The organism is Actinomadura madurae (genome assembly GCF_900115095.1).
In the GTDB taxonomy this organism is placed as follows: domain Bacteria; phylum Actinomycetota; class Actinomycetes; order Streptosporangiales; family Streptosporangiaceae; genus Spirillospora; species Spirillospora madurae.
Window position 1 is genome coordinate 1 of the sequence record NZ_FOVH01000032.1, and the last position, 45,093, is coordinate 45,093.

A 45,093-nucleotide genomic window follows, 5' to 3' on the forward strand; every position below is an offset into this window, starting at 1 on the left:
ACGATCGTCCCGTCGGCGAGGAACAGCACCCGGTCGGCGTGCGCGGCGGCGCCGGGGTCGTGCGTCACCATGATCACGGTCTGCCGGTAGGCGTCGACGGCGCGGCGCAGGAATCCCAGTACCTCGGCGCCGGAGCGGGAGTCGAGGTTGCCGGTCGGCTCGTCGGCGAACAGCACCTCGGGCCGGGTCAGCAGCGCGCGTGCCACCGCGACCCGCTGCTGCTGGCCGCCCGACAGCTCGCTGGGGCGGTGCGACAGCCGCTCGCGCAGGCCGAGGGCGTCCACGATGGTGTCGAACCAGGCCCGGTCGGCGCGGCGGTTCCCGAGCCGGCCGGTCAGCCGGATGTTCTCCTCCGCCGTCAGCATCGGCAGCAGGTTGAACGACTGGAACACGAACCCGAGCCGGTCGCGGCGCAGCTCGGTGAGCCTGGTCCGCGACAGGCGGGTGAGGTCGACCTCGCCGAGGGCGACGGTGCCGGAGGTCACCGTGTCCAGGCCGGCGAGGCAGTGCAGGAACGTCGACTTCCCGGAGCCGGACGGCCCCATGATCGCGGTGAACTGCCCCCGGGGGAACGCGGCCGACACCCCGCGCAGCGCGGTCACCGCGCCGTCGCCGGCGCCGTAGGTCTTGACCACGTCGGCCGCGACCATGACCGGCTCGCCGGACCGGGGTCCGGCCGCCGGGGGAGCGGTCGCGGCGTGGTGGTGCGTGTGCGGCGCGGGGATCTCGGGTGCGCGCCGCGGGGTCGGGTCGGGCATGAACAGCTCTCCTGGTCGGTCTCGCACGGCCGCCCACCGTGTAATGGTCTCAATTGAGACAGTATCAGACGCTACTAAAATCAAGGCATGCCGACGCCCTGTTCGAACCCGTCCCTGTTCGGCGGGTAGGAGGTGCCTTTTCCGGTGGTGCGGCGGGTCAGACCACGCGGCCGACGCCGGCGAGGAAGCCGGGCTTGGAGAGGTCGGACGTGAGCGGCTCGGCGTCCGGCCGCCAGTCGGCCACCTGGACCAGGCCGGGCCCGACCAGCTCGGTGCCCTCGAAGAACGTCGCGACCTCGTCGATGCCGCGCGGGACGATGTCGCCCGCTCCCGTCCTGCCGTAGGCGGACCGGACCTGGTCCTCGACGTCCCGGGTGATCGCGCCCCGGTGGCCGTGCGAGATGGCCAGGTAGCTGCCGGGGGCCAGCGGCGCGCGGAGCCTCGCCACGATGTCGGCCGGACGGTCGTCGTCCAGGACGAAATGCAGGATGGCCAGCATCAGCAGGCCCACCGGCCGGCCGAAGTCGATCCGTTCCTTGATCACGGGGTGGTCGAGGATGCCGTCGGGTTCGCGCAGGTCGCCTTGGATGACCGTGGTGTGCGGATTGTCGGTCAGCAGCGCGCGGGCGTGCGTGAGGACGATCGGGTCGTTGTCGACGTAGACGACCCGGGAGCCGGGTGCGGCGCGCTGGGCCACCTCGTGCACGTTCTCCTGCGTCGGCAGCCCCGAGCCGATGTCGATGAACTGCCGGACGCCGTCCGCGGCCATCATCGTGACGGCTCGGGACAGCAGCCCGCGGTTGGCGCGGGTGAACGCCAGGACGTTCGGCATGGCCGCCACCACCTGGTCGGCGGCCCTGCGGTCGGCGGCGAAGTTGTCCTTCCCGCCGAGGTAGTAGTCGTACATCCGGGCCACGCTGGGCGTGTCGGGGTCGATCACCCATTCCGGATGGTGTTCACCGCTCACGGACGAACCTCCCCTGCGCGAATGATCGCCCGATTCTAGGGCGAAACCCGGTGGTTTTCCGGACATTGCAGAGGGAGTCGGGACGGTTTTATCGCGCGGCGGGACGACCGGCCGTTCATCCTCGGCGATCGGCACACCCGCGAGCGGACGTGAGGCGCCGCCGTCCTGCGCGGCGGGCCCACGTGACGGGCAGCCGTTCAAGGGGAGCTCTGGCCGCCGCTTCCCGCCGCTTCGGCCTCGGTGAGGTCCTCGACGTCCGGTACGCGCGAAGCCCCGTCCCCGGCGGAGCCGGCGTCCGGTCCCGGGACGGGCCGCTTGCGGCGGATCAGCTGGCCACCGGCGTACAGCGTCCCGTTGCCCGCCCAGATCAGTCCGGTCGCCGACAGCGCCGCCATGGCCACCGCCGCCCCGGCCACGACGTCGAGGACATAGTGGTTGGCGGTCAGGACCACGACGACGGCCGTGGTGATCGGATGCAGGACGGCGACCCATCGCACGCGGAAAGGCCGCAGCAGCGTCAGGCCCACCATCGCGACCCACACGGCCCATGCCAGGTGCAGGGACGGCATGGCCGCGTACTGGTCGGCGGGCAGCGGAGGGCTGTGGGTGGTGCCGAACCCGGCATGGGCCACCGAGTCGACGAACCCCTCGCCCGGAAGCAGGCGCGGCGGCATCACCGGCAAGGCGAAGAACACCGCCAGCCCGACCAGGTTGATCAGGACGAGGGCGTTGCGCGCGGGCCTGTAGACACCCGGTCCGGTGAGGTAGCAGAGCAGCAGGACCCACATGGTGAGGCCGGTGTGCATGTGCTGGTAGATCCAGACGGTCACCTGCGACAGATCATGATGCCGCGTCAGCCACAGGTTGGCGCGGAGTTCGAAGTCCAGGCCGAGGTGGCCTTCCATGTGCAGGATGCCGCGACCGTGGGCGAGCGCTGCGTCATACCGGGTGTGGGCCTGCTTCCGGACGTGGCCGTAGACCTCGACCAGCACGTAGACGATCACCAACTCGCCCACCAGCCATGGCCGCTTGCGGCGCGGTCGACGGACGTCGCTGTCACAACCGGTGCGTCGCCCCTCGGGGGGCATGATCGAGGCGCGGACGGTTCAGCCTTCTCTCTTTCCGAACGTCCCGGCGGGGGACGTGTACGAGCCGCCTCAACCGCTGACCGTATACGCGGTGAGCCCGCCGGTGTGCACCGGGGGTGGATCATGCCTCAAGCGCCCCGTGCCGCCAGTGGCGGCACCCTCGACCCCGGTGGAACCGTCGTCTCCCGTGCCGGCGGTGAAGTCGCTGGTGAGCGGGGCGGAGTTACGCGCCGGCGCCGGTCTCGCGGGTGGGGGCCCAGAGGCGGTCGGCGTCCCCGGCTTCGAGGCGGCCCCGGTAAACGTCGATCTTGTGGTCGATGAGCTTGAGGTTCTCCTCGACCTCGGCGAGCTTCGCGGTCACGTCGGCGCGGTGGGACTCCAGCAGGGCGAGCCGCTCCTCCTCGTTGCCGCGTCCCGCGGAGACGAGCTCGGCGTAGCGGCGGATGCTCTTGACGGGCATCCCGGTGGCGCGCAGCCTCGTGCAGATCTTGATCCAGTCGAGGTCGAGCCGGTGGTAGCGGCGCCGTCCGGTGGCCGTGCGGTCGATCGGGGTGACGACCAGCCCCGCGCGCTCGTAATAGCGCAGCGTGTGCACGCTGACCCCGGTGCGCCGGGCCGCCTCCGCGATCGTCACGCCCGCCTCGGCCACCGGCTTGTTGACTTCGAGCACACTCTAAATTCTAGCGTCCGGTGCCATGAGTGACCCAACGCTCCCGGTGCCCGCGGCGCGGCGCCGCCTGGTGCTCGCCATCTGCTGCGCCAGCGTGTTCGTCGTCGTCATGGACATCTCCATCGTCAACGTCGCGCTGCCGGCGATCCGCCATGACCTGCGCACCTCCGTGTCCGGCCTGCAATGGACGGTCGACGCGTACACCCTGGTGCTGTCGGGTTTCCTCGTCCTGGCCGGATCCACCGCCGACCGGGCCGGGCGCCGGCGCGTCTTCCAGATCGGCCTCGCCGCGTTCGGCCTCGGCTCGCTGCTGTGCGGGCTGGCGCCGGGGATCGGCTGGCTGATCGGCGCGCGTGCCCTCCAGGCCGCCGGCGGGACGATGCTCAACCCGGTCGCGATGGCGATCGTCGCGAACACCTTCCCGGAACCGGGGGAGCGGGCGCGGGCCATCGGCGTCCTCGGGTCGGTGACCGGCCTGTCGCTGGCGCTGGGCCCGATCCTCGGCGGCGGGCTCGTCGACGGCCTCGGCTGGCGCTCCATCTTCTGGGTCAACGTGCCGGTCGTGGCCGCCGCGCTCGTGTGCACCGCGCTGTTCGTGCCGGAGTCCCGCGCCCCGAGAGCGCGCCGGTTCGATCCGGTGGGGCAGGCCCTGGTGGTCCTGGTCCTGGGAAGCGGCGTCTACGCGATCATCGAGTCCCGGACGCTGGGCTGGACGTCCCCGATCATCCTCGGCCTGCTCGCCGTCGCCGCGTCCGGGATCCTGGGCCTCCTCGCGTACGAGCCCCGCCGCGCCGACCCGCTGCTGGAACTGCGCCTGTTCCGCAGCGTGCCGTTCAGCTCGGCGATCCTGATGGCGCTCGGCGGCCTCTGCGGGTTCAGCGCGTTCCTGTTCGTCACCACCCAGTACCTCCAGGACGTGCGCGGCATGCCCGCGCTCGCGGCCGGGCTGTGCCTGCTCCCCGTGGGGGCACTGGTCGTGGTGCTGTCCCCGGCCACCGGCCGGATGATCGGCGCCCGCGGCCCCCGCCTGCCATTGATGATCGCCGGAACGGCCCTGGCACTGGGCGGCGGCGCGTCCCTCTGGCTCGGCCCGGACACGCCGCTCCCGGCCGTCCTCGCGATCTACCTGCTGTTCGGTGTCTTCCTGGCCACCGTCAATCCGCCGATCACCAACACGGCCGTGTCCGGCATGCCGCGCTCCATGGCCGGGGTCGCGGCCTCCCTGGCCTCCGCCGGACGGCAGACCGGCACCACCCTGGGCGTCGCCCTCGCGGGGACGCTCGTCGGCTCGTCCCCGGCCCACGGCGGGGCGTCCTTCACCGACGCGGAACACGCCGTGTGGTGGCTGGTGCTCGCCCTCGGCGCGGGCATCGTGCTGCTGGCGCTCCTCAGCACCGGCCGCCCGGCCCTCGCCACCGCCGACCGCGCGGCGTCCCTGTTCGAGGACGCCGACCGCGCGGCGCCGGGACCGGGGGTCACGAGCGGGGCGCGTACATGATGGTCAGGACGCCGAGAAGGCAGATGGCGGCCCCGGCGACGTCCCAGCGGTCGGGGCGGAACCCGTCCATGACGACGGCCCAGCCGAGGGAGCCGGCCACGAACACGCCGCCGTACGCGGCCAGCACCCGTCCGAAGTGGGCGTCCGGCTGGAGCGAGGCGGCGAACCCGTACAGGCCGAGGGCGACGAGGCCCGCGCCGATCCACCAGCCGCCCCGGTGCTCGCGGACGCCCTGCCAGATCATCCAGGCCCCGCCGATCTCGGCGAGTGCCGCGAGCACGAACAGGACCAGGGACCGGACGACCGTCATGCCCCGAACCGTACCGGCCGCCCGGCGGTGACCAGCGTGGCCGTCGTCACGGCCGGGAGGCTTTGCATGTTCATGCAGGAGGGTGCATACTTCTACTCATGTCGAAAGTGCTGACCTCCCTGCCCGTCGGCGAGCGCGTCGGGATCGCCTTCTCCGGCGGCCTCGACACGTCGGTGGCGGTCGCGTGGATGCGCGACAAGGGCGCCGTGCCGTGCGCCTACACCGCCGACATCGGGCAGTACGACGAGCCCGACATCGCCTCGGTGCCCGGACGCGCCGCCACCTACGGGGCGGAGGTCGCGCGCCTGGTCGACTGCCGGGCCGCCCTCGTCGAGGAGGGGCTCGCGGCGCTGGCGTGCGGCGCGTTCCACATCCGGTCCGCCGGGCGCAGCTACTTCAACACCACGCCCCTCGGGCGGGCGGTCACCGGCACGCTGCTGGTCCGCGCGATGCTGGAGGACGACGTCCAGATCTGGGGCGACGGGTCCACCTTCAAGGGCAACGACATCGAGCGGTTCTACCGCTACGGGCTCCTCGCCAACCCGGCCCTGCAGGTCTACAAGCCGTGGCTGGACGCCGACTTCGTCACCGAGCTCGGCGGCCGGACGGAGATGTCGGAGTGGCTGCTCGCCCACGGCCTGCCCTACCGCGACAGCACGGAGAAGGCCTACTCCACCGACGCGAACATCTGGGGCGCGACCCACGAGGCCAAGGCGCTGGAGCACCTCGACGCCGGCATCGAGATCGTCGAGCCGATCATGGGCGTGCGGTTCTGGGACCCGGCCGTGGAGATCGCCGCCGAGGACGTCACGATCGGCTTCGAGCAGGGCCGCCCGGTCACGATCAACGGCAAGGAGTTCGGGACCGCGGTCGACCTGGTGCTGGAGGCCAACGCCATCGGCGGCCGGCACGGCATGGGCATGTCCGACCAGATCGAGAACCGCGTCATCGAGGCCAAGAGCCGCGGCATCTACGAGGCGCCCGGCATGGCGCTGCTGCACGCGGCCTACGAGCGGCTCGTCAACGCGATCCACAACGAGGACACCCTCGCCACCTACCACGCCGAGGGGCGGCGGCTGGGCCGGCTCATGTACGAGGGCCGCTGGCTCGACCCGCAGGCCCTCATGCTCCGCGAGTCGCTGCAGCGCTGGGTCGGGACGGCCGTCACCGGCGAGGTGACGCTGCGGCTGCGCCGGGGCGAGGACTACTCCATCCTCGACACGTCCGGGCCCGCGTTCAGCTACCACCCGGACAAGCTGTCCATGGAGCGGACCGAGGACTCCGCGTTCGGCCCCGTCGACCGGATCGGCCAGCTGACCATGCGCAACCTCGACATCGCCGACTCCCGCGCCAAGCTGGAGCAATACGCCGGGCTGGGGATGGTCGGCAGCTCGCACCCGGCCCTGATCGGCGCGGCGCAGGCCGCGTCCACCGGCCTCATCGGCGCGATGGACGCGGGCGGCGCCCAGGCGATCGCCTCCCGCGGCCAGGACTCCGGCGACGCCGAGGTCCTCGACCGCGCGGCCATGGAGTCCGGCACCGACTGAGGAATGTCGTGCGCCGCCCGCTCCGGACCGGCAGCGGGCGGCGCACCGCGCCCGGGGGACGCAGCGGTCTCTGACCCCCCGGTCGCGAGCCCTACCCCGGGAGATGGACGAGGGTGTCGACGACGGTGGCGGCGGCCTGGTCGTGCACCGACTCCAGCATCCGCTGACCCGTCGCCCGCGTGACGGGGCCGAGAAGGGCCCGGAACCGCCCGCCCCGGCGTGCCGTCTCGGCGCGGACGGCGTCCTCGTCGACGATCTCGCCGTCCTCGTCGACCGCCCCGTTCTCCTTGAGGTGCTCCAGGAGGTCCTTCAGCGCACCGACGGCCTCGCGGAGATCGTCGGGACTGCCCACCACCTTGCCGACGGCCACTCCGCCGTGCTGCGCCCGCATGTTGATGATGTCGCCCTGCCGCGTGTAGTTGACGGGCCTTTCGTCGCTGTTCACGCCTTCGCCCCGACCAGTTTCCCGATAAGCGAACTGGAGTCATTGGCGACCTGGTTGATCTGGTCGCCCTCGATGGTGATGTTGATCGTCTCCCGCCGGGCGTGCGTCGGATCCTCGATCGCGGCGACGATGAGATGGAACAGTTTGTGCGCCGTTCCTTCGTCATTGGTGGTGAAGATCCCGATGGGCGTCCCGGTCGTCTGCACGACCACCGCGTGGCGCGGTTCGTTGGTGTAGATGCGCCATAGCTGGTAGAGGATCCGGCCGGCCAGGAAGGCCGTGGCCAGGAACACGAGCCCCGCCCACATGCCGCCGCCCGCCGCCGCTGCCACCAGCATGGCGACCAGGCCGAAGACCCCCACGACGGCCAGCCGCCTGCGCAACGTCGCCGGCTCGGCGTAGTCGAGCTGCGTCGTCCATTCCTGCTCCTGGACCCGGACGATGTTCCGGATCTGGTAGACCTGCTCATTGCCGAACCACAGCGCATTCTGCCGCACCTCGACGATGCTCGCCGTGCGCGCCTCGCTCATTGCCGACCCCCGTCGAAAGAATGGATCTTGCAGATCCTTTGTCCCCGTGAGAAACAGTTATATAGGAAACCGGCGAGTAATCGAGGGCTTTGTCCAGAGTGGGACATGCGTGGTTTCCCGGATGTGACAACGGCCGGGCGCGCGGTATTAAGCAGAATGGGCGCGATGGAACGCGGGGAGTTTCAGGTGGCCTTGCGGCGGGCCAGGGCGCTCCAGCTCTCGTCCCAGAGGAGGTAGCGGCGGCGGTCGCATCCGCGCCGGACGAGGAGGTACAGGGAGAGCAGCGGGAGACCGATCGCGACGAGCGCCATGGCCGCGGCGACGGCCGTGGTGGTGACCGTGGTGGCGTGGGTCTGGGGGCGGCGGATCGGGTTGCCCTCGGCGTCCACCCAGATGCGGTGCCCCATGCCGGGCCGGACGGACTTGTCCGCCGGGACGACGGTGGTCCGCGGGACGCCCTCCGGGGACGTCCACGCCAGCTCGGCGTAGGTGTGGCGCACGCCCGCGCCGCCGCCGGGCGCGGTGTGGATGATCTGCGCGGTGACGCGGCGGAGATGGTAGTGCTCGGCCCGGACCCCGCTCTGGTAGGCGTCGGCGGCCAGGCTCGCCGACACGGGCGGGGCGAGGACGACGAACAGGGCCGCCGTCGCCGCGCCGGCCGCCCGCTGGCGGCGGTCCACGGTGCGTCGCAGCTCGTTGCGGTCGAAGCCGAACCGGCGCCGGACCCGTCCCAACCTTCTCATCGCCTCCTCCTTCCCCGTGACAGTAATGGCTCGGGAAAGTGGTCACGCACACGGCCAGGGACCAACGCCTCTTCTGGTCCGCGCGAAGTGCGCGCAGACTGGCGGGAGGAGGGCAGGCACATGGAGCGCTTAGAGAGGAACCAGGGGACGCACGTCCTTTTCGGTTATGACGGGACGGCGGAGAACGACGCGGCGCTGCGCTGGGCGGTCGAGGAGGCGCGGCTGCGCGGGCTGGAGCTGATCCTGTGCCACTGCTGGCACTGGCCTTACCCCGAAGGGCACACCGACCCGCACGGCGAGGCGGTCATGAAGCGGGCGGGGCAGAACCTGCTGGAGCAGGGCGTGCAGAGGGCGAAGGAGCTGGGCGCGCCCGGGACGGTGCACACGCTCCTCATGCGGGGCCCGGTGCCGAGGGCGCTGCTGCAGGCGTCCGGCCGGGCCGACGTGGTGGTGATCGGGGCGCGCGAGCGGCTGGACGAGGGCGCGACGGCGCTGGAGTTGCCCGCGCGCGCCGACCGGCCGGTGATCGTCGTCCGGGACGGGACGGGCCCGCGCCGGGTGGTCGCGGGCGCCGACGGGTCGGCGTGGTGCGATGCGGCACTGGGGTTCGCCATGGGCGAGGCGGCCATGCGCGACTGGGACGTGCACGTCGTCTACGGGTGCTGGGAACCCGCGGCGGTCGACGAGTACGAGCTGTCGCTGTTCACCGACAGGGAGCTGCTGGAGAAGACCCGCGCGGCCGAGCTGGAGGAGGCCGTGGGGCCGTGGCGGGAACGGTACCCGAAGCTCGACATCGAGGTCTCGTTGCTCCTGGAGCGGCCCGCCGAGGCGCTGCGGAGCGCGGCCGGCGACGCCGGGCTGCTGGTGCTGGGCGACCGGGCCGCGGCCACCGGCGGGCTGGGCTCGACCAGCTCGCGGATGCTCAGGGACGCCCGCTGCGCGGTGGCGATTGTGCCGTCCTGCCCGCGCTGACGGGTCAGGGGTCGGCGACCAGGGCCTCGGTCGCGTGCAGGGCGGGACCGGCGGGCAGGTCCGGGTCGAGGATCAGCTGCAGCATCAGGCCGTCCAGCATGGCGGTGAAGAGCATGGCGGTGCCCTCGCGGCGCTCGGCGGGCCAGGCCGGGCACAGCTGCTCCAGGCGGGCCGCGATCCGGCCGCGGACGGCCCGCGACCAGTCCCGCCGCTCGGCGCCCATCCGCGGGTCGCGCAGCGCCCGGACGAGCAGCTCCGCGGCGAGCCGGAGGTTGCGCTCCCCGGCGATCATGCGCGGGACGAGGTCGCGCAGCGCCTTCAGCGCCGCCTCGGTGTCCGGCGCGTCGACCAGCGCGTCCACCACCGGATCGGTGATCATCTCGCTGGCCCGCTGCGCGACCGCGACGTGCAGGCCCGGCAGCCCGTTGAAGTAGTGGTGCAGCAGGCCCGGCCGGATGCGGGCCCGGTCCGCGACGGCCCGCGCCGTGATCGCGGGCCATCCGCCCTCGGCGAGTAGATCGAGGCCGATCCGCACGAGCTGGTCGCGGCGCGCCCGCCCGCGAGGAGTCGACGCGCGATGGTCCTCGGGGGTCATGCCGTTCAAGCTATCCCAACGCTTGCATGCTGCAAAGATCGCGAAGGCCGCGGCCGACGCCTCCCGGCGCCCGGGGCCCGCCCGGCCGAGCGGGCCCCGGGCGGTCAGGACGCGCGCTCCCGCTCGGCGGCGAGCTGGAGGGCCACGTCGATGATCATGTCCTCCTGGCCGCCCACGTACCCGGCCTCGCCGACCTTCTGCAGGATCTCGTGCGCCGGGACGCCGTACCGCTCGGCGGCGCGCTCGGCGTGCAGCAGGAAGCTGGAGTACACGCCCGCGTACCCCTGGGTGATCGCGCCGCGGTCGGCGAACGGCAGCCGGTGCAGGAACGGCTTCACCACGTCGTCGGCCGCCGCCATCGCGCCCTGCACGTCCACGCCGGTCGGGACGCCGAGCCGCTCGAACGTCGCGACCAGCACCTCGGTGGGGGAGTTGCCCGCCCCCGCGCCGAGCGCGCACAGCGCCCCGTCGATCTGCCGGGCGCCGTTCTGCTGCGCCAGGACGGAGTTCGCGACGCCGAGCGACAGGTTCTGGTGGCCGTGGAACCCGACCTGCGCCTCGTGCCCGATCTCCTTGACCAGCGCGCTGATCCGCTCCTGCGCCTCGCCGAGGACCAGGGCGCCGGCGGAGTCGACGACGTAGACGCACTGCGCGCCGCCGTCCACCATGATCCGCGCCTGCCTCGCCAGCTCCTCGGGGCCGATCCGGTGCGACAGCATGAGGAACCCGACGGTCTCCATGCCGAGGTCGCGGGCGGCGGCGAAGTGCTGCAGCGACACGTCCGCCTCGGTGCAGTGCGTCGCGACCCGGGCGACGGACGCGCCCGCGTCGTGCGCCATCCGCAGGTCGTGCACGGTGCCGCAGCCCGGCAGCAGCAGGACGGCGATCTTCGCGCGGGTCGCCTCGTCCACGGCCGCGGCGACGAGCTTGACGTCGTCCTCCAGCGAGAAGCCGTAGTTGAACGACGAGCCGCCGAGGCCGTCGCCGTGCGTGACCTCGATGACCTCCACCCCGGCGGAGTCGAGGGCGTGCACGACGCCGCGGACCTGCTCCTCGGTGAAGCGGTGCGCCATCGCGTGGCTGCCGTCCCGCAGCGTCGAGTCGGTGATCCTGATCTTGTCTTCGCTCATGAGGTGGCCTTCCTCCGCGCGAGCTGCTCGCCGACCCGGGCCGCCGCCGCGGTCATGATGTCGAGGTTCCCGGCCCAGGGCGGCAGGTGGTCGCCGTTGCCGCGCACCTCCAGGAACACCGCGACGCGGGCCATCCCGTTCCAGATGTCGCGGGGCTCGTCGAACTGCGGCTCGGCCCGCAGCGTGTAGCCGGGGACGTAGGCCGCGACCTCCGCGACCATCTTCTCGATCGACTCGGCGACCGCCGCGGCGTCGGCGTCGGGCGGGATCGCGCAGAACACCGTGTCCCGCATGATCATCGGCGGGTCGACCGGGTTCAGGATGATGATCGCCTTGCCCCGCCCGGCGCCGCCGATCTGCTCGATCGCGCGGGCCGTGGTCTCGGTGAACTCGTCGATGTTCGCGCGGGTGCCGGGCCCGGCCGAGCGGGACGCGATGGACGCGACGATCTCCGCGTACGGCACCGGGACCACCGACGACACCGCGTGCACGATCGGGATCGTCGCCTGCCCGCCGCACGTGATCATGTTGAGGTTGGGGGCGTCCGACAGCGAGTCCAGGTTCACCGGCGGGCACACCAGCGGGCCCGCCGCGGCGGGCGTCAGGTCGATCGCCGTGATCCCCGCCTCCTCGTAGCGCGGGGCGTTGGCCAGGTGCGCCTTCGCCGAGGTCGCCTCGAAGACGATGTCGGGGAGCTCCGGCTGCTTCAGCAGCCAGTCCACCCCCTCCGCCGAGGCCGGGACGCCCATCCGGCGTGCGCGTTCGAGCCCGTCCGACTCGGGGATCACCCCGACCATCGAGTGGACGTCGATCAGCTCGCTGCGGTCCAGCTTGACCAGCAGGTCGGTGCCGATGTTCCCGGGCCCGACGATCGCCGCGGTCAGCTTGCGCCCTGCACCTTGCGAGGGGGCGACCCTCCGCGCCCCCCGGGCCGCTTCACTCATTTGAGCTCCTCCCTTCCAAACCGTGCCGTCACCGACCCGATCCCGGCGAACGTCGCCGTCAGCGTCTCCCCGGGTGCGACCGGGACGGCGGCGGTGATCGAGCCGGGCAGCACCACGTGGCCCGCCTCCAGCGATACGCCGCGCTCGCCGAGGACGTTCGCCAGCCACACCAGCGCGTTGATCGGCGAGCCCAGCACCGCGCCGCCCGCGCCGGTGTCGATCAGGTCGCCGTCGCGGCGCAGCAGGCAGCCCATGAGCGACAGGTCCTGGTCGTCCAGCCGGACCGGGCGGGTGCCGAGCACGACGCCGCCGCTGGAGGCGTTGTCCGCGATCGTGTCCGGCAGTGTGATCTTCCAGTCCGCGATGCGGGAGTCGATGACCTCCAGCGCCGGGAGCACGTACTCGACGGCCGCGACGGCGTCCGCCGCGGTCGCGCCGGGCCCGGCCAGCGGGCGCCCGAGCACGAACGCGATCTCCGGCTCGATCCGCGGCTGGAGGAACCGGCCGGTGTCGATCGGACCGCTCTCCGGCAGGAACATCGTGTCCAGCAGCACGCCGAAGTCCGGCTGGTCGACGCCCATCTGGCGCTGCATCGCGGCCGAGGTCAGCCCGACCTTGTGGCCCTTGATCCGCGCGCCGCGGGCGGTCCACGCCTCGACCTGGGCGAGCTGGACCGCATAGGCGTCGGCCACCGACATATCCGGATGGTCCTTCGTCAGCGGCGCGATGGGAGTGCCGGTGGCGTACGCGTCGAGCAGCGCGGCCGCGGCCTTCTCCACGGAACCGGGGTCCATGGGTGGTCCTTTCGTCGTATGGGCAGGGCGAGCCTCTCCCGCCCGCGGCACCGCGGGCAACGCGTTCGTCCCGTGTGGTGAGACACTTCTTGCATGCCGTCGGACGACAGCTTCCTGCGCCGTGCCGTCGCGGTGCTGACCGCGTTCCGCGCCGACGACGACGCGCTCGGCGCCGCCGAGCTCGCCCGTCGCAGCCGCCTGCCGCGGTCCACCGCGCACCGCATCACCGTCGACCTGGTCGAGGCCGGCCTGCTGGAGCGGCAGGGCACGCGGGTGCGGCTCGGGCTCAAGCTGTTCGAGATCGGGCAGCGGGTGCCGCGCCAGCGGGTGCTGCGGGACGCCGCCGTCCCCTACATGTCGGACCTGCGGGAGGCGACGCGGCAGACCGTCCACCTGGCGGTGCTGGAGGGCGGCGAGGTGGTGTACGTGGAGATCCTCGGCTCCTCCGGCGGGCCGCGGCTCCCGTCCCAGGTCGGCGGCAGGCTGCCCGCGCACGTCACCGGGGTCGGCAAGGCGATCCTGGCGTTCTCCCCGCCGGAGGTGGTGCAGGGCGTGCTGGAGTCCGGCCTGGTCAAGACCAGCGAGCGCAGCGTCACCGCGCCCGGCCTGCTCGCCAGGGAGCTGGAGCGGATCCGGCGCGAGCGCGTCGCCTACGACCGGGAGGAGTCCGGCGCGGGGATCGTGTGCGCGGCCAGCCCCGTCCTCGGCGCCGACGGCCTCGCCCTCGGCGCCCTGTCGGTGTCGGGCTGGTCGGCCACGATGCGGCTCCCGGCGGTCGCGCCGGCCGTCCACACCGCCGCGCTCACCCTGTCGCGCACCCTCGGCGGCTAGCCCTCCGGCAGGTGCCGGGCCAGCAGCTGCGCCAGGTGCTCCCCGTCGCGCTCCGCCAGCTCGCGCAGCTGCGTCCGGCAGCTGAACCCGTCGGCGAGCACCACCTCGCCCGTCCCGGTCTTGCGGACGGCCGGGAGCAGCCGGTGCTCGGCGACCGCGACCGACACGTCGTGGTGGCCCTTCTCGACGCCGAAGTTCCCGGCGAGGCCGCAGCAGTCGCCGAGCCGGGCGACGTCCGCGCCCGCCTCCCGCAGCAGGGCGGCGTCCCTCGTCCAGCCCATGACGGCGTGGTGGTGGCAGTGCGGCTGCGCGATCCCGGTGACGCCGGACAGGTCGGGCGGGGCCCAGCCGGGGGTCTCGGCGAGCAGCTCGGCCAGGGTGCGGGTCGCGGCGGCGACCTCGCGCGCCGCAGCGGCGTCCACGCCCCGCAGCAGCTCCTCGGCGTCGGACCGCAGCACGCCGGTGCAGGACGGCTCCATCCCGACGACCTTCGCGCCCCGCCGCACATGGGGGAGCAGCGCCCGGACCGTGCGGCGGGCCTGCGCACGCGCCCCGTCCAGCTGGCCGGTCGAGATCCACGTGATCCCGCAGCAGACGGGCCGCTCGGTCACCGTGACGCGGTAGCCGGCGTGCTCCAGCACCCGCACGGTCGCCCGCCCCACCTCGGGGGAGAACGCGTCGGTGAAGCTGTCCACGAACAGCACGACGTCGCCGTTGCGGCCCTCCGGGCTGCGGTGGGACGCGAACCAGCGCCGGAACGTCACCGGCGCGAACGCCGGCAGCGTCCGCCGCCGGTCGATCCCCGCGCCCCACGCGACCAGCGGTCTCAAGGCCCGCGACCGCATCGCCGCGTTCATCGCCCGGATCGCCGCGGGCGCCTTGGCCGCGAGCCGCGTCCAGCGCGGGAGCCACCCGAGGGCGTAGTGGGCGCGGGGCCGGATTCTGCCCTTGTAGCGCTGGTGCAGCGCCTCGGCCTTGTAGGACGCCATGTCGATCCCGGTCGGGCAGTCGGACGCGCAGCCCTTGCACGACAGGCACAGGTCCAGGACGTCGTGCAGGGCCTCGGACCTCCAGCCGTCCGGGCCGAGCTTCCCGCTGACGACCTCCTGCAGGACCCTGGCCCGGCCGCGCGTGGAGTCCTTCTCCTCCCGGGTCGCGAGGTAGGACGGGCACATCACGCCGCCCGCGCCGGTGTTGTCGGCGCGGCACTTGCCCACGCCCGTGCACCGGTGCACGGCCCGGGACAGGTCGCCGCGATCGTCCCGGTAGGCGAGGCCGAGGCCCCGGTTCAACGGGATCAGCTGCACGGCGCGCACGTCGGCGTCCACGGGAGCGGGCCGCACCACGATGCCCGGGTTCAGCACGCCGCCGGGGTCGAAGACGTCCTTGACCTCGGCGCACAGCGCGAGCGCCTCGGCCGAGTACATGTGCTGCAGCAGCTCGCTGCGGGCCCGCCCGTCGCCGTGCTCGCCGGACATGGTGCCGCCGTGCCGGGCCGCCAGCGCGGCCGCCTCGTTCAGGAAGTCCCGGAACATCCGCGTCCCGTCCGCGCGCCCGAACGGGAAGTCGATCCGGACGTGGATGCAGCCGTCGCCGAAGTGCCCGTACGGGACGCCGAACAGGTCGTGCTCGCCGAGCAGCGTCTCGAACTCCCGCAGGTAGGCGCCGAGCCGCTCGGGCGGGACGGCCGCGTCCTCCCACCCGGCGTGCGCCTGCTCTCCCTCGGGCGTGCGCGCGACGAGGCCGGACCCGTCCTCGCGGATCCGCCACAGCGCGTCGGCCAGCGCCATGTCCTCGACCAGCATCGAACCGGTGCAGCCGGACTCGCCGACGACCTTCCCCGCGGTGGCCCGCAGCGCCCCCGGCTCGGGCCCGGCCAGCTCGACGAGCAGCCAGCCCGAGCCGGCCGGCAGCGGCGGCACCGCGTCCGCGCCGCGCCGCTCCCGGACGACGTTCGTGATCCGCGAGTCCAGCCCCTCGCACGCGACCGGCCCGTACGGGAGGATCGCCGGGACGGCGTCGGCGGCCTCGGCCATCGACCCGTACCCCAGCACCACGAGCAGCCGGCACGCGGGCTCGCGCACCATCCGCAGCCGCGCCGCCAAGGTCAGCGCCAGCGTCCCCTCGGTGCCGGCCAGGGCCCGCGCGACGTCGAACCCCTTCTCCGGCAGGAGGTGCTCCAGCGAGTAGCCGGAGACCTGGCGGCCGAACCGCCCGAACTCCGTCCGGATCAGCGCGAGGTTCTCACCGGCCAGGCCCCGCAGCCGGTCGAGCAGCGCTCCGCCGGTCGCCGCGCCCGGCACGTCCCCGAGGCGCAGCCGTTCCCCGGACCCGGCGACGACGTCGAGCCCGAGCACGTTGTCGCTCGTCCGTCCGTACCCCAGCGCCCGCGAACCGCACGCATTGTTGCCGATCATCCCGCCGAGCGTGGCCCGCGTCCGGGTGGACGGGTCGGGCCCGAACCGCAGCCCGTGCCCCGCCGCCACCTCGTGCAGCCGCGCCTGCACGATCCCGGGCTCGACCAGCGCCGTCCCGGCCTCCGGGTCGATCTCCAGCACCCGGTTCAGGTGCCGGCTCACGTCGACGACGACGCCGGGACCGACCGCGTTGCCCGCGATGGACGTCCCGCCGCCCCGCATGGTCAGCGGCACCCCGGCGTCCCGGCACACCTCCAGCACGGCCGGCAGCTCGCCCGACTCCCGGGGCGTCACCACGACCTGCGGCGGCACGCGGTACAGCGAGGCGTCCGACGAGTACATCGAGCGCGCGAGCGCGGAATCGTGCACCCCGCTCACCCCGGCCCGCCGCAGCGCGCCCGCCAGCTCCCCCTGCTCACGATGGTCGGTCACGGTGACAACGGTAGGTCATCGGCCCGCGACGCCGCCGGGGAGGCCGCCAGGCGTGCCCGGACCCTCTCCGCCTGCGGGGCACCGAGCTGCTCGAAGATGCCGAGCGCCTGTCGCCAGAGCCGCCGCGCGGCGGCGCCGTCGCCGGCGTCCTCCTTGATCTTGCCGAGGTCGAGCAGGGCGAAGCCCTCGCCGAGGCGGTTGCCGATCGCGCGGGCGGCGTCCAGGGCCCGCCGCGAGTGGTCCTCGGCCTCCTCCCGGCGCCCGAGGTCGCGGTAGGCCCGGCCGAGCGCCCACAGCGCCCGGCTCGCCCCCCAGCGGTCGTCGACCCGCTCGAACAGCGCGAGGGCCCGCCGGGAGTGCTCGATGCCCTCGGCGGGACGGCGGACCTTCCCGCAGATCTCGCCGAGCTGGTAGCGCACCCATGCCTCGCCCCACCGGTCGCCGATGGCGCGGAAGGTCTCCTCCGCGTCCTCGCAGTCGACCATCGCGGCGCCGAACCGGCCGAGATCGGCGAGCGCCACGCTCCGCAGGGTGCGGGCGGACGCCTCGATCCACGGTTCGCCGATCTCACGGCCGATGGCGATGGCCGCCGCGAACCGCTCGAACGCCTCGTCGAAGCGCCGCACCTCCCGGTAGGCGTTGGCGATGCTCGTCAGCAGGTGCGCCTCGCCGTACCTGTCCCCGCTCTCGCGGACGGAGCCGAGGCCGATGTCGTGCGTGACGATCCAGTCCGTCCAGCGGGTGCAGAGGCTGAAATAGCTCCAGAGCGTGAACGGCAGCTTCCAGGCGACGTCGTGCATGCCGGTCTCGGCGGCGTGCCGTGTCGCCGCCACGAGGTTGAGCCTCTCCGCTTCGCACCACTCCAGCGCCTCGGCGGCGGAGTCCAGGGCCGCGGGGCGGCATTCCGGCGGCGGCGGGTCCATCGGGACGCGCCGGCGGCCGGGCATCAGGACCCGGTCGGCGGCGTCGGCCGTGGACAGGTACCAGCCGAGGACCCGCCGCACGGCCGCGTCCCGTTCCGGCCCCGGCTCGTCGGCGGCGGCGCGGTCCCTGGCGTAGACGCGGAGCAGGTCGTGCAGCCGGTACCGCCCGTGCGTCGTCTCCTGGAGCAGGTGCACGTCGGTCAGCGCCTCCAGCTGCTCCCTCGTCCGCCGCCTCTCCTGGGCGGTGAGGACGGCGGCCGCGTCCAGGCTGATGTCGGGTCCCGGATGCAGGCCCAGGAGACGGAAGGTGCGGGCCGCGTCCGGCGGCAGCGCGCGGTAGGACCAGCGGAACGCCGCGCGCACCGCGACACTGTCGTCGTCGGCCGCCGCGAGCAGGTCCAGCCGGCCGCGCTCGTCCTGGAGTTCCCGGCACAGCTCGGCCGGTGAGAGGTGCGGGCGCACCGCGGCGCGTTCCGCGGCCAGGCGCAGCGCCAGCGGCAGGTACGCGCAGAGCCGCGCCACCTCCGCCGACGCCTCGGGCTCGGCGTCGACGCGGCCGGCTCCCATCACCTCGCGCAGCAGCGCCAGCGACTCCTCCCGCGACAGGAGACCGACGGGGATCCGGTGCGCGCCCGTCCGGACGACCAGGCCGGACATGCTGCCGCGGCTGGTCACGACCGCCATGCAGTCGCCCGTCCCCGGCAGGAGCGGGCCGACCTGTTCCGACGAGGCGGCGTTGTCCAGCACGATCAGCATGCGCCGCCGGTCGAGCCGTGACCGGTACATCGCCGCCCGCTCCTCAAGTGCCGGGGGGATCGCCGCGGGCGGCACTCGCAGGGCGCGCAGGAACCCGTCGAGCACCTCGTCGGGCCGCGCGGGCGGGCCGGTCCTGCCGTAGCCCCGCAGGTCCACGAACAGCGTCCCGTCCGGGAAACGATCGCGCAGGCGGTGGGCCCAGTGCACGGCGAGGGTCGTCTTGCCCACCCCGGCCATCCCCGACATCGACGCGATGACCACGGTGCTCGGGCACGCGCCCTCCTCCGGCACCAGGCCGGTCAGCCGGGCGAGCTCCTCGGCCCGGCCGGTGAACCCCGCCACGCCCGGGGGCAGCTGCTGAGGGGCGGGCCACGCCGGCTGTCCGGGCGGCGGGACGGCCCAGACCGGAACGGCGAGGTCCAGTGACGGGTCGTTCGCGAGCACGGCCTCCTCCAGCCGCCGCAACCGAGGGCCGGGCTCGATGCCCAGCTCCTCCGTGAGCACGCGCCGGGTGTCGCGGTAGACCTGCAGGGCTTCGGCCTGCCGGCCGGAGCGGTACAGGGCGAGCATCAGCTGCGCCCGGAACCGTTCCCGGAGCGGGTGCTCGGCGGCCAGGGCGCGGAGCTCGGGCACCAGCTCGCCGTGCCGGCCGAGGTCCAGGCCGGCGGAGACGCGGTCCTCGACGGCCGCCAGGCGTAGCTCCTCCAGCCGCACGGCCTCGTCGCGCAGCGGCGGGAGGTCGTCCAGCCCCGCGTAGGCGTCCCCGCGCCAGAGTGCGAGCGCCTCGCTCAGCGCGGCGTGCGCGGCGGCCGCGTCCGCCCGTTCACCGGCCTCCCGGCCCTGCCGGACCAGATTCGCGAAGCGCTGGGCGTCGAGCTCCCCTGGACAGACGGTGAGCGCGTAGCCGGGCGGGACCCTGGCGATCCGGTCCGCGCTCTCCAGCGTCCTGCGCAGCGTGTGCACGTACATGCGGAGGTTCGCCGCGGCCGACCGGGGCGGCCGGTCTCCCCAGAGAGCGTCCGCGAGCAGATCGTCGGAGACCGGGGTATTGGCATGGCGGAGGAGAACCGCGAGCACGACACGCGATTTGGACGATGTCAACTCGAAGGTCCGCCCGCCTTCGGTGACCGAGAGTGGCCCTAATATTCCGAAACGCATGAAGAGACCCCCGTCCCCCATCCCCCGTGCCGGGACCATAACACGCGACCTGCTCCGCTTTCGGCGTTCCGCATGCCCTCTTTGATGATCAGCCGTTCGGTCAATCGCCGTTCTCGCGATGATCTACGCCGCGTATACGGCGGATGTACGCGGCATTCTTAGCGTGCGGCGCGTACCGATCTTCCCGGAGAAAAGGGGATCTCATGCGGAACAAGCTCACCCGCGCGACCGCCCGCGCCGCCGTCCTCGGCGCGTCCGCCGCGCTCGCCGCGGCGGCGGCGCCCGCCGCCTTCGCCCAGGACACCGCACCCGCCGAGGGGGCCCGCGTCTGCGTGCTCAAGGCGGGCGGCGGCGCGGACTGCGGCAGTGCCGCCCAGCGCGCCGCCGCCGGCCCGTGGGCGATCAAGGTGTACCAGCACCCGTACTACGAGGGCGCGGAGGTCACCTTTTACTTGCCGAACGGCGTGAGCAAGTGCTCGGGGCCGTTCGACGTCGAATACCCGTACAACATCGCCCACAACGACTTCTGGGACAACCGGATCAGCTCCGTGCAGAGCAACGACGCCACCAACTGCAACATCAAGCTGTACGACGGGCATGACCTCACGGCGAACCAGCGGGGCAGCACCGGGTTCGCCGACTACTGCCGCCGGCTCAGCCAGCCGTCGACCTGCCTTTACCACACCGATCCGAAGAACAAGGCCTTCGACAACGTCGCGAGCTCCTTCATCATCTCCTGACTCCCCGCAATGGCCGCCCGCCTTTCCGCCGGAGAGCGGGCGGCCATCGCCGTTGCGGGGGCGGGTCGCTGGATGGCGGGGGGTTCTGCGGGAGGTCGCGGGGGAGGGCGGTAACGTCCGGAGCGACCGATACCGATCACCGCCCGGTCCGCCCTCGGAGGCCCCTCGTGCTCGCCGTCACCACCGCCGACGTACGGATCTTCCTGCATGTGCTCGCCGCGACGATCTGGGTCGGCGGGCAGATCACGCTGGGCGCCCTCGTGCCCGCGCTGCGCGGCTACGAGGGCGTCACCAAGGTCGCGGCCCGCCGCTACAACGCGGTCGCCTGGCCCGCGTTCGCCGTGCTCGTCCTCACCGGCGTCTGGAACATCACCTCGGGCGACATCGGGGGCGCCGCGCAGCGGACCCTGGAGGTGAAGCTGGCGTTCGTGCTGCTGTCGGGGGTGGCCGCGTTCCTGCACACCCGCGCCACGTCGAAGGCCGGGCTGGCCGTGTGGGGGGCGCTCGGGGCCCTGGGCGCCCTCGCCGCGCTGTTCTTCGGCGTCCAGCTCGGCTGATCGCCGGAAGTGTCCCGCACCTCCCGGGACGCCGGAACGACCAGGGTCGGGACCATCGTCCCTTTCCGTGGTCGCGCGGTCACGCCCACGCTGGAAGGTGGGCCCCGCCCGGCGCGAGGGACGGGTGAGACCCGTTCCTGATCCTCCCTCGCGGCTGCCCATCAAGGGGACGACATGAGGCAGATCATGCTCGTGGCGGCAGCGGCGCTGACGGCGGCGGTCCTGGTGCTCGGCGGTGCCGTCGCGTTCTTCAAGCTGAACCCGGACGACTCCCGCGACGCCGGACGGGTCGCCGAGACCGGCACCTCGGCGCCGGCGAACACGCCCACGCAGGAGCAGGAGCGGACGCGGACCGCGCCGCGGCCGACCGTCACGATCACCGAGCACCGGACCGTGCGGCCGCAGCCGCCTGCGGAGCCGCCCGTGACCGGGGACGCGGACGAGAACTTCCTGGCCATGATCGCCGCGGACGGGATCACGGCGCCGGACGACTGGGCGATCGAGGCCGGCAACGCGACCTGCGGCCAGGACTACGAGTCCGCCCGCGAGTACCTGACGGACGGCGGGCTGTACGACCACCACGTCCAGACCTTCCTGGACGACTGGATGATCACGCACGGCGGCTGCTGACGCCCTGCCGGCAGCGTCCGGCGAGCAGCTCCAGCGCGTCCAGCAGCTCGGGCGGGCCGCCCACCTCGAACCCGGCGTCGAGCATCAGGACGTTGAGCGCGAGCCGGTGCGGGGTGTCGCCGCTCGCGTGGACCACGCAGCGCCCGCCGTCCAGCGGCTCGACGAGGACGGACGCCGGTACCCGGGCCGAGATCTCCGCGGCCGGCGCGTGGACGGTGACGCGCGCCTGGAAGCGCGCCAGCGCGGCGTCCACCCCGCGTGGCACCAGGTCCTCGGGAGGCGGCTCGCGCGGGGTGAACCGCGGGCCCTCGGGGGTCCGGGGGGTGAGCCGGTCGACGCGGAACGTCCGCCAGCCGTCGCGGGCGACGTCCCACGCGGTCAGGTACCAGCGGCGGCCGGTGTGGACGAGCCGGTACGGCTCGACGTCGCGGGCGGTCTCGCTCCCGTCGTGCTTCCGGTAGCCGAACCGCAGCCGCCGGTGGTCGCGGCAGGCCGCGGCGACCGTGGCGAGGACGTCGGCCGAGACGGTCGGACCGCCCGGCGTCAGCCGCGTCGTGTAGTCGTGCAGCGCGCCGACGCGGCGCCGCAGCCGGGACGGCAGGACCTGCTCCAGCTTGGCGAGCGCCCGCACGCTCGTCTCCTCGATCCCGGCGACGGTGCCGCCGGCGGCGGTGCGCAGGCTGACCGCCACGGCCACGGCCTCCTCGTCGTCGAGCAGCAGCGGCGGCAGCGCGGCGCCCGCGCCGAGCCGGTAGCCGCCGGCCGCTCCGGGCACCGCGTGCACCGGATATCCGAGGTCGCGCAGCTTGCCGATGTCGTAGCGGACGGTCCGGACGCTGACCTGCAGCCGCTCGGCGAGTTCGGCGCCCGTCCAGTCCGCGCGGGTCTGCAGGAGCGACAGGAGGCGCAGCAGGCGGGCGGATGCTTCGAGCATGTCCCGATTCTCCTCCCGATCGCTGCAAGGATCTTGCCGCATTGCGGGAAATGCTGGGGTCATGAGCGAAGACATCCGCCCCTTCCGCATCGACATCCCGCAGGCCGACCTGGACGACCTGCGCGACCGGCTGGCCCGGACCCGGCTGCCGGGCCGGCTCCCCGGCACCGGCGCCGAGCGCGGCGTCCCCGAGGACCACCTGCGCGAGCTGGTCGATTACTGGGCCGGCGGCTACGACTGGCGCGTCCACGAGGCGCGGCTCAACGAGCACCCCCAGTTCGTCACCGAGATCGACGGCCAGCGGATCCACTTCCTGCACGTCCGCTCGCCCGAGCCGGACGCGACGCCGCTGATCCTCACGCACGGCTGGCCCGGCTCGGTCGTGGAGTTCCTCGACGTCATCGGCCCGCTGACCGACCCGCGCGCCCACGGCGGCGACCCCGCGGACGCGTTCCACCTCGTCATCCCCTCGATCCCCGGCTTCGGGTTCTCCTCGCCGCTCGCCGGCACCGGCTGGGACCTGCACCGCATCGCCGAGGCGTGGGCGGTGCTGATGGAGCGCCTCGGCTACCACCGCTACGGCGCCCAGGGCGGCGACTACGGGTCGGGGATCTCCCGCGAGCTCGGCCACGTGGCGCCCGAGCGGCTGATCGGCGTGCACGTGAACTTCCTGCTCACGTTCGGCTCGCCGGAGGGGCTGGACGAGGCCGACCGGGAGCGGCTCGGGGGACTGGAGCGCTTCACATCCGACATGGGCGGCTACATGGCCATCCAGTCGACCCGCCCGCAGACCCTCGCCTACGGCCTCGCCGACTCCCCGGCCGGGCAGCTCGCGTGGATCGCCGAGAAGTTCACCGAATGGACCGAGGACGGCGTCGACCGCGACGCGCTGCTGACCAACGTCACCCTCTACTGGCTGACCAACACCGGGGGCTCCTCGGCGCAGCTCTACTACGAGGCGTCCCGCACCTGGGGCGGCAAGGGGGCCTCGACCGTCCCGACCGCGGTGGCCGTCTTCCCGCACGAGGCCGCGCTGCCCGTCCGGGCGCTGGCCGAGCGGACCGACAAGATCGTCCGCTGGACGGAGTTCGAGCGCGGCGGCCACTTCGCCGCGCTGGAGCAGCCGGACCTGCTCGTGTCCGACGTCCGGGCCTTCTTCCGGGAACTGACCCGCGGGTAGATCGTCTAGGTTTGCCCCATGAGCGATTCTGTGGCGGTGGGGCTGGTCGGGGCGGGGCCCTGGGCCGGGATGGTGCACGCGCCCGCGCTGGCGGCGGGGCCGGCCACCCGGCTCGCGGGCGTGTGGGCGCGGCGTCCGGAGGCGTCGGCCGAGCTGGCCGGCAAGCACGGCGCGCCCTCGTTCGCGCGGATCGAGGAGCTGTTCGACGCCTGCGAGGCCGTCGCGTTCTCCGTCCCGCCGGACGTCCAGGCCGGCCTTGCCGCCCGGGCCGTCCGGGCGGGCAAGGCCGTCCTGCTGGAGAAGCCCCTCGCCATGGACCTGGACGGCGCCCGCCGGGTCGCCGGCGCGATCGCCGAGGCGGGCGTCGTCTCGCAGATGGTCTTCACGCTGCGCTACTCGCGGGCGGCCCGCGCCTTCCTCGCCCGCGCGGCGGAGCTGGAGCCGTTCGGCGGCTACGGGTCGTTCGTCTCCTCCGTGCTGAGCGGCGGGCCCTTCGCCACCCCGTGGCGGCTGGAGAAGGGCGCGCTGCTCGACCTCGGCCCGCACATCGTCGACCTGCTGGACGCCTCGCTCGGCCGGGTCGCCGGCGTCCGCGCGCACGGCGACCCCCTCGGCTGGGTCGGGCTGACGCTGGAGCACGAGGGCGGCGCTGTCAGCCAGGCGTCGGTGTCGATGGCGGGACACGGGGAACTGCCGCCCGCACGTGTCGAGGTGTACGGGCGCAATGGGCACGCGCAGCTCGACTGGTCGCAGCTCGGCGACGACGCGTTCGCGACGATGGTGGCGGAGTTCGCGGCGGCGGTCCGCGGCGGGCCGAGCCCGCTGCTGGACGCCGCGCACGGCCTGCGGATCCAGGAGGTCCTCGCCGCGGCCGAGGCCCAGCTGGCGGGTTAGCGCAAATTCCCGATTGGCTTCATAGGAAATAGCCTGCCATCCTGGATCCCATGGCTCGCACCATCGATGAGATCCTCGCCGAAGCCCGCGGCAGGCTGGAACGCGTCCACCCCGACCAGGCCCACGCCGAGGCGCGTGACGGGGCGGTCCTCGTCGACATCCGCCCGTCGGCCCAGCGCGCCGACGAGGGCGAGGTGCCCGGCGCGCTGATCGTCGAGCGCAACGTCCTGGAATGGCGGTTCGACCCGTCCTCGGCCGCCCGCCTGCCGGAGGCCACCGGCCACGACCTGCGCGTCATCGTGCTCTGCTCGGAGGGCTACACCTCCAGCCTCGCCGCCGCGTCCCTGCACGACCTCGGCCTGGCCCGCGCGACCGACGTCGTCGGCGGGTTCAAGGCGTGGCGCGCGGCGGGCCTCCCGACGACCGGGGGAGCGGGCCGTTGAGCGTCGTCGCGCTGGTGGGCAACCCGCGACCCGGGTCCCGCACGCTCGGGGTGGCGCACACGGCCGTGCGGGCGGTGCAGGAGCGGATCGAGAAGGCGGGCGGGGCACGGACCGTCGACCTGTCGGCGCTGGCGTCCGGCCTGCTCAGCGCCGACCCGCCGCCCGAGGTGCGGGAGGCGCTGGACACCGTCGGCGGCGCGGACGTGCTGGTGGTGGCGAGCCCGACCTACAAGGCCACCTACACCGGGCTGCTGAAGGTGTTCCTCGACCGGTTCGGCGCGGGCTCGCTCGCGTCCACGGCCGCCCTGCCGCTGCTGGTCATGGGCGACGCCAAGCACTCCCTCGCCGTGGAGACGCACCTGCGCCCGCTCCTGGTCGAGCTGGGCGCGCACGTCCCGACCCCGGGGCTGGCCCTGCTGGAGTCCCAGATCCCGGACGCCGACGAGGTGGTCGGCGCCTGGATCGCCCGGATCGCCCCGCAGGTCACCGGCTTCCTCGCCGCCCGCTGACGGCCCGCCCGCCGAGCCCGTCCCGGATCCGGGGGCCTCGGCGTCGCGGCGGCTCAGGAGTGGGGGAGGAAGTGGCCGAAGAGCCCGCGCTGGTAGAGCAGCGGGCGATCGTCGTCCCTCGGCTCGGCGCGCGTGACGAGACCGACGACGAGGATGTGGTCGCCGATGTCCATCACGGTGTGCGGGACGCAGTGCAGGTGCGCGCAGACGCCGTCCAGCAGGGGGACGCTGTCCTCGCCCGCGTGCCAGGCCGTGGGCGCGGTGAACCGGTCCACGCCGCGCCGGGCGAACCGCGACGCCAGCGCGGCCTGGTCGCCCGCCAGGATGTTCACCGCGAAGCGGTCGGCGGCGCGGATGGCCGGCCAGGTCGTGGAGGCGCGGTCGACATAGAACGAGACGAGGGGCGGATCGAGGCTGACCGAGGAGAAGGACGTGGCGGTGAGGCCGGCCGGCGCGCCGCCGGACCGGGCGGTGACGATGACGACGCCGGCCGCGTGCAGGGCGAGGGCCCGGCGGAACCGTGCGGGGTCCACCGCCTGGGCCGGCAGGATCTCGGTCATCAGGTCGTTCCTCCGGATCGGGCCATAACTCGATATTACCTACCAACTAGATAGGAAATGGGCCGCGGATGCCACCCCTGCCCGAGGTGACGTGGATCACGCGCGCCCCCCGTCCCGCCACCCGGTTGACGTCAAAATTTAGTTTTCCTACTTTGAAGGTGTGTAATCAGTTGGAGGGGACGCCATGACCACGCCGAAGACCGGGCCCGCCTACGCGAGCCCCGCCGACGTGGGCGCCTATGGTGCCTACGGGCCGGGCCGAGTCGACGTGAAGAACGGATGGAAACGGCCGCTCTACCCATTCCAGGGCCGCATCACGTCCGACGGGGCCAGCGGATTCCGCGCCGAGCCCGGCCGCTACCACCTGTACGTGGCATGGGTCTGCCCCTGGGCGCAGCGCACCGCCATCGTCCGCATCCTGACCGGATTGGACGACGTGGTCTCCCTCTCCTACGTCGACGACGAGCGGGACGCTCGCGGCTGGGCGTTCCGCGAGCGGCGCGGCGCCGACCCGGTCAACGGCTTCAGGTTCCTGCAGGAGGCGTACGAGGCCACCGAGCCCGGCTACCCGGGCCACCTGTCGGTGCCCGTCCTCTGGGACCGCGAGACGGGACGGATCGTCAGCAACCACTTCCCCGACATCACGATCGACCTCGGCGCGGCGTTCACCGAGTGGGCCGATCCGTCGGTGCGCCTCTACCCGCCCGAACTCCGCCCCGAGATCGACTACCTGAACGCCTACATCTACGAGCACGTCAACGACGGGACCTACAAGGTCGCCGGGGCCACCACCCAGGACGCCTACGAGGACGCCCGCGAAGGGCTCATCACGGCGCTGGAGCTGCTGGAGGAGCGGCTCGACTCCCGCCGATTCCTGCACGGCGGCACGATCACCGAATCGGACGTCCGCCTGTGGGTGACCCTGGCGCGCTTCGACCTGCTCTACAACCCCCTCGGCCGGATCAGCGAGCGCGGGCTGACCGACTTCCCGAACCTGTGGGGCTACGCCCGCGACCTCTATCAGCGGCCCGCCTTCCGCGACACGACCGACTTCTCCGCCTTCCACGTGGACAAGCCGCCCTTCCTCAACGACGGCCCGCTGCGCATCGAGGTGGAGCCGTACGAGGCCGACTGGGACGCCCCGCACGACCGCGAGCACCCCACCCGCTGATCATTCAGACCCGCCGGGCGATGACCGGGGGAGTTGAGGTCTTAACATTCATGATGTTAACTTTCTGCCCTGGCGTCGCGCGCGAGCGCCGTCCGGACGGAGGAGCGGGGCATGAGCGACCGGCATCGGCGGGCGCCCGCCGAGCGGCGGGACGCGATCGCCGAGGCGGTGCTCGCCCGTGGCTCGGGGACGGCGGCGGAGTTCGCCGAGCGGTTCGGCGTCAGCCTCATGACGATCCACCGTGACCTGGACGAGCTGGAACGGCAGGGCGTCGTCCGCAAGTACCGCGGCGGGGTCACCGCCCTGCGGTCGGGGGTCTTCGAGAGCAGCGTCGCCTACCGGGCCTTGTCGATGCGCGAGGAGAAGGAGGCCATCGCCGCGGCGGCCGTGGAATTGGTCGAACCCGGCATGGCGGTCATGCTCGACGACTCGACGACGGCCCTGGCCGTCGGCCGGCGGCTCCGCGACCTCGCCCCGCTGACGATCGTCACCAACTTCCTCGACGGGCTCAACCTGCTGGCCGCGGCGGAGGGCATCCGGCTGATCGCCCTCGGCGGCGACCACGACCCCCTGCACAACTCGTTCATGGGCGTCTCGTGCGTGGAGATGATCGAGTCCCTGCGGGCAGACCTGTGCTTCGTGTCGGCGTCGGCGGTGTCGGGCGGCGACGTCTGCCACCAGGAGCAGCGGGTCGTCGGGGTGAAGCGGGCCATGCTGCGCAGCGCCGTGCGCAGCGTCCTGCTGCTGGACCACACGAAGCTGGGCCGCACCGCGCTCCACCGGGTGGCCCCGCTCTCCGCCTTCGACCGCGTGATCGTGGACGACGGTGCCTCGCCCGCCGCGCTCGGGGACCTCGCGAACCGCCAGGTGGAGTACGCGGTCGCCGCCCGCTCGCGCCGCTGACCGGGCGTTAGAACTAACACCCAAGACCAAGTTACTTAACGTCCGAGTGTTGACAGTTCTAACGTTTCTAGTGTTACGTTCTCACCGCGACGGCCGGTGGCCCCGGTCACACGGCCGCCGCATCGGCTCCCCGCCCTTCTTCACGGGCGTACACCGAGGAGAACTCAGTGAAGAAGCACTCCCTCAGGACGGCGGCCGCGACGGCCGCGGCGCTCGCCGTGCTCGCCCCGATGGCGGCGTGCTCGTCCAAGAGCCCGGGATCCGGCGGCGGCGACGCGAAGAACGCCAAGATCGCGTTCCTCATGCCGGACATCGCCTCGACCCGCTACGAGCTGTACGACGCCCCCCTGTTCAAGGCGAAGACCAAGGAGCTGTGCGGCGGCTGCACGGTGCTGTACCAGAACGCCGGCGCCGACGCGTCCAAGCAGCAGCAGCAGGCGAGCTCGGTGCTCGCCCAGGGCGCCAAGGTGATCGTCATCGACCCGGTCGACTCCGCCGCGGCGGCCTCGATCGTCCGGATGGCGCAGTCCCGCGACGTCAAGGTGATCGCCTACGACCGCCCCATCCCGGCGGCCAAGGCCGACTACTACGTCTCGTTCGACAACGAGAAGATCGGCGCGCTGATCGGCCGGTCGCTGGTCGACCACCTGAAGAAGGAGAAGGCCGAGGGCGGCATCCTGGAGGTCAACGGCTCCCCGACGGACGCCGCCGCCAACCTGATCAAGAAGGGCATCCACAGCGCCGTCGACCCGAGCGGGTTCAAGCTGCTCGCCGAGTACGACACCCCCGGCTGGGAGCCCGCGAAGGCCCAGGCGTGGGTCAGCGGCCAGATCAGCAAGTACCGCGGGCAGATCGCCGGCGTCGTCGCGGCGAACGACGGCACGGGCGGCGGCGCGATCGCCGCGTTCAAGGCCGCCGGCGTGGACGTCCCGCCGGTCACCGGCAACGACGCCGAGCTGGCCGCCGCGCAGCGGATCATCGCCGGCGACCAGTACAACACCATCTCCAAGCCGATCAAGATCGTCGCGGAGGCCGCGGCCAAGGCCGCCCACGCCTTCGTCCAGGGCGAGACCCCCAAGGGCAACACGACGCTGTTCGGCACCCCGTCGGAGCTGTTCACGCCGACCGTCGTCACCAAGGACAACATCGGCAAGGTCCTGCTCGGCCCGGACGGTGCCCTCAAGACCGACAAGGTCTGCACCGCCGAGTACGCGGCGGCCTGCGCGAAGCTCGGCCTCCAGTAGAGATCTCCCGAAGGTTCGTCATGTCACCATCGCCCACTCCACCGGCCGGCGCGGCGGGCACCCTGCTGTCGCTGCGCGGCGTGAGCAAGTCGTTCGGCGCGGTCGCCGCGCTCACCGGAGTCGACCTCGACGTCGCCGCCGGCGAGGTCGTCGCCCTCGTCGGCGACAACGGGGCCGGGAAGTCCACCCTCGTGAAGGTCCTGTCCGGCGTGCACGCGCCGGACGCGGGGACCATCACCTTCGAGTCGCGGGAGGTGACCATCCCCACCCCGGCCGCCGCGCAGCAGCTCGGGATCGCGACCGTCTTCCAGGACCTCGCGCTCTGCGAGAACCTCAACGTGATCGAGAACCTGTTCCTCGGCCGCGAGCTGCGGGCGCTGCGCCTGGACGACGTCGCGATGGAGGTCCGCTCCCGGGAGCTGCTGACCCAGCTCTCGGCGAAGATCCCCTCGGTGGGGGTGCCGGTCGCGGCGCTGTCGGGCGGCCAGCGGCAGACGGTGGCGATCGCCCGCTCGCTGCTCGGCGACCCGAAGGTCATCATCCTGGACGAGCCGACCGCCGCGCTCGGCGTCGCGCAGACCGCCGAGGTGCTCAACCTGATCGAGCGGCTCAGGGAGCGCGGGCACGGCGTCATCATGATCAGCCACAACATGGCGGACGTGACGGCCGTCGCCGACACCGTCGCCGTGCTCCGCCTCGGCCGCAACAACGGCGTGTTCGACGCCCGGACGACATCCGCCGAGGAACTGGTCGCCGCCATCACCGGCGCCACGGACAACGTGGTGAGCCGCCGCGCCGGCAAGGCCACCACCGCCACGGAAAGCACCGCCGCGGACGACAACGCAACTCCCCAAGAAGCCGCAACCCCCGGAGGAGACCCGACGCCCGAAGGCGGCGCGGCGCCTGGAGGAGGCATGCCGCTCGGAGATGACGTGGCGTCCCGAGGAGACGCGGCGCCCGAAGGCGGCGCGGAGCCTGGACAGGACGTGACGCCCGAAGGGGACGCGGCGCCTGAAGAAGGCGCGGCGTCGCGAGGAGGCGCGGTGGCCCGAGGCGGCGCGCAGGCCCGGGGAGGCACGAAGCCTGGGGGAGGCGCGGGGGGTCAGGAGGCGGCGGGTGAGAGTGCGGGGATCGGTGACGTCGGGGTGGGGGAGCGGGCCGTGCGGGGCAGGGTGAGGAAGGGAGCCGGTGATGAGTGATCTCCTGGCGCCGCCGGAGATGAAGGGCGGGCCGCCGGACGCGTCCGGTGACCGGGGCGTGCGCGGTGCGCTGGCGGCGATGGCCGACCGGGTCCGCGGCGGCGACCTCGGCGTGGCGCCGGTCGTCGCCGGGCTGGTGGTGATCTGGACCGTGATGCAGATCCTCAACCCGGTCTTCCTGTCCAGCGCCAACCTCGTCAACCTGGCGCTGGAGTGCGTGCCGGTCGGCGTGATCGCGCTCGGCGTGGTGTTCATGCTGCTGGTCGGGCAGATCGACCTGTCCGTCGGGTCGATCAGCGGGCTCAGCGCCGCCGTGGTCGCGGTGCTGTTCGTCGACCACGGCTGGCCGTCCTGGCTGGCGGTCCTGGCCGCGGTGGTGCTGGCCGTCGCGCTCGGCTGGTTCTACGCGCAGGTGTTCAACCGGCTCGGCGTGCCCAGCTTCGTGATCACCCTGGCCGGGCTGCTCGGCTGGCTCGGCCTGCAACTGTGGATCCTCGGCCCCAAGGGGTCGATCAACCTGCCGTTCGACTCGCGGATGGTGACGTTCGCGCAGCTCGACTTCCTCCCGCCGTGGCTGGCCTACACGCTGGTCGTCGTGGCGGCGGCCGCGCTCTACCTGACCGGCCACAACCGGGCCGCGCGGCGGCGCGGGGCGGGACTGCCGGCGACGTCCGAGCGGACGCTGATCCTCCGCGCGGCGGTGCTGCTGGCCGGGCTCGGCGTGGCGGTCTGGTACCTGAACCGGGACCGCGGGGTCGGGTGGATGTTCGTCCTCTTCCTGGCGCTGGTGCTGGTGACGCACTACGCCCTGTCCAGGACGAAGTACGGCAAGTCGATGTACGCGGTCGGCGGCAACGTCGAGGCGGCCCGCCGCGCGGGCATCAACGTGAAGACGATCTACACCTCGGCGTTCGTCATGTGCACCGCGCTCGCCGCGATCGGCGGCATCCTCGCGGCGGCGCGGCTCGCGGCGGCCAACCAGAGCAGCGGCGGCGGGGACGTCAACCTGAACGCGATCGCGGCGGCGGTCATCGGCGGGACGAGCCTGTTCGGCGGGCGCGGCAACGCGTTCGCGGCGCTGCTCGGCATCCTGGTCATCCAGTCGATCTCCAGCGGGCTGACGCTGCTGAACCTCGACTCGTCCTACCGCTTCATGGTCACCGGCGCCGTCCTGCTGCTGGCCGTGGCGCTGGACTCGATGGCCCGCAGGTCGCGCGCCACGCACGGGCGCGCCTGACCGCACGATGGGATCACTACGCAACGGACGGGGGAGCCGATGACGGTCGTCTGCGTCGACGCCGGGACCACGATGATCAAGGCGGTGGGGTACGCCGAGGACGGGACGGAGCTCGCCGTCGCGCGGCGGCCCACCGCGGTGACCAGGCCCGCGCCGGGCCACGCCGAGCAGGACATGGCGGAGGTCTGGCGGGCCGTCGCGGACGCGGTCCGCGAGGTCCTCGCCCGGACCGGCACCGGCGCCGACCTGCTCGCGCTCACCGCGCAGGGCGACGGAAGCTGGCTGGTGGACGGCGACGGCGCCCCCACCGGCCCGGCGATCCTGTGGAACGACGGCCGCGCCGCCGCGGCCGTCGAGCGCTGGGCGGCGTCCGGGGTGCTGGAGGAGGCGTTCCGGGTCAACGGCTCGCTGCATTTCGCGGGCCTGCCGAACGCGATCCTGACCTGGCTGAGCGAGCACGACCCCGACCGGCTCGCCCGCTCGGCGGCGTCGCTGACCTGCGGCGGCTGGATCTTCTCCCGCCTCACCGGGGAGATCGCGGTGGACGGCTCGGACGCGTCCGCGCCGTTCATGGACATCACCGCGCTCCGCTACAGCGACGACCTGCTGCGCCTGTACGGCATGGAATGGGCCCGGCGCCTGCTTCCCGGCCTGCGCGGCGACGACCGGCGCACCGCCCCGCTCACCCCGGACGCCGCGGCCGAGCTGGGCCTGCCGGCCGGCGTTCCCGTCGTCCTCGCCCCCTACGACATCGCGTCCACCGCGATCGGCGCCGGCGCCGTCGACACCGGCCAGGCCTGCACGATCCTCGGCACGACGCTGTGCACGGAGATGGTCGTGGACGGGCCCCGCCTCGCCGGCGAACCGTCCGGGCTCACGGTCGCGATGGGCCTGCCCGGCCGCTACCTGCGGGCCTTCCCGACGCTCGCCGGCGGGCAGGTCGTCGACTGGGCCTGCCGGATCCTCGGCCTCACTGCCCCCGCCGACCTCGCCGAGCTGGCGGTGCGGGTCCCGCCGGGCGCGGGCGGCCTGGTCTTCCTGCCGTACCTGTCGCCCGCCGGGGAGCGCGCACCGTTCCTCGACCCGCGGGCCCGCGGGGCCTTCCACGGCCTCACCGTGGACCACGAGCGGGAGCACCTGGCACGCGCCGTCCTGGAGGGACTGAGCCTGGTCGTCCGCGACTGCCTGACCGCGGCCGAGACCCGGCCCACCGAGCTGCGGGTGAGCGGCGGCGGCTCGGCGAGCCCGATCTGGCTGGGCATGCTGGCCGACGTCACGGGCGTCCCGGTCGTCCGGTCCGCCGACGCCGAGTCCGGTGCCCGCGGCGCCTTCATCGTCGGCCTCCTCGCGACCGGCCGGGCCCGCGACGCGCGCGAGGCCGCCGACGCCCACATCCGCCCCGGCGACTCCTACACCCCGGACGCCGCCCGCGCCGCCCACTACGCGCAGGCGTACGAGGACTTCCTGGCCGTCCGCACCGCGACGGCCCGCGCCTGGCCCACTCTCGCCGCCGCCCGCGCCCGCACCGCCCCGGGGACACCCCGCCCGCCCGATGAGGACGCCCGGCCGGAGGATGCGGGCCTGTGAGCGCCGTGCCCGACGCGGAGGCCGTGTGGGTCGGGGTCGACCTGGGGACGCAGGGGGTGCGCGCGCTGGCCGTCACCGAGTCCGGGACCGTGGCCGGCTCCGGGAGCCGTCCGCTGACCGGGCACCGGGACGGCCCCCGGCACGAGCAGGACCCCGAGGACTGGTGGACCGCCATGGCCGCCGCGTGCCGGCAGGCCCTGCGGGACGTCCCGCCCGCGGCGGTCCAGGGCGTCGCCGTCGACGGCACGTCCGGGACGATCCTCCTCACCGACACCGGCGGACGGCCCCTCACCCCGGCGCTCATGTACGACGACACGCGCGCCGCCGGATACGTGCCGCGGGTCGACGACGCCGGCGGTGAGGTGTGGCGGAGGCTCGGCTACCAGCGCATGCAGCCCGCCTGGGCCCTGCCGAAGCTGCTCTGGCTCCTGGACGGCCGCCCGCGCGGCGGAGCCCGGCTCGCCCACCAGACCGACTTCGTCAACCGGCGGCTGACCGGCCATCCGGTGGCCGCGGACCTCAGCAGCGCGCTGAAAACGGGCGCCGACCTCATCGCCGAGGCGTGGCCGCGGGACGTGTTCGACGCCCTGGACGTCCCCGCCGACCTGCTCCCGCCGCTGGAACGCTCCGGGACGCCCCTCGGGACGGTGTGCGGCCCCGCCGCCGAGGCCACCGGCCTCCCGGAGGGCACCCCGGTCATCGCGGGAGCCACCGACGGGTGCGCCGCGCAGCTCGGCACGGGACGGCTCACCGCCGGCTCCTGGAACTCGGTCCTCGGGACGACGCTCGTCCTCAAGGGCGTCACCGACGACCTCGTCCACGATCCGTTCGGCGTCGTCTACTCCCACAAGGCACCGGACGGGCGGTGGCTGCCCGGCGGCGCCTCCAGCACCGGCGCCGGCGCGATCGCCCGCGAATTCCCCGGCCGCGACCTGGCCGACCTGGACCGGCGCGCCGCCGCCCACGAGCCCGCGGCGGCGCTGGCCTACCCGCTCGTCCCGGCGGGGGAGCGGTTCCCGTTCCTCGCCCCGGACGCCCGCGGGTTCCGGCTCGGCGGGACGGGCGACGAGGCCGACGACTTCGCCGCCGTCCTGCAGGGCGTCGGCTACCTGGAGCGGCTCTGCTTCGACCACCTCGACCTGCTCGGCGCCCCCACCGGCGGCGACCTGACGCTGACGGGCGGCGCGGCGCGCAGCGACTACTGGTGCCAGCTGCGCGCCGACATCCTCGGGCGCCCGGTCGTGCTGCCCCGGCAGGCCGAGCCCGCGCTCGGCGCCGCCGTCCTCGCCGCCGCGCCCGGCCGCGACGTCGCGGAGGCGGCCGGGCGGATGGTCGCCGTCCGGACCGTCATCGACCCGCGCCCGGACCGGGCCGGCGTGTTCGACGCCCCCTACCTGCGGCTGGTCGGCGAGCTGGAACGGCGCGGCTGGCTGCCCGCCGAGACCGCCGGGCACGCACGCGAGAGGACATCCCGATGACGCGCCTCGTCCTCGTCCGGCACGGGGAGACCGAGTGGCACGCCGAGAACCGGTACGCCGGGACCAGCGACGTCGCGCTGACCCCGCGCGGCATGGAGCAGGCCGGTCAGCTCGCCGCATGGGCGGCCGACGCGCGGCCCGACGCGGTGTGGTGCTCGGACCTGACCCGCGCCCGGCGCACCGCCGCGCTGTCCGCCGAGGCGATCGGCGGGCGGCTCCACGTCGACGAACGGCTGCGCGAGCTGGACTTCGGCCAGGGCGAGGGCCTCACCCGCGCCGAGATGGAGCGCAAGTTCCCCGCCGCGCTGCGCGCGTTCCTGGCCGATCCCGTCGCCGGCCACCTGCCCGGCGGCGAGGACCCGGCGGCCGCCGCGCGCCGCTTCACCGGCTGCCTGGACGACATCGCCCGCCGGACGCCCGGCGGACGCGTCCTCGTCGTCGCGCATTCCACGGCGATCCGGCTGGCGCTCTGCCGGCTGCTGGGGGTGCCGCTCAAGGACTACCGGCGGCGGTTCCCGTCGCTGGGCAACTGCGCACTGACCGAGATCCGGCTCCGGGACGGCGACGCCGCCCTCCTGGAGTTCAACACCCCACTGGAGCGATGAATGAGTACCCGCGTGCTCGCGGCCGGTGACCTTTTCGTCCGCAACGAGCTGCTCATCGGGGCGCTGCGCGCCGAGGCGCCCGGGAACCTGGAGTTCTCGGAGGTCACGCTGCCGTGGCCGGTCGAGCCGTTCGGGCGCGTCGCCGAGGTGGACGAGGCGTCCGGGACCGAGGAGCAGCTCGTCGAGGCGCTGCGCGGCGCCGAGGTCTGCGTCACCCAGATGGCGCCGCTGACCCGCCGCATCCTGGAGGCCTCGCCCGCCCTGCGGCTGTTCGGCATCAGCCGCGGCGGACCCGTCAACGCCAACCTGGAGGCCGCCACCGAGCACGGCGTCGCCGTCTGCTTCGCGCCCGGACGCAACGCCGACGCCACCGCCGAGCACACCCTCGGCCTGATCCTCGCCGCGGTGCGCCGCATCCCGCAGACGCACGCCGACCTGCTCGCCGGGCAGTGGCGCGGCGACTACTACCGCTACGACGACGTCGGCGTCGAGATCCGCGGCAGCACGGCCGGCCTGGTCGGCTGCGGCGCCGTCGGCCGCCGCGTCGCCCGGATGCTCGCCGCGCTCGGCGCCCGCGTCCTCGTCCACGACCCGTACCTGGACGACCTCGGCGACCTGTCCGGCATCGCCGAGCAAGTGACCCTGGACGAGCTGCTGGCGCGGGCGCAGATCGTCTCGCTGCACGCCCGCGCCACCCCGCAGACCACCGGGATGATCGGCGCCGCGCAGATCGCGGCCATGCCGCAGGGCTCCATCATCGTCAACTGCGCCCGCGGATCGCTGCTGGACTACGAGGCGGTCTGCGACGCCGCCGAGTCCGGGCACCTGTTCGCCGCCGCCTTCGACGTCTTCCCCGAGGAGCCCATCCCGGCCGGGTCGCGGCTGCTGACCACCCCGAACATCATCGTGACGCCGCACCTGGCCGGGGCCAGCAAGCAGACCGCCGCCAACGCCGCCCGCATCATCGCCGAGGACGTCGGCCGCCACCTGCGCGGCGAGCCCCTCCTGCACTGCGCCAACCCCGAGGTGCGGCAGGCCGCCCGGTCGGCCCGCCCCTAGAGCCCCGCGAAACCCCCACCACGAGGAGGCACGAATGCGCACACCCGGACTCGGCGAGGTCGCTCTCACCCGCCGCGGAGTCCTCGGCTACGCGGGCGCCGCCACGCTCGCCGGAGCCGCCCTGCTGGCCGGCGCCCGCCCCGCCGCGGCCGCCGGACCGTCCTACACCTTCGACCTGCTCTTCAACGTCCCCCACACCGACAACATGCAGGGCCTCGCCTACGCCCGCGGCAGCTTCTACGTCGGTTTCGACGTCGGCGGCGGCAACGGCGTCATCCGCGAGTACGACCGCGACGGCAACACGATCAAGGAGAGCGCGCCGCTCGCCGTCGGGCACGCCGCCGAGATCAGCATCCGCGACCGGGACGGCCTCCTCTACGTCGCCACCGGCGGCGGCACGAACCCGACGAAGGTCAACGTCGTGGACTGGCGCGGCGAGCCGGAGATCGTCCGCACCATCGACTTCTCCTCCCTCGGCAACTCCGGCCTCGCCGCGGTCGACGACCGGCGGGACGGCCTGCTCGTGCACGCCGGGCCGGGCGACCAGGGCCCGTTCGTGTTCGCGTTCACCGACCTCAAGGGCAACGTCCGCTCGACCTTCGACCTCGGCTACCAGGGCGTCCCGCAGGGGCTGGAGATGGCCGGGGACAAGGTCCTCTACTACACCAACAACACCATCACGGTGCTGGACCGGGCCGGCACGATCCTGGACGCGATCACGATCCCGCTGACCGGGGAGAGCGAAGGCCTGGCCGTCGCGCCCGCCGGGCGGGGCACCCGCGTCTTCTTCGGCTACAACAAGCCCAACCGCGTGTACGCCATGAAGCCGGTGTTCCGCTAACCAGACCAGGCGCGCGGCCGGGTTCCGTCCATACCTCCCACCTCGGCCGCGCGCCTTCCCGATATCTACGCACGGGACGCCCAATTTCGGCGGGCGATATCACGTTGTGCTTAGTGGTCGGACCCGGTGTTTTAGCGGATCGCGATAAATTGGGGTAATACTGCTGATCGGGTCTTGATTTCCGTGGCCATTCGGGTAGAAAAAACCAAATCCCTCTCCCCGAGGAGGCACCCCCGTGAAGGCTCCCATCAAGCTGGCCGCGCCATTGGCCGCCGCGTCCGCCGCGCTCGCGCTGGCCGTCCCCGCCGCGTCCGCCGCCACCACCACGATCCGTGAGGAGAACGCCACCGGAGCGCCCTACACCGGCAACTGGCAGGTCTCCACCGTCGGCACGCTCGACTTCTCCATCGACTTCCTGGGCTCGAAGGTGACCGGCTCGTGCGAGAGCGCGAAACTGCAGGGAACCGTCGTGCCCACGGGCGCCGGCGAACTGACCGCCGCGTCGATCGGCGCCTGCCAGACGTCCAACGGCTTCAGTTCCCCGCCGACCGATCTCGACCTCGGCGACCTGCCCGACAACAGCGGCCAGGTCGCCTACGACCCCGTCTCCGGAGGACGCGACGGAACCCTGTCCATCAACGGCGACCTGCGGTTCAAGATCGAGGGGAAGGTCCTCGGACTCACCGTCACCTGCTATTACGGATTCCGCACGGGTGACACCGAAGGGCTCGTCTTCGACGTCTACAACCGCGACAACCCGAACCGCCCGCTGCCCGACCGGGACGACGCCCAGGGCCGTTCTGACAACATCACGCTCGTGCGGCAGTCGGGAAGCAGCGGGCTGTGCCCGTCCAACGGCACCGGCAGCGGCGCCGCCATCGCCCGCGGGGAGAGCACGCCCGGTTCCGGGGTCTTCGACCGCAAGCTCTACCTGACCTCGTAGCGCACGCGGAGCGGCGGCCGGTCCCCGAGGCCGGTGCAAGGGAGTGGTCATCCACCTCGGGGCCCGGCCGCCCTCACTGTGCCCTCGCGGTGCTGGGTCGCCGTGTCGGAACGACCGGGGGCGTACGGCCGGAATCCTTTTGGACGAACGCGAGGAACTCCGAGACTAACTCTGCTGGTCAGCACCGCGTAATGACACCGCGCTTACAGTTGTTTCCCACTCGTGTCCGGATTCCGGCGTGGCAAAATCACCCGGCCCCGGCGCGGCGACGTCACACCGCGGGCACCTGGCCCGTCCTGTTCCCGTAACCGTCGTTTCCCGGCGGCACGGCCGGGACGGACCAGGGAGCCGGCATGCGTGTTCTCGTCGTGGGCTCGACCGGCGTCATCGGACGCAGGCTCGTCCCCCTGCTGGAGGCCGTCGGGCACGAGGTGTCCTGCCTCGCGCGCCCGCCCGCGAGTGCCGTCGCCGTGGCGAAGGCAGCGCCGGACGCCGTAGTCAACCTCCTGACCGCCCCCCAGCGGTTCCACACCGAGGGCACCCGCACCCTCTACGAGACGACGCAGCGGGCAGGCGCAACCCGCGTCCTCGCCCAGAGCCTCGCCTACGCCTACCAACCAGGTACCGGCCTGGCCGACGAGGACGCGCCGCTCTGGACCGACCGCACGCCCAAGCGGTTCGCGCCCGTCCTGCACGCCCTCATCGAACTCGAACGCCTCACCGCCGAGGCCGGCGGACTCGTCCTGCGGTACGGCCATCTCTACGGACCCGGATCCCCCTTCGCGCCGGACGGGTCCTTCGCCGCCCGCGTCCGCGCCCGCAAGGTCCCCCTGCTGGGCGGCGGGCACTCCACCCTCTCGTTCACCCACGCCGACGACGCCGCCACCGCGGTCGTCGCCGCGCTCGACAAGGACGTCACCGGCGTCCTCAACGTCGTGGACGACACACCGGTCACCATGGGCGAGTTCCTCCCGGAGTACGCCGCACTGCTGGACGCCCCCGCCCCCAAGCACGTCCCCGCTATCCTCGCCCGCCTCACCAAAGGCTCCTGGAGCGCGGCGTTCATGAACGGGCTGCGCGGCGCCGACAACAGCCGCGCCCGCCGCCGCCTCGACTGGCGACCCCGGCACCCGTCGTGGCGGGCCGGCATCCAGAGACCATCGCTGCGTGCGGGACAATGAGACGTGTGAGAGCGGTGGCCATTTCCGACACCCACGCACCGCGGCGCTGGAAGTCGTGCCCGCCGAGGGTGGCCGAGCATCTGCGGGACGCGGACGTGATCCTGCACGCCGGAGACGTGTGCACCGCGTCCGTCCTCGACGAGCTGGCCGAGTACGCGCCCGTCCACGCCGTCCTCGGCAACAACGACGGCCCGGACGTCGCCGCGTGGGGCGCCCCCGAACGCCTCGAACTCGACCTGGACGGCCTCGCCGTCGCGATGGTCCACGACAGCGGCCAGGCCCGCGGCCGCACGGCCCGGATGCGGCGCTGGTTCCCGGACGCCGACCTGGTCGTCTTCGGCCACTCCCACATCCCGCTGGACGAGACCGGCGACGGCGTCCGCATCTTCAACCCGGGGTCGCCCACCGACCGGCGCCGCCAGCCGCACGGCACCCTCGGCCTCCTCGACGTCCACGACGGCCGGCTCACCGGGGCCCGGATCGTTCCCGTAACCTGATCCCGCCCTCGACTGGCGGGGCGCCAACACGGAAGGAGTCCCGCATGACAGACCGCGTCACCGTGAACGTCCATGAAGGAGTCGCCGACGTGCGGCTCAACCGGCCCGACAAGCTCAACGCCCTCGACATGGCCACGTTCGACGCGCTCGCCCAGACCGGCGACGCCCTCGCCGCCGACCCGTCCGTGCGGGCCGTCGTCCTCTCAGGGGAGGGACGCGCCTTCAGCGCCGGCCTGGACTTCGCCAACTTCGCCGCCATGGCCGGCGACGGCGCCCCCGACAGCGGCAGCGAGCGGTTCAGGCGGCTGGCGCAGGACATCACGGCACGCGAACCGGGCCGCATCACCAACCTCGGCCAGCAGGCCGCCCACGTCTGGCGGGAGCTGCCGCAGCCCGTCATCGCCGCCGTGCACGGCCACGCCCTCGGCGGCGGCCTGCAGATCGCGCTCGGCGCCGACATCCGCATCGTCGCCCCGGACGCGAAGCTGTCGATCCTGGAGATCCGCTGGGGCCTGGTGCCCGACATGACCGGCACCGCCGCGCTGATCCGCCTCGTCGGCGAGGACGTCGCGAAGGAGCTCACCTTCACCGGCCGGATGGTCTCCGGCGAGGAGGCCGCCCGGATCGGCCTGGCCACCCGCACCGCCGACGACCCGCACACCGCGGCGACCGAGCTGGCCCGCGAGATCGCCGGAAACAGCCCCGACGCCGTCCGCGGCGCCAAACGCCTCCTCAACCGCGCCGGCGACGTCGACCTGGCCGGCCAGTACCTAGAAGAATCCCGCACGCTAGGCGCCCTGCGCGGCACCCCCAACCAGGTAGAGGCCGTCCACGCCTACTTCGAAAAGCGCCCACCCACCTTCACCGACCCCACCTGAACCACCGCCCGCCCCCACTCGTTGACAAGCGGCCGCATCACCGGGTCAGCGCCAGCGACCAAGCGACGGCCTGACCCTCGCGCAAGGCGGACCGCTGCGTCAACGGCCACCGTGCTGCGGGGGAAGCAGATCCGGTGCCTGCTCGGACGCGCCCCCCGCACAGGGGTGATCGAGGACTCTTCTGCCATGGCCGGACCGTACGCACGGGCAAGCGCCGAGGACACTGGGGACGCCGGTCGTCTCCGATCACCATGCCTCTTGGCGAAGGGATTCTGGAATGTAACACTGAAGGTCGGGGTGATAATCGAACACGGTGGAGCCGGGGCCGATGGCGCAGAGTGACGACATGTACCGGACTTCTCTGCACTATCGGTCACACCTGCCGGTGGGAATCCGTTGGATCCCCGGGGTTCTGGTGGCGTTGGCCTTCTCTCCGCTGTATGGGTGGGCCGTGCAAGCAGGGCGTCTGTCCTACGTGGCCCTCCCGGCGGTCACCGTTGCGACGGTCCTTGTCACGAACTTCTTCCTCGCGCAGAAAGTGGTGTTGACGGGCGATGGTGGGCTGACCATCACCACCCTGGGGCGGCGCATCGTTGTCGATGTGCGGCGCATCAACGAGATCAGCGTCCCCGCGCACGCCCGCGGGGGATTCGGCTTCGCACGGGTCCGCTGGAACGGCGGAGGGCTCCGGATGTGGCAAGCGACCTACCTTCTCGATCCACATCGCAGGTACCGTAACCCCGCTTTTGGAAGCGTCAGCGAAGACTTTCGGGACTTGGTCTATCGCCTATACCTGATCAATCCAGCAATGACAATTCAAGGCGTCCAACCACCGGCCTGGGCTCTCTCACCGCCGCCGCGCAGACCATCCACACTTCGCTGACCACGAGCAGCACAGTTGCCATCTCGCTGACCTTCGGCTAGCCGGCCGCACTATCCGCCCGAGCCGCCACCTGACGGTGAAACTCGTTGAGTGTCGCGGTGATGACCTCCGCCGCAGCCAACCATCCGGTGACGTCATCGTCGTTCTTGTGATCGTTCAATGGCACTGTGTCGAGCTCCAGCATGCCGTTGTCGTAGGCAGTGAGCTTCAACGTAAGCGTCAGACCCTTGTTCCGAGGAGTGGGCTTGACGTCCATGGTCTCGCGGATCCGCTTCAGGCTGGCTGGCACCAGAGCCTCCCAATGGCTGCGAACTAATGAATGTCAACATAGAGCCATTTGCTTACAAGCGAGAGCGGAACCGTCCAGGGCTGTCTCCCCAGCCCCCTCGACCAGCACCGCGATATCCCGCACGCCCTCACCCGTCCAAGGCCAGCCACCCTCGTTGTTAGACGCCACTGGAGTTGTGGGAGTGTTCTAGCAGGTGGTGCCGCCCGCTCCGAGCCGCAGGGCGCCGGTACGGGGATCGTGAGGTGCTGGGGCGATCACCTTTGTGGCCACCACCGTCTGCACCTGGCAGCAGATGCCGCCGGTGTTCGGGCCGTCGAGTCCCACCGCGCACCGACGTTTCACCGAGTGGGGCGCCGCGCGGGCGTGGGCCAAGGGTCACCAGCCGGTGTCAGGACGAGCTGGGCGCCCGCACGTCGCCCGCCGAGCCCTCCAACGGCTGGGACGGCACCGCTGGGTCGTGGAACGCACGGTGTGCTGGCTGAGCGGCTGCCGCCGCCTACACCGCCGCTACGAACACCAGCCCGAGCCCTTCATGGCCTTCGTCGCCGTCGCGCTGATCTGCCACCACCGACTCACCAAACAAGATGACGTTCTACTGGGTTCGTCGCTGGCTGTGTCGCTAGGCGCCGCGAGAGGCCAAGCGCGGTGGGTGGCCGTCTCGTCTTCGGAGGCCGCGGGCGGTTTCCGCTTACTGAGTCTGGTTCGTCGTCTGCTGGGTCGTTGGGTGTCGGTGGTGGTCCGGCTAGGTGGTGTGGCCGTCCCGCCTCGGTGCGTTGTACGTCGCGCGGACTTTTCCGCTTGCCTCCGGAGGCTGCCGATGGCGGCCGAACGCAATGGCGTGGCTGTCTGTGTACGGTCTGTGTCGCGTTGGCCGTCCGGCTCACCCAGAGAGGTTGCCGATGGTTGTCGTTTGGTGTCCCGCGGGGGCCGCGGGCTGCAGGGCTGATCCTCCCGATTGGGACCGCGTCGGCGAGGTGGCGGGCGTGGCGGGTGCTGCCGCAGATGGGATGGGCCGAGCTGCGCTGGGCGGCTGCGCGCTCACCGCCGTCGGTCCGCCGTCGTGGCGGACGCCCAGGCCGGTTCGGCGGCTGCGTGGGCCGTGGGCGGCGGTCGATCGTGAGCTAGCGCTGCCGACGTCCGCGACGGTGTCGGCTTGCTTGGGGAACGTCCACCGAAGGGCACCGCCCACACCTGGCAGACGTCCAGATCGCGAGCGGCGAGCGCAACACCCAGTCGCGAGGTTCGGCGAGCGGGACGCCGATATTCGAGCCGAGGGCGAGCCATGGAGATCTACGGACGGTGTGTCGGACGACGATCGCTGTCACTCGTGGCCGTCGACGGTGAGGTATCCGGCGACCTTCACTCGGTCGTGCTTGTCAGGGCAGGTCGCTCTGCGGGACGACCGGGGTCTGACTCTCTGCGTTCCAGACCAGCGTCGCGATCGAGAGGCTGCCGTCCGACAGTTCGATGTGCCGTCGACGGTCGACATGCGTCCGCCTGCCCATGTCGGGCGAGCTTTGGCGGGATGCGGTCCGTGGCCTCGGTCAGCATGCATTGCTGGCCTACGAGGGTGACCTTGGGGATTTCGCTCCACGAGTCATGCGGCCAGGAACGCGCCGAACGGGAGGTTTCTGACCACCCAGAAGACGACGATCGCTCCGAACAGGAGCCAGATCAGGGCCGGGTGACCCGCCTTCGTGCGCGCCGGCCGATCGAGGGTGCGGGCTCGCGCCCACCTCAGCCAGAAGAACGCGAGGAGCGGCAGCATCACCACGGTCAGGACGTTCAAGGCGAATGCCTCTTGGACCCGGCCGTGCGCCAGCGCGTGGACAGTGCGCATCGAACCGCACCCAGGGCACTGGAACCCGGTCAGTGAGAGGAACGGGCAGGTCGGGTAGTGCCCTTCCTCGTTCGGATCGACGACGGCGACAAGGGAGACGGCCGCGACGGTGAGAAACAGCACACCGCCAGGCTGAAGCAGCCGGACGGCGGCCGCGACCGGTGTCCGGTCACGGCTGCCGCCCGACTGCTCAGGGATCGGCCCGCCCGGCGTGCGCAGGGCGGGCCGCTGCTCGGCGGTCATGGTCAGGTGCTGCTGGAACTCGCCATCGCGATGAAGAAGTAGATGACGCCGACGATCACGCCCAGCACCGCGGACACGATCGCCCACGTCTTCGCGTTGTTCGACGCCTTGTACGCGCCCGCTTGATCGCCCGACATCCACTTCGAGTTGACCTGGGCGGCGAAGACGATGGACACGATCCCGGCGGGCAGGCAGCAGAGGATCGTGGTCGCGATCGCCCACGGGAGGTGGTTCGGGGGCGGTCCGGCACTGTGGGCGGGGCCGGGCGGGGGCGCGGGCGGGTAGGCCATGTTCGGTCCTCCGGTACTTGGGCTGGGTTGACTCAAGTAGATAGATGGCGATCAGGTACGCCGGGTTCCCACTCAAACACGAAGATCCTGCCAGGTCACGCCGAATCGGCGTCGAGTTGACGACGGCGCGTCGATCACGTAAGTTAACCCCTCGTCCCCACACGGATGCAGGACGCCCACATGGCGGCCGGCCGAACAACGGGGAAACCACCACTCGATCAGCCGACGCGGTCTTGCCGTGTCTGCTGTGTTGTGTTGGGTCAGAAAAGGCTCGTTTTGACAATCGGGCCGGATCTGATGAAATAGCTCCACCGCCCGGAAGGCGCCGCGCAAGCGGCAACGGAAAGGCGTATCGGAGAAGCCGGGAAATTGACAGCCCGGAAGAATCCGATAAAGTAAGACGAGTCGCCCCGGAGCGGGAAACGCGAAAGCGAATCCAGCGCGGTGGGTGTCCGTTTCTTGAGAACTCAACAGCGTGTTAAAAGCCAGTGCCTTTATCGGTTCGGCCTGTTGTGGCTGGACCGCCCCGTGACCGTCATCTTTTGTGGTGATGGTCTGGGATTTCTTTGAGGCAACGCACAGACCCTTGGGGTTTTGTGTTTGCTGGGATTTTCTTCGAGGTTTGGCCGGCTGGGGTTCGCGCCTTGGTTGGTCGTTAGGCCTTAATGGAGAGTTTGATCCTGGCTCAGGACGAACGCTGGCGGCGTGCTTAACACATGCAAGTCGAGCGGAAAGGCCCCTTCGGGGGTACTCGAGCGGCGAACGGGTGA

At 72.6% G+C, this 45,093-nt stretch carries 45 protein-coding genes, 1 rRNA gene and 2 pseudogenes; 28 read left to right on the forward strand and 20 right to left on the reverse strand.

Translation table 11 applies throughout. The annotated features are described in order from the left end of the window. The 4 genes from BM339_RS45750 to BM339_RS45765 all read right to left on the reverse strand — a co-directional run. A partial coding sequence (locus BM339_RS45750) for an ABC transporter ATP-binding protein (RefSeq protein WP_075024940.1) occupies nt 1-650 on the reverse strand: 650 nt, incomplete at its 3' end. 265 nt (nt 651-915) lie between these two features. Beyond that, nucleotides 916-1,725 (reverse strand): SAM-dependent methyltransferase, encoded by an 810-nt coding sequence (locus BM339_RS45755; protein ID WP_075024919.1) that lies wholly within the window; start codon nt 1,723-1,725, stop codon nt 916-918. A 197-nt stretch (nt 1,726-1,922) separates the two neighbouring features. Continuing rightward, complete coding sequence (locus tag BM339_RS45760) at nt 1,923-2,741, reverse strand: phosphatase PAP2 family protein (RefSeq protein WP_021595945.1); 819 nt, start codon at nt 2,739-2,741, stop codon at nt 1,923-1,925. Nucleotides 2,742-3,036: 295 nt separating this feature from the next. Continuing rightward, entirely contained in the window at nt 3,037-3,483 is a 447-nt protein-coding gene (locus BM339_RS45765) for a MerR family transcriptional regulator (protein WP_021595946.1), read from the reverse strand. Nucleotides 3,484-3,508: 25 nt separating this feature from the next. Here BM339_RS45765 and BM339_RS45770 point away from each other — a divergent pair, with 25 nt between their 5' ends. Continuing rightward, complete coding sequence (locus tag BM339_RS45770) at nt 3,509-4,981, forward strand: DHA2 family efflux MFS transporter permease subunit (protein WP_075024920.1); 1,473 nt, start codon at nt 3,509-3,511, stop codon at nt 4,979-4,981. Here BM339_RS45770 and BM339_RS45775 read toward each other — a convergent pair. Beyond that, nucleotides 4,959-5,291 carry a YnfA family protein gene (locus BM339_RS45775; RefSeq protein WP_021595948.1) on the reverse strand — a complete coding sequence of 111 codons (333 nt, stop codon included), beginning with the start codon at nt 5,289-5,291 and terminating at the stop codon, nt 4,959-4,961. The genes BM339_RS45770 and BM339_RS45775 overlap by 23 nt on opposite strands. 98 nt (nt 5,292-5,389) lie before the next feature. Between BM339_RS45775 and argG the strand changes: the two genes are divergently transcribed. Further along, complete coding sequence (gene argG, locus BM339_RS45780; protein WP_021595949.1) at nt 5,390-6,838, forward strand: argininosuccinate synthase; 1,449 nt, start codon at nt 5,390-5,392, stop codon at nt 6,836-6,838. Nucleotides 6,839-6,929: 91 nt separating this feature from the next. Here argG and BM339_RS45785 read toward each other — a convergent pair whose 3' ends face one another. From BM339_RS45785 to BM339_RS45795, 3 genes are all read right to left on the reverse strand, one after another. Further along, a complete protein-coding gene (locus tag BM339_RS45785; RefSeq protein WP_021595950.1) occupies nt 6,930-7,283 on the reverse strand; it encodes a hypothetical protein in 354 nt (117 codons plus the stop codon). Further along, nucleotides 7,280-7,813 carry a DUF6232 family protein gene (locus BM339_RS45790; protein ID WP_021595951.1) on the reverse strand — a complete coding sequence of 178 codons (534 nt, stop codon included), beginning with the start codon at nt 7,811-7,813 and terminating at the stop codon, nt 7,280-7,282. Before BM339_RS45790 ends, BM339_RS45785 begins: the two co-directional genes overlap by 4 nt. 182 nt (nt 7,814-7,995) lie before the next feature. Next, complete coding sequence (locus tag BM339_RS45795) at nt 7,996-8,556, reverse strand: Rv1733c family protein (protein WP_143118863.1); 561 nt, start codon at nt 8,554-8,556, stop codon at nt 7,996-7,998. 120 nt (nt 8,557-8,676) lie between these two features. On the opposite strand from BM339_RS45795, the gene BM339_RS45800 reads away from it, so the two are divergent. Then, complete coding sequence (locus BM339_RS45800) at nt 8,677-9,528, forward strand: universal stress protein (RefSeq protein ID WP_021595953.1); 852 nt, start codon at nt 8,677-8,679, stop codon at nt 9,526-9,528. Nucleotides 9,529-9,532: 4 nt separating this feature from the next. Here the strand turns inward: BM339_RS45800 and BM339_RS45805 are convergent, their stop codons facing one another. From BM339_RS45805 to BM339_RS45820, 4 genes are all read right to left on the reverse strand, one after another. After that, complete coding sequence (locus BM339_RS45805; protein WP_021595954.1) at nt 9,533-10,123, reverse strand: TetR/AcrR family transcriptional regulator; 591 nt, start codon at nt 10,121-10,123, stop codon at nt 9,533-9,535. Between the two features lie 104 nt (nt 10,124-10,227). Then, nucleotides 10,228-11,253, reverse strand: coding sequence for a 4-hydroxy-2-oxovalerate aldolase (gene dmpG, locus BM339_RS45810; protein WP_021595955.1), 1,026 nt, complete (start codon nt 11,251-11,253; stop codon nt 10,228-10,230). Then, the gene (locus BM339_RS45815; protein WP_083598570.1) at nt 11,250-12,197 is read right to left on the reverse strand and encodes an acetaldehyde dehydrogenase (acetylating); all 948 of its coding nucleotides are present in this window, start codon (nt 12,195-12,197) and stop codon (nt 11,250-11,252) included. The genes dmpG and BM339_RS45815 overlap by 4 nt, the downstream gene beginning before the upstream one ends. Beyond that, nucleotides 12,194-12,991, reverse strand: a complete 798-nt coding sequence (locus BM339_RS45820) for a 2-keto-4-pentenoate hydratase (RefSeq protein WP_021595957.1) — start codon at nt 12,989-12,991, stop codon at nt 12,194-12,196. The genes BM339_RS45815 and BM339_RS45820 overlap by 4 nt, the downstream gene beginning before the upstream one ends. A 93-nt stretch (nt 12,992-13,084) precedes the next feature. On the opposite strand from BM339_RS45820, the gene BM339_RS45825 reads away from it, so the two are divergent. Next, nucleotides 13,085-13,822, forward strand: coding sequence for an IclR family transcriptional regulator (locus BM339_RS45825; protein WP_075024922.1), 738 nt, complete (start codon nt 13,085-13,087; stop codon nt 13,820-13,822). Here the strand turns inward: BM339_RS45825 and BM339_RS45830 are convergent. Both BM339_RS45830 and BM339_RS52410 read right to left on the reverse strand, forming a co-directional pair. Next, nucleotides 13,819-16,671 carry an FAD-binding and (Fe-S)-binding domain-containing protein gene (locus BM339_RS45830; protein ID WP_075024923.1) on the reverse strand — a complete coding sequence of 951 codons (2,853 nt, stop codon included), beginning with the start codon at nt 16,669-16,671 and terminating at the stop codon, nt 13,819-13,821. The genes BM339_RS45825 and BM339_RS45830 overlap by 4 nt on opposite strands. Next, nucleotides 16,668-19,547 carry an AfsR/SARP family transcriptional regulator gene (locus tag BM339_RS52410; protein WP_075024924.1) on the reverse strand — a complete coding sequence of 960 codons (2,880 nt, stop codon included), beginning with the start codon at nt 19,545-19,547 and terminating at the stop codon, nt 16,668-16,670. The genes BM339_RS45830 and BM339_RS52410 overlap by 4 nt, the downstream gene beginning before the upstream one ends. 164 nt (nt 19,548-19,711) lie before the next feature. Here BM339_RS52410 and BM339_RS45840 point away from each other — a divergent pair, with 164 nt between their 5' ends. From BM339_RS45840 to BM339_RS45850, 3 genes are all read left to right on the forward strand, one after another. After that, complete coding sequence (locus BM339_RS45840) at nt 19,712-20,248, forward strand: hypothetical protein (RefSeq protein ID WP_075024925.1); 537 nt, start codon at nt 19,712-19,714, stop codon at nt 20,246-20,248. A 167-nt stretch (nt 20,249-20,415) separates the two neighbouring features. After that, complete coding sequence (locus BM339_RS45845) at nt 20,416-20,805, forward strand: hypothetical protein (protein WP_021597095.1); 390 nt, start codon at nt 20,416-20,418, stop codon at nt 20,803-20,805. A gap of 174 nt (nt 20,806-20,979) precedes the next feature. After that, entirely contained in the window at nt 20,980-21,435 is a 456-nt protein-coding gene (locus BM339_RS45850) for a DUF732 domain-containing protein (RefSeq protein ID WP_021597096.1), read from the forward strand. On the opposite strand, the gene BM339_RS45855 is transcribed toward BM339_RS45850, so the two are convergent. Further along, nucleotides 21,416-22,369: a helix-turn-helix transcriptional regulator gene (locus tag BM339_RS45855; protein ID WP_075024926.1), complete on the reverse strand. Its 954-nt coding sequence runs from the start codon at nt 22,367-22,369 to the stop codon at nt 21,416-21,418. The two genes, BM339_RS45850 and BM339_RS45855, sit on opposite strands and share 20 nt — an antisense overlap. A 61-nt stretch (nt 22,370-22,430) precedes the next feature. Here BM339_RS45855 and BM339_RS45860 point away from each other — a divergent pair, with 61 nt between their 5' ends. Genes BM339_RS45860 through BM339_RS45875 form a run of 4 tightly spaced genes read left to right on the forward strand, consistent with a single transcriptional unit; the run spans nt 22,431 to nt 25,395 of the window. Continuing rightward, nucleotides 22,431-23,549 (forward strand): epoxide hydrolase family protein, encoded by a 1,119-nt coding sequence (locus tag BM339_RS45860; protein WP_075024927.1) that lies wholly within the window; start codon nt 22,431-22,433, stop codon nt 23,547-23,549. Between the two features lie 18 nt (nt 23,550-23,567). Then, a complete protein-coding gene (locus tag BM339_RS45865; protein WP_075024928.1) occupies nt 23,568-24,443 on the forward strand; it encodes a Gfo/Idh/MocA family protein in 876 nt (291 codons plus the stop codon). Nucleotides 24,444-24,493: 50 nt separating this feature from the next. Continuing rightward, nucleotides 24,494-24,886 (forward strand): rhodanese-like domain-containing protein, encoded by a 393-nt coding sequence (locus BM339_RS45870; protein WP_021597100.1) that lies wholly within the window; start codon nt 24,494-24,496, stop codon nt 24,884-24,886. Beyond that, entirely contained in the window at nt 24,883-25,395 is a 513-nt protein-coding gene (locus BM339_RS45875; RefSeq protein WP_075024941.1) for an NADPH-dependent FMN reductase, read from the forward strand. The genes BM339_RS45870 and BM339_RS45875 overlap by 4 nt, the downstream gene beginning before the upstream one ends. 53 nt (nt 25,396-25,448) lie before the next feature. Here the strand turns inward: BM339_RS45875 and BM339_RS45880 are convergent, their stop codons facing one another. Further along, a complete protein-coding gene (locus tag BM339_RS45880) occupies nt 25,449-25,955 on the reverse strand; it encodes a flavin reductase family protein (protein WP_075024929.1) in 507 nt (168 codons plus the stop codon). Between the two features lie 184 nt (nt 25,956-26,139). On the opposite strand from BM339_RS45880, the gene BM339_RS45885 reads away from it, so the two are divergent. From BM339_RS45885 to BM339_RS45955, 15 genes and pseudogenes are all read left to right on the forward strand, one after another. Next, entirely contained in the window at nt 26,140-27,126 is a 987-nt protein-coding gene (locus BM339_RS45885) for a glutathione S-transferase C-terminal domain-containing protein (protein WP_075024930.1), read from the forward strand. Between the two features lie 111 nt (nt 27,127-27,237). After that, entirely contained in the window at nt 27,238-28,029 is a 792-nt protein-coding gene (locus BM339_RS45890) for a DeoR/GlpR family DNA-binding transcription regulator (protein WP_075024931.1), read from the forward strand. 167 nt (nt 28,030-28,196) lie between these two features. Beyond that, entirely contained in the window at nt 28,197-29,273 is a 1,077-nt protein-coding gene (locus BM339_RS45895; protein WP_177287935.1) for an ABC transporter substrate-binding protein, read from the forward strand. Nucleotides 29,274-29,293: 20 nt separating this feature from the next. After that, a pseudogene (locus tag BM339_RS45900) lies at nt 29,294-30,094 on the forward strand (ATP-binding cassette domain-containing protein); the annotation flags it as partial. 370 nt (nt 30,095-30,464) lie between these two features. After that, entirely contained in the window at nt 30,465-31,709 is a 1,245-nt protein-coding gene (locus tag BM339_RS45905) for a sugar ABC transporter permease (RefSeq protein ID WP_218163943.1), read from the forward strand. Between the two features lie 39 nt (nt 31,710-31,748). Beyond that, nucleotides 31,749-33,296, forward strand: a complete 1,548-nt coding sequence (locus BM339_RS45910) for an FGGY-family carbohydrate kinase (RefSeq protein WP_075024932.1) — start codon at nt 31,749-31,751, stop codon at nt 33,294-33,296. Beyond that, a complete protein-coding gene (locus BM339_RS45915) occupies nt 33,293-34,774 on the forward strand; it encodes an FGGY-family carbohydrate kinase (RefSeq protein WP_075024933.1) in 1,482 nt (493 codons plus the stop codon). Before BM339_RS45910 ends, BM339_RS45915 begins: the two co-directional genes overlap by 4 nt. Further along, nucleotides 34,771-35,379 carry a histidine phosphatase family protein gene (locus BM339_RS45920; protein WP_021598284.1) on the forward strand — a complete coding sequence of 203 codons (609 nt, stop codon included), beginning with the start codon at nt 34,771-34,773 and terminating at the stop codon, nt 35,377-35,379. The genes BM339_RS45915 and BM339_RS45920 overlap by 4 nt, the downstream gene beginning before the upstream one ends. Next, nucleotides 35,380-36,438, forward strand: coding sequence for a 2-hydroxyacid dehydrogenase (locus BM339_RS45925; RefSeq protein WP_075024934.1), 1,059 nt, complete (start codon nt 35,380-35,382; stop codon nt 36,436-36,438). Between the two features lie 34 nt (nt 36,439-36,472). Beyond that, nucleotides 36,473-37,279 (forward strand): hypothetical protein, encoded by an 807-nt coding sequence (locus BM339_RS45930; protein WP_075024935.1) that lies wholly within the window; start codon nt 36,473-36,475, stop codon nt 37,277-37,279. Nucleotides 37,280-37,514: 235 nt separating this feature from the next. Then, on the forward strand, nt 37,515-38,222 hold the full coding sequence (locus BM339_RS45935) for a hypothetical protein (protein ID WP_021598280.1): 708 nt from the start codon (nt 37,515-37,517) through the stop codon (nt 38,220-38,222). Nucleotides 38,223-38,575: 353 nt separating this feature from the next. Then, nucleotides 38,576-39,403, forward strand: coding sequence for an NAD-dependent epimerase/dehydratase family protein (locus BM339_RS45940; protein WP_075024936.1), 828 nt, complete (start codon nt 38,576-38,578; stop codon nt 39,401-39,403). Between the two features lie 5 nt (nt 39,404-39,408). Then, complete coding sequence (locus tag BM339_RS45945) at nt 39,409-39,900, forward strand: metallophosphoesterase family protein (RefSeq protein WP_024936404.1); 492 nt, start codon at nt 39,409-39,411, stop codon at nt 39,898-39,900. Nucleotides 39,901-39,944: 44 nt separating this feature from the next. Continuing rightward, complete coding sequence (locus BM339_RS45950) at nt 39,945-40,778, forward strand: crotonase/enoyl-CoA hydratase family protein (protein ID WP_075024937.1); 834 nt, start codon at nt 39,945-39,947, stop codon at nt 40,776-40,778. A gap of 328 nt (nt 40,779-41,106) precedes the next feature. Beyond that, a complete protein-coding gene (locus tag BM339_RS45955) occupies nt 41,107-41,661 on the forward strand; it encodes a hypothetical protein (protein WP_075024938.1) in 555 nt (184 codons plus the stop codon). Between the two features lie 37 nt (nt 41,662-41,698). Here the strand turns inward: BM339_RS45955 and BM339_RS45960 are convergent, their stop codons facing one another. Beyond that, a complete protein-coding gene (locus tag BM339_RS45960; protein WP_021598276.1) occupies nt 41,699-41,950 on the reverse strand; it encodes a hypothetical protein in 252 nt (83 codons plus the stop codon). Between the two features lie 167 nt (nt 41,951-42,117). Here BM339_RS45960 and BM339_RS52175 point away from each other — a divergent pair. Continuing rightward, nucleotides 42,118-42,527, forward strand: a pseudogene (locus tag BM339_RS52175) (transposase); the annotation flags it as partial. Between the two features lie 799 nt (nt 42,528-43,326). Here the strand turns inward: BM339_RS52175 and BM339_RS52180 are convergent. From BM339_RS52180 to BM339_RS45980, 3 genes are all read right to left on the reverse strand, one after another. Continuing rightward, nucleotides 43,327-43,455, reverse strand: coding sequence for a hypothetical protein (locus BM339_RS52180; protein WP_256255865.1), 129 nt, complete (start codon nt 43,453-43,455; stop codon nt 43,327-43,329). A gap of 92 nt (nt 43,456-43,547) precedes the next feature. Further along, a complete protein-coding gene (locus tag BM339_RS45975) occupies nt 43,548-44,033 on the reverse strand; it encodes a DUF2752 domain-containing protein (protein WP_256255866.1) in 486 nt (161 codons plus the stop codon). Nucleotides 44,034-44,035: 2 nt separating this feature from the next. Then, nucleotides 44,036-44,323 (reverse strand): CD225/dispanin family protein, encoded by a 288-nt coding sequence (locus BM339_RS45980; RefSeq protein WP_021598272.1) that lies wholly within the window; start codon nt 44,321-44,323, stop codon nt 44,036-44,038. Nucleotides 44,324-44,985: 662 nt separating this feature from the next. On the opposite strand from BM339_RS45980, the gene BM339_RS45985 reads away from it, so the two are divergent. Next, nucleotides 44,986-45,093: ribosomal RNA gene (locus BM339_RS45985) — 16S ribosomal RNA — on the forward strand; the annotation flags it as partial.

What these genes read in the sequence shown, in the direction of transcription:
- BM339_RS45770 (WP_075024920.1), top strand. Translation starts at nt 3,509, where the DNA reads ATGAGTGACCCAACGCTCCCGGTGCCCGCGGCGCGGCGCCGCCTGGTG.
- BM339_RS45775 (WP_021595948.1), bottom strand. Translation starts at nt 5,291, where the DNA reads ATGACGGTCGTCCGGTCCCTGGTCCTGTTCGTGCTCGCGGCACTCGCC.
- argG (WP_021595949.1), top strand. Translation starts at nt 5,390, where the DNA reads ATGTCGAAAGTGCTGACCTCCCTGCCCGTCGGCGAGCGCGTCGGGATC.
- BM339_RS45790 (WP_021595951.1), bottom strand. Translation starts at nt 7,813, where the DNA reads ATGAGCGAGGCGCGCACGGCGAGCATCGTCGAGGTGCGGCAGAATGCG.
- BM339_RS45795 (WP_143118863.1), bottom strand. Translation starts at nt 8,556, where the DNA reads ATGAGAAGGTTGGGACGGGTCCGGCGCCGGTTCGGCTTCGACCGCAAC.
- BM339_RS45800 (WP_021595953.1), top strand. Translation starts at nt 8,677, where the DNA reads ATGGAGCGCTTAGAGAGGAACCAGGGGACGCACGTCCTTTTCGGTTAT.
- BM339_RS45805 (WP_021595954.1), bottom strand. Translation starts at nt 10,123, where the DNA reads ATGACCCCCGAGGACCATCGCGCGTCGACTCCTCGCGGGCGGGCGCGC.
- dmpG (WP_021595955.1), bottom strand. Translation starts at nt 11,253, where the DNA reads ATGAGCGAAGACAAGATCAGGATCACCGACTCGACGCTGCGGGACGGC.
- BM339_RS45815 (WP_083598570.1), bottom strand. Translation starts at nt 12,197, where the DNA reads ATGAGTGAAGCGGCCCGGGGGGCGCGGAGGGTCGCCCCCTCGCAAGGT.
- BM339_RS45820 (WP_021595957.1), bottom strand. Translation starts at nt 12,991, where the DNA reads ATGGACCCCGGTTCCGTGGAGAAGGCCGCGGCCGCGCTGCTCGACGCG.
- BM339_RS45825 (WP_075024922.1), top strand. Translation starts at nt 13,085, where the DNA reads ATGCCGTCGGACGACAGCTTCCTGCGCCGTGCCGTCGCGGTGCTGACC.
- BM339_RS52410 (WP_075024924.1), bottom strand. Translation starts at nt 19,547, where the DNA reads ATGGTCCCGGCACGGGGGATGGGGGACGGGGGTCTCTTCATGCGTTTC.
- BM339_RS45840 (WP_075024925.1), top strand. Translation starts at nt 19,712, where the DNA reads ATGCGGAACAAGCTCACCCGCGCGACCGCCCGCGCCGCCGTCCTCGGC.
- BM339_RS45850 (WP_021597096.1), top strand. Translation starts at nt 20,980, where the DNA reads ATGAGGCAGATCATGCTCGTGGCGGCAGCGGCGCTGACGGCGGCGGTC.
- BM339_RS45855 (WP_075024926.1), bottom strand. Translation starts at nt 22,369, where the DNA reads ATGCTCGAAGCATCCGCCCGCCTGCTGCGCCTCCTGTCGCTCCTGCAG.
- BM339_RS45860 (WP_075024927.1), top strand. Translation starts at nt 22,431, where the DNA reads ATGAGCGAAGACATCCGCCCCTTCCGCATCGACATCCCGCAGGCCGAC.
- BM339_RS45865 (WP_075024928.1), top strand. Translation starts at nt 23,568, where the DNA reads ATGAGCGATTCTGTGGCGGTGGGGCTGGTCGGGGCGGGGCCCTGGGCC.
- BM339_RS45870 (WP_021597100.1), top strand. Translation starts at nt 24,494, where the DNA reads ATGGCTCGCACCATCGATGAGATCCTCGCCGAAGCCCGCGGCAGGCTG.
- BM339_RS45880 (WP_075024929.1), bottom strand. Translation starts at nt 25,955, where the DNA reads ATGACCGAGATCCTGCCGGCCCAGGCGGTGGACCCCGCACGGTTCCGC.
- BM339_RS45885 (WP_075024930.1), top strand. Translation starts at nt 26,140, where the DNA reads ATGACCACGCCGAAGACCGGGCCCGCCTACGCGAGCCCCGCCGACGTG.
- BM339_RS45890 (WP_075024931.1), top strand. Translation starts at nt 27,238, where the DNA reads ATGAGCGACCGGCATCGGCGGGCGCCCGCCGAGCGGCGGGACGCGATC.
- BM339_RS45905 (WP_218163943.1), top strand. Translation starts at nt 30,465, where the DNA reads ATGAGTGATCTCCTGGCGCCGCCGGAGATGAAGGGCGGGCCGCCGGAC.
- BM339_RS45910 (WP_075024932.1), top strand. Translation starts at nt 31,749, where the DNA reads ATGACGGTCGTCTGCGTCGACGCCGGGACCACGATGATCAAGGCGGTG.
- BM339_RS45920 (WP_021598284.1), top strand. Translation starts at nt 34,771, where the DNA reads ATGACGCGCCTCGTCCTCGTCCGGCACGGGGAGACCGAGTGGCACGCC.
- BM339_RS45925 (WP_075024934.1), top strand. Translation starts at nt 35,380, where the DNA reads ATGAGTACCCGCGTGCTCGCGGCCGGTGACCTTTTCGTCCGCAACGAG.
- BM339_RS45930 (WP_075024935.1), top strand. Translation starts at nt 36,473, where the DNA reads ATGCGCACACCCGGACTCGGCGAGGTCGCTCTCACCCGCCGCGGAGTC.
- BM339_RS45940 (WP_075024936.1), top strand. Translation starts at nt 38,576, where the DNA reads ATGCGTGTTCTCGTCGTGGGCTCGACCGGCGTCATCGGACGCAGGCTC.
- BM339_RS45950 (WP_075024937.1), top strand. Translation starts at nt 39,945, where the DNA reads ATGACAGACCGCGTCACCGTGAACGTCCATGAAGGAGTCGCCGACGTG.
- BM339_RS45955 (WP_075024938.1), top strand. Translation starts at nt 41,107, where the DNA reads ATGGCGCAGAGTGACGACATGTACCGGACTTCTCTGCACTATCGGTCA.
- BM339_RS52180 (WP_256255865.1), bottom strand. Translation starts at nt 43,455, where the DNA reads ATGGGCAGGCGGACGCATGTCGACCGTCGACGGCACATCGAACTGTCG.
- BM339_RS45975 (WP_256255866.1), bottom strand. Translation starts at nt 44,033, where the DNA reads ATGACCGCCGAGCAGCGGCCCGCCCTGCGCACGCCGGGCGGGCCGATC.
- BM339_RS45980 (WP_021598272.1), bottom strand. Translation starts at nt 44,323, where the DNA reads ATGGCCTACCCGCCCGCGCCCCCGCCCGGCCCCGCCCACAGTGCCGGA.